Below are 57,671 nucleotides of genomic sequence, written 5' to 3'. Positions count from 1 at the left end.
TGACGGATTGATGCCTCAAAAAGGTGATCGTTTGATGGTTAGCCTTGTTGTCGATGCGAAAAACCGTTTGTGGGCGCATTTAGCTGATTCTGAAATTTTTACTGCTATCAGTCGCCGGGCGACAACTGCAGACAGAAATCATGATTTAACAGCAACAGTATACCGATTAAAACTAGCTGGGACTTTAGTTATAACTGACGATTATTATCTTGGGTTTGTTCATCCTTCTGAGCGTGATCATGAACCACGACTAGGGGAACAAGTACATGGCCGTGTTATTGGTGTGCGTCCTGATGGTGGACTGAACATTTCATTAAAGCCGCGAGCTTATCAGGCAATTAGTGAAGATGCTGCGCAGCTGTTGGCAACGCTTGGACATGAAGCGAGTCATACGTTGCCGTTTACAGATAAAAGTAATCCTGATGCCATCAAGGCGTATTTCGGGATTAGTAAGGGGCAGTTTAAGCGAGCAGTGGGTCATTTACTCAAAGCCCGTTACATTGAACAGAGTGCAGATGGCATTACGTTAACGGAGACCGGTGTTAAAGCAGCAAATGAACAATGAAAATAAGATTCCAACTTCGATTGTGGATCCGATGGACGACTATTTGACGTATATTAAGGTCGAGCGTGGTTTGTCCAAGAATAGCATCATCAGTTACAAACAGGATATTCAGGCATTTAGCCAGTTTATTGCGGGGCAAGGACTTACTAGCCTTAAACAGGTGGATCGTTACGTGATCCTGAATTACCTGCAAATTGAAGATCAAGCGCACAAAGCCCGTAACACGGTCATCCACAGTGTTTCAAGCCTACGGAAATACTTTTTGTTTTTGACGAGGGACGGGTACGTTGACGAAAATCCAATGTTGAAAATTGATTCACCAAAACGCGCTCGACATTTACCACAAGTTTTGACGGTTGAGGAAGTCGACCGATTATTAGCTGTTCCAGATGTCAGCAAACCACTGGGGATTCGTGATCGTACCTTACTCGAAGTCATGTACGCAACTGGCATGCGAGTCAGTGAAGTGGTTAATTTGACTGGAAACAATTTACATTTAGATCTCGGCTTCATTCAAACTGTTGGTAAGGGCGATAAGGAACGTATCATTCCAATTGGTGATCTTGCGACAGAGTGGCTAACATCGTATATGAACACCGTGCGCCCACAATTGGTCCATGGGCAACCAACAACAGCGATTTTTGTTAATGCTCACGGTCGACAACTTACGCGTCAAGGCGTATGGAAAAACCTAAAAGCGATGGTTAAAAGCGCTGGAATCAAGAAAGATGTGACACCGCATACGTTGCGCCATTCGTTTGCTACACATATTTTGGAAAATGGCGCTGATTTAAGGGTGGTTCAGGAACTGCTGGGCCATGCGGATATTTCAACAACGCAGATTTACACTCATATTTCTAAGCAACGATTAACAGAAGTTTATAAAAAGGCCCATCCGCGAGCATAAGTCAGTTGATAGCAGAATAAAGGAATGTTGGAAAGGAGACGAAGTCAATGCTAGTTAAATACCGTGATGATTATGAAAAAACAACCATGGGCTTACTGTCTTTCTTGCCTGACTTTCACAATATGAAGCATCTAAAAGCAGAGATGGATTGGTATACTGACGGCAGTGGTCGACAAATGTACCTATGGCGAAACAATCATAATCAATTTACTGGTGTCGTGGGCTTTGAATTAGAAGATCAGTTTGTGCTTATCCGATTACTTGTTCTTTCACCTCAAGAACGTAATGATAGTACGAGAAAGGCTATTTTAGATGCCGTAGCAGAATTATTCCCTGAAAAGCGGGTGATGGGTACTATTGCCACTACGCCAATGATTATGCGGTGGAGGAATATTGATGGGCATTAATGCGACAGACACTCGTAAGACATGGCCTGGTCAACGTGCTCATGATCGGGAGGCACAAGTCAATTTAGCACTAGCAAACCAGCCGACGATTAAAATTGCTGACTTTGAAGGACCGTTAGATTTATTATTGCACCTGATTCGCAGCTCAGAGATGGATATTTATGACATTCAAATTTCAGCGATTACTTCGCAATATTTAAAACATTTGCATCAGATGCAAAATATGAAGTTGGATGTAGCAGGCGAATACTTTGTCATGGCGGCGACGCTCATGACGATTAAAAGTAGAATGCTATTGCCTCGGGCGGCTGACGAAGATGAGGATGCTACCGACGATTCGGATCCGCGGTCGGAATTAGTCACGCAATTGCTGGAGTATCGTCGTTATCAACAGGCAGCTGATGAATTGCGTGACAAAGAACAAGATCGTAAACAACAATTTACTCGCGCTGCGAGCGGTGTGCCAGCGCATGTCCAATTGGGTTCTTTGGTTCCAGGTATTACGGTGGCTGATTTGCAGGCTGCTTTTAAGCATATGTTGGCACAACGACAAATTGCCAAACCTGTTTCTCGAACGGTGTCTGGCGACCAATTTACTATTCGCGAACAGATGCGGGTGATGTTAAATAAATTAGATCGTAAGCGGCCGACCGCTTTTGAGGACTTGTTTTCTGAACAACCGCAAACTGATGAACTTGTGACAACCTTTTTGGCCATGTTGGAACTAGCAAAAATGAATGCTGTCCGGTTCGACCAAAGTGTTGTTAATGGTCCGATTCAGGTTTTTGCCGGTGAACGGAGCAAGGATGATCTAGATAAAGAAGTATTAACGCCATTTGAGGATGAAAAAGAGTCATGACAAATATCGAACAAATTGAAGGACTTCTGTTTATTGCCGGTGACGAAGGCATTTCAGTTGCAGAAATGTCCCATGCAACAGGATTTATGCGCGCGGCAATCAACACGATATTGGATCAGATTGCCAAACGTCATGAAGAAAGTGTGGATGATCCACTCTGTTTGCTAGACAACGATGGTATCTACCGACTGGCTACGAAGAAGGAATTAGCGGGTGTAATTAAACGTTATTTTGAGGCACCGCTAGCGACTAATTTATCGCAAGCCTCATTGGAAGTTCTTGCCATCACTGCTTATCGTCAGCCAGTAACGCGAATCGATATTGATGAGATTCGTGGTGTGTCCAGTACAGCGACGCTGCAAAAATTAGTGCTTCGCAATCTTGTGGAAGCCCACGGGCGCAAAGATGAGCCAGGTCGACCAATTTTATATCGAACAACGAATTATTTTTTAGACTATTTTGGTCTAAATGACATTAGTCAATTGCCACCGTTACCGCAAGCAGAAACGTTAGACGAGGCTCAGGCAGAAACAGGTGATTTGTTCCTGGCGGCTTTTCAAGATCAATTGGCTGGTACAACAGAAGACAAAGAAAAACATGAGGATTAATAATGGCAGAAAGATTACAAAAACTTATGGCTCGGGCCGGCGTTGCATCGCGGCGTAAGTCTGAAACGCTAATTTCGACAGGACATGTCCAAGTTAATGGGACGGTCATTCGGGAACTAGGCACAAAGGTGACTGCGGATGATGCCATTCAAGTAGATGGTGTTGCGATTCAGCAAGAACAGTTTGTGTACTATTTGTTGTACAAACCGCGCAGTGTTGTATCTACTGCCCACGATGATAAGGGACGTCGAACAGTAGTTGATTTACTGGACGATATTGATGAGCGGATTTATCCGGTTGGCCGTTTGGACTACGATACGTCCGGATTGCTGTTAATGACCAATGACGGTGAACTGGCTAATCAGTTAATGCACCCTAAGTTTAAGGTTGATAAAACGTATGTGGCTAAAGTAAAGGGTGTGCCGACAAACGACGCTTTGGAGAAACTGCGCCATGGTCTTGTTGTTGATGGGCATAAGACATCGCCAGCTAAAAGCAAACTGATTAGTGTTGATCACCGTAAAAACACGGCCATTGTTCAATTAACAATCCATGAGGGACATAATCATCAAGTTAAAAATATGCTGACCGCGGTTGGCTTTCCAGTAGAAAAGTTGCGACGCGATAGTTATGGTCCTCTGACTCTTGATGGCCTGACTTCTGGTGATTACCGTGAACTGAAATCTGTCGAACTCGAGGCATTACGTGAATCGATTTCAAACAAAAAAGGTTTTCGTCGCTAATCTTTTGTCACATGATTGTCTACCATAAGGAAGATTATGTTGACCATTTTTGGTTATGTGTTAAACTTCATTTGTAAGCAATTACAATAGAATACTTGGTTCGTCTTCAGGGCAGGGTGAAATTCCCGACCGGCGGTGATAGCCCGCAACTCTCCATCTGATGGGGATTGATCTTGGTGAAATTCCAAGGCCGACAGTAAAGTCTGGTATAAAGAAGATTGGCAATTATGAGTCTTATTTTGATGGATTCAATATGTCTGATCGTGTTCCCTTGAAGGAATATGATGAGGCTTTTTTATTGCCATGCCAAAGAAGATGACCCATCTAAAATGGCACTTAAGGTGAAAAACTGTGACAGTTTCATCGAGGGTGTTTAAGGAGGAGTTTCAGATGGGCAGTACAGCATTACGTCGGATGATCAGCGTAGCCGTGTTAGGCGCAGTTGCAGCGGTCATCATGTTTTTAGAGTTTCCGATTTTACCGGGAGCAACATTTATGAAGCTGGATCTCAGTTTGCTAATTATTTTGCTGGGAACAGTAATTTATGGGTTGGGCGATGGTGCATTGATTGCGCTAATCGCTGTGGTCTTGCATTTATTACTAAAGGGCATCAATCCTTTTAGCTTAATTGGTGATACGATTGCCTTTGTAGCTAATATGGCGTACGTGATTCCGATTTATTGGCTGTTAACACGGTCAGACCGGAAGACCGGCTTTAAATTGTCAGTTGGTATTTCACTGAGTACAGTGCTACTGACAATTATTATGGCATTGCTCAACGCGTTTTTAATGTTTCCGCTATACATGAAGGTTGGTGGCCTACCGCAATCGACAAACATTCCAGCATTGATCTGGACCGTGGTGGTGCCATTCAATCTAATTAAGGGCGTCATTATTGGTATTGCGTTTTGGATTGTTTATTGGCGGATGGCGCCATGGTTAAGCAGACAACGACGTGCCATTAATAATAAATAATGAAATGAATAAATGTAAAAGCAACCATTTTAGCTTGGTTGCTTTTTTCTGTCACTAGTAGTGGGCGGTCTTGTGTTAAACTGACATCACAACATTGTAGGAGGGGTTGGCGTGAATCCAGAACTTTTAATCCGTTTATTATCGGCTTCGCAACCACGACGCCCCAAAGTTATTTTTAATTGTTTGACCGGCAAACGAACGGTGTCAGTGCTCTATTGGGCGCTTCGCTATGATTTGTTGTCATGGCTGAGTGTACTGCCATCGTTACAGTGGGATACGTTTAACGGAGCAGTAAATAAGTTAGTGCGGGAAAAACGAGTGACAGTTCAGTCGGACGGCCAGTTATTGAGCAATGAGGCGCTGGAAAATCATGAACTATCAGAACTCTTTCCCATAAAACAACGACAAATGTACCGTGTTATGCACGTGAAAATCGTGACTGAAACTACTTTATTAGGTATTCAGGCCCTGTCGCATACCATTCATCACGATATGGGCTATTTTCCTGTTAGTGTTAGTGAACGAGCAAGAGTACAAGTGCGGCGCTGGTTCAGAAGCAGTTCATTTGATGAAAATCATTTATGTGAATTAATACAGGCCTTGAATCACTGGTTAGAGACGCTGCCGCCGCGCAATGCAGATGTTTTTTTGAGCCAATTGGCCGGTGAAAAGCATCCAGGGTACACTGTTCAACAGCTTTCACAAGCCTTGAACTTGCCGACATGGCAAATTGATTTAATTCAAGCAGCCAACCTAGCTGCATTTGCACAGTTTTGCCAGGCTGATAGGCATGGTTGGCGTAATTTATTAAATCCTTTTATGGATCAGGCATTATCACGACCAGTGAAGCAAACACTTACCGCCGTTCAGCAAGGGACAACAAGGGCCACGATAGCTCAGCAACGAGGCTTGAAACCTAGCACAATTAATGAACATTTATTAACTGCTGCGATTTTATTGCCGTTGGATCAATTTCCATATGAAAAATGCGTTGACGAGGCTACTCGTGAAAGTATCGAAAAACGACAGCCAGCCAATATTGATAATTGGCAAGGTACATTAGATGCCACGCCGGATCAGTTTTTTCAGTATCGAATGACACAAATTTGGGAGACAAAGCAAAAATGAGTCGTGAACCGCAGAAAATTGACAATGATATCAAATTACCACGTCATGTTAGACCAGATGATCCACGTTTAAAATTATCAGAGACTGCCGTTGATTTAGCGCGTGATCGACAAGCTGTATTGCATACTCATTTTGGCCTTAAGAAGTTTCGACCTGGACAGGCAGAAGCCATTGACAGTTTGCAACAAGGACGAAATGTCCTAGCCATTCTACCGACCGGAAGTGGCAAAACATTAATTTATGAACTGACAACTTATTTGATAAACCGTCCGTGTTTAATTGTGTCGCCACTGTTATCGTTGATGCAAGATCAAGTGGGACGACTGAATCAGCGCGGTGAACGGCGGGCAGTGGCACTAAACTCCTTGCTTACCAAGCCGGAAAAAGACAGCATCTTAAGTAGACTACAACAATACCGATTTATTTTTATCTCACCAGAGATGCTTCAAAATGAGGGTGTAATGACGGCAGTTCGGCATTGCAATATTGGTCTGCTCGTTATTGATGAGGCTCATTGCATCTCGACTTGGGGGCCAGACTTTCGACCTGCCTATTTGAGCTTGGGCGATGTTCGTAGTCAATTGGACAATCCGTTAACATGTGCGTTGACAGCCACTGCTGATGCGCATGTTCAAGCCGATATTTTGACACAGTTACATTTAAGATCAAGCGCTGAAAGAAATTCGTCGATGAATACGGTTACCGATGATCAACAGAACGTTCAAGTCATCAGACAGTCGGTAAATCGTCCCAACATTTTTCTAGTGATGCGTTCAGTTACTTCGCGAAAGGAGAAGGCTACCGAACTTATGGGCCTGATGGCAGAGATTGTTAAGCCTGGAATTATTTATTTTTCAAGTAAGGCACAAGCTGATGAATGGGCGCAACGGTTAAACGATGCTGGTTATCCCGCGGCCAGCTACCATGCCGGCTTAGATGCACAAACGCGATATACGGTACAACAACAATTTATGGCAGACCAATTGCAAATTGTTTGTGCAACGAGTGCGTTTGGAATGGGCATTGATAAAGATAACATTCGTTTTGTCATTCACTATCATTTACCAAGCAACTTAAATGATTACGTACAAGAAATTGGACGAGCCGGTCGTGATGGGCAACAAAGTATTGCAATCTGTCTCATTGCGCCTGGTGACGAACAATTACCGGCTGATTTGGCGACGCTCCCACTACCGAATGATCGTCAAGTCAAAACATTTTATGAAACCAAACGGCCAACGCTACAAACAGATATGGATCAATTACTTGACTATTACAAAAAGCATCATTTTAGTGAGCAACAACTGATAGATCGGTTCAGCGCGCTTCGCCAAGAGAGGCAACTTGCATTGTGCAAATTCATTAACTTTACGCGATCTCCTGATTGTTTGCGAAAAAAATTATTGACTGACTTTAATGAATCTTCAGTTCCACATGACCACAATTGCTGTGCGCCTATTGGAACGGAATTTTCATTGTCAAAATTGGGATTGGCACAGGATCAGCATGAATTGCAAACGACAATGAAAATTCCTGGCTGGCGTCAGCAATTTGAGGCACTTTTTAGCGAAAACTTTACTAATTCCAATGTTTGAATATGCTAGTATGTTAGACAGTGATAGGAAACAGGGAGGAAACGTCATGAGTCAAAATAACGACCCTCAAGGACAAAAGCCTTGGGACAAAAAGTTTTCGGAGGATAACGGTGAAGTATCTCGTACAGCTAACCGCAAGCGTAACAGCCATAATTCATTAATTACAGCATTGCTTGTCCTGGTTATCATTGCGTTAGCCGCAGTACCAACCTGGTATTACCTGGCTCACATGAATACATTCAATCATCCTCAGAGCGCGGCCGTGTCGGTCTCCTCATCTAAGAAAAAAACGAGTAGTTCATCTGTAAAAAAAAAGACAGCCTCAAGCAAGTCATCTTCTGTGAGCTCAGTTAGTGACACCACGAGTTCGACTGATACAACATCCGTCAGTAGTGTCACAGATGACAGTAGTTCTGTAGCCACGACACAATCCAGCGATAATACTGTTAGCTCAGATGACACCAGTTCGTCTTCAAGCCAAAGTAGTTCTAGTAGCTCAGATAGTGGCAATAAATATGTCACAGTCGAAGCTGGTCAGGGTTTGTACCGTGTCGCAGTTAATAACGGATTGTCTTTGCAGCAACTGTTAACACTAAATGGACTTTCAAGTTCGTCACAAGTTGCACCAGGACAGAAGCTGCGTGTTAAATAACAATGAAATTAAACTAAGAAATGTCTCATTTTAGTAATAACCTAAACTGAGACATTTTTTTGTGTTTCAACATTCGGTATAATGATAAGGTTCGAGAATGTGTATAGGAGAGGACAAGCATGAATGATTCTGCTGTAAATGGCATTCAGATTGCCATTGATGGCCCGGCTTCAGCTGGGAAAAGTACGGTTGCTAAACTCGTGGCCGCCAAATATGGATACGTTTATCTTGACACAGGTGCAATGTATCGGGCGATTACATGGGTCGCACTGCAACAGAATGTTCAACTAAATGATGAACTCGCTGTAATGGCCGTTGTCGATAAGACACCGATTCATTTTGCGGCTGGTTCGCCGGATCAACTCGTTTTTGCAGGTGATCAGGATGTCACAAAGGCAATCCGTAGTGAGAACGTTACTAATAATGTCTCAACAGTAGCTGCATTACCGCAAGTGCGGGCTGCCTTAACTGCGCAAATGCAAAAGATTGCTGCGGCAGGTGGTATTGTAATGGATGGCCGTGATATTGGCACAACGGTCTTGCCCCATGCCCAAGTAAAAATTTTCTTGGTTGCCAGCGTTAAGGAACGTGCACAGCGACGTTATTTGGAAAATCAGAGTAAGGGCATTGAGGTTTCACTTGAGACATTGGAAGAGGAAATTCAGGCTCGCGATTACAAAGATTCTCATCGGGAGACGTCACCATTGGTTCAGGCCAAGGATGCTCAACGTTTAGATACGACTTCACTGTCGGTTAAGCAAGTGGTCGAACAAATTTCAAAGACCGTTGATCAATATTTAAATCATCAAGGTTAGGCTTATTACTGGTATTTCGTCGGTAATTCGATTATTATGTTAAATAGATATTGTCACTAGGAGGATTTTTTGATGAGCGAAAGCGAAGACAACAAAGAATTATTAGATGCGTTAAATAACGCAGGCCAAGTAAACATTGGCGATGTCGTTAAGGGTGAAGTATTGGCCCTTGACGAAGACCGACAAGCAATTGTTGGTATCGGCGACACTGGGGTTGAAGGTGTCGTACCAGTAAAGGAATTAACTTCTGATTCAGATTCATTAAAAGTTGGCGACGTCCTGGACTTAGTTGTCATTTCACGAATTGGCAACGATAAAGAAGGCGGCAGTTACCTGTTATCACAACGTCGTTTGGAAGCCCGCAAGGCTTGGGACAACATTGAAAAGGAATACCAAAGCGGCGACAATTTGGATGCTACTGTTACACAAGTGGTTAAGGGTGGCTTAGTTGTTGATGCTGGTGTTCGTGGATTTGTTCCCGCATCGATGGTTTCTGATCACTACGTTGAAGATTTAAACCAATTCAAGGGTCAAAAATTAACGTTTAAGATTGTGGAAATCGAACCAAGCGAAAATCGGTTGATTTTGTCTCACCGTGCCATTGTTGAAGCAGAAAACAAGGCAAAGCGTGAAGAATTATTTGCAACTCTTGTCGCTGGAGACGTTGTTGAAGGTACAGTTGCACGTATGACTGACTTTGGTGCGTTCGTTGACCTTGGTGGTGTGGATGGTTTAGTTCACGTTTCCGAAATCTCATACGAGCATGTTAATAAGCCAAGCGATGTCTTAAAGGTTGGCCAACAAATCAAGGTTAAGGTATTGAATGTTGACCCTGATCGTCAACGGATTTCATTATCCTTGAAGCAAACACAACCTGGTCCTTGGGATGACATCGAAGAAAAGGCTCCGGTTGGTGCCGTTCTTGATGGAACTGTTCGTCGTTTGACTGACTTCGGTGCATTTGTTGAAGTGTTCTCAGGTGTTGAAGGTTTAGTTCACATTTCACAAATCTCTCACGAACACATTGCTACGCCAAATGATGTGTTGAAGGTTGGACAAGATGTTAAGGTTAAGGTTCTGAATGTTGATCCTGAACAACAACGTCTCGGTTTATCCATCAAGGCATTGGAAGAAAAGCCAGCCAGTGAAAATAACCACGAAGAACACGAAGATCGTGGTGCTTCCCGTAATGACGTTCAAAATTACTCAAGCGATGATGATGGTGGTTTCACCATTGGTGATCTGACTGGTAACGATTTAAACAAATAGGTTGAATTAAGCTACCATGGATTCCTCCGTTTTGGGGGAATCTTTTTTTATGGTAATGCGATGTCTTCTAGCGGGCGGATTGTTGCGAAATATGTGACAATTGCGTACACTAGGACACGATATTGAACAAGAACAGGAGGAAAGCTATGGCTAATCCAACAGTGGCCATTGTTGGCCGACCAAACGTCGGGAAATCCACTATTTTTAACCGTTTAGTTGGTGATCGAATTTCCATTGTGGAAGATACGCCGGGGGTTACCCGTGATCGTATTTATTCATCTGCCGAGTGGCTCGGTCGTCACTTTAATTTGATTGATACTGGTGGGATCGATCTGTCAGATCAACCGTTTAGTGTGCAAATCACCGAACAGGCAGAAATTGCGATTGATGAAGCTGACGTAATCGTCTTTTTGGCGAGTGCGGTAGAAGGTGTCACCGACGAGGACGAACAGGTCGCAAAGATTTTATACAGAGCTGATAAGCCGGTCTTATTAGCCGTAAACAAGGCCGATAATCCAGAACAACGTCAACAAATTTATGATTTTTATACACTTGGATTTGGCGATCCATACCCAATTTCCGGTGCTCATGGGACTGGTTTAGGTGATTTATTGGATGCGGTGGTTAAAGAATTTCCAACCGATGCAGCTAACGATGAGGATGACAGTATCCGTTTCAGTTTGATTGGTCGGCCTAATGTCGGTAAATCATCCATTGTTAATGCTTTGTTAGGCGAAGATCGGGTCATCGTTTCGGATGTTTCCGGTACTACTCGTGATGCCGTTAACACGAAGTTTACAGATCCCGATGGCGATGAGTTTACCATGGTTGACACCGCTGGGCTTCGTAAACGTGGTAAAGTTTATGAAAACACAGAACGGTATTCTGTCATGCGTGCGATGAGTGCAATTGATAAGAGTGACGTTGTGCTGGTCGTTTTGAATGCTGAAGAAGGTATTCGCGAACAGGATAAGCACGTTGCCGGGTACGCACACGAAGCTGGCCGGGCAATTATCATCGTTGTTAACAAATGGGATACGCTGACCAAGGACGATTACACGATGGCTAATTTTGAAGCAGAGATTCGTGACCAGTTCCAATATTTGGACTATGCACCGATCGTGTACGTGTCTGCAAAGACGCACCAACGTTTGGACAAGTTACCAGCTTTAATTAAGCAAGTTAACGAGAACCATCGCAAACGAATTAAGTCTTCGACGTTAAATGACGTGATTACTGACGCAATTGCAACAACACCAACACCGACACAAAACGGGCGTCGGTTACGTGTCTATTACGTCACCCAAGTTGCAATTCAGCCACCGACATTTGTCTTCTTTGTTAATGATCCGGAGCTGATGCATTTCTCATATCAGCGTTTTTTGGAGAATCAAATTCGTAAGGCGTTCGACTTTACGGGGACACCAATTCACCTAATTCCGCGTCAAAGAAAGTAGTTGCATCAGTCAAATTAGAACGATTCAATTACTTTCATTATAAAAATAGCCAGAAACACTGATTTAACAAGGGAAAATGCACTTTTTTGCTTGTTCAAACGATGTCTGTGTGGTAAATTGAATGTTGAAATGATGCGGTTGACCGTTATTGTTTCGCCGTTTCTGGACCACTCAGAGATGGCTACTAGATGTTTACATAATTAAACGTCTAAGCCCAAATCCGGAGGTGAAATCTCACATGGCAAACAAGGCACAATTAGTTAACGATGTTGCAGCAGCAACTGGTTTAACCAAGAAATCAGCAACCGAGGCTGTTGATGCAGTTTTTGACTCAGTTCAAAAGAGCTTAGCTAAGGGCGACAAGGTGCAATTGATCGGCTTTGGTAACTTCGAAGTACGTTCACGCGCTGCTCGTAAGGGCCGTAACCCACAAACTGGGCAAGAAATCGAAATCCCAGCAAGCAAGGTACCTGCATTCAAGCCAGGTAAAGCTTTAAAGGATGCCGTTAAGTAATTTATTACTTGATGGATGAGGACTCGGAGAAATCTGGGTCCTTTTTTCTTTTCCCAAACTAATTGTCATAGTTTGCTTGAGATAGTGGTTATCTTGGCACTTACGGTTGTCAAAATCGAATGCTGCCATGAGACCGGTCCCAGGGAGCGGTGTTTCTGGTCGATGCAACGATACTCGCACTATTACCGCAACACTATCAGTGCGTTTGCTGGTGTTAAACGCCGGATAAGGGTACAATAATATGTCGATATTAGGAATTAAGAGGAGGCCGAAACATGAGTGATACGGATAGTTATTCGGTTCAAATGCTCGATGCTTTACAAAGCGGTCAGGTAGATAAATCAAATAAATTATTTGCGTGGGCATTGCGTAAAGATGATGACGACACTTTGTATAATTTGGCTGAACAATTATATGGCCTAGGTTTCAATAAAAAGGCGCAACGGATCTATGAAAAATTATTAAAAGATTACCCAGATGAGGACGAACTGAGAACGAGCTTGGCCGACATTGCGATTGATGAGGGGGATACGGACGCTGCAACTAATTATTTGGACGCAGTCTCATCAGATTCTGACGCGTATCTACAAAGTCTGTTAGTGGCGGCTGACCTCTATCAATCAGAAGAGTTATTTGAAGTTAGCGAACAAAAATTATTAGCAGCCGAAAAAATTGCACCAGATGAACCCGTGGTGTTGTTTGCGCTAGGTGAATTCTATTTCATGATGCGTGAATATCAGAAATCAATTAACTATTATTTGGATTTAATCAAACGTGGTATTCCAAAGATGGAAGACGTGGACTTGGTTTCCCGCATTGGGGTTGCTTATGCTAATTCGGGTAAATTTGAACAGGCTGCCGGGTACCTTGAGCAGATTCATACAGCCGATATGACACCGGATGTTCGTTTTCAACTTGGTTTTGTGTATACGCAGCTCAAGGATAATCAAAAGGCGATTCACACATTTGAACAGTTGCATGACGAGGATCCTTCATATTCGTCACTGTATCCGTATCTTGCCCGTGCACTGTCTGATGATAATCAGGTTGAGGCAGCCTACAAGGTCGCTCAGGAAGGTTTAGGTGTTGATGAGTATAACCAGGACCTCTTTGGATTAGCGGCGAATTTGGCGCTTAAACTGCAGGAAAATGAAGCTGCTGAGGATTACCTCAAACGTGGTTTAGCGCTGGATCCTGATAATCAGACGCTCATGATTCAGTTGAGCAACTTGTACGTTCAGTCTCATCACGATCTAGCAAATGTCGATTTGGCCACGCAGTACGTTCAGCGTGATCAAGTTGACCCACAAGTGTACTGGAATTTGGCGGTTTCATACGTTCGTTTGGAAAAGAATGAAGAAGCGCAAACTTACTATGATGCAGCACGGCCTTACTTTGAAGACAATCCTGACTTTTTAAAGCCGGCATTCTTCTTCTACCGTGAGCAGGGCCAGCCCGAAGTTGCGGTTAATTTGCTCCGGAACTATCTGAAGTTGCAACCAGAGGATGAAGAAATGGTTGCCGCCTTGGAAGATTACGAAGATCAGGGTTACTAAAAATAATTTAAAAAGCGATTCATCGAATGATGACACCTCAATAGGTGGTCTCATGTTGATGAATCGCTTTTCTTATGCCTGAATCTGTTGCTGTAGTTCTTGATAATAACGCAAACTTTGTGGTGTCAGCCGCAATGCCTGCGCGAGCGTTTGATTGTCGTCATGATGGTGGCGTTGCAGATATACAATAATAAATGCTTGGTGCAACGCACGCGGCGAAAGTGAGAATCCCAGGCGTTCTTCATCAGCGTCCAAGTACTTATGTAGCGCGGGTAAAGTCAGCTGGGGGTGTTCTAGGTCGAGGCGTTGTTTTAAAAACAGATCCTGTGATTGCTGCTTTGCTTGTAGTGGCGCAATAAAGCGCTGGTAGGCACGAATAAATTGCCGCTCAAACGGTTTCCACTGTAATGTGGCGAATGTTTTGTAAAAACCTGGTTGTAAAAATTCAGCAGCTGTAAATCCCTGATTAATGAGTAACAGACTGAGTCGTGTGTAAAAACTCAATTGCCCGTCCTCGACGATTTCACCAAGTTCATCCAGCCACTTGATCGTCACCTTGGTGGGCTTTGCCAATGTTTTGCCGTGCATTGTTAAAGTTGGCAATTCTTGCATGAAGTGATGTCCAAAGGCCCATTTAAAGTAATTATTTAGGTGAGACAGCAACTTGTTATAGGTGTTGGGATTAATAGTGTGGTGCGTTAGACGATAGCTCAAATAATCCTGAACATCGTGTTCGAAGATATTGGTTAATTTCGGTGCTGTTGCGAAACCGGTATTATTCTGCATCAAGTAATCAAAAAGGGCTCGTAAATCCCCGTGATATTGATTAATAGTGGTTGATGCTAAACCATTTTGCTTTAAATGAGATTCAAATTCAGTTTGGTACGGATACACTTGATTAGTCATAAATGTCCTTTAAATATATGGGAATTGAAATTTAGAAAAGTGAACGACGTTTGACCACCTTATATGAAAATCCTTCGCCAATATTTTGCTGTACTGGCAAGATCGACATAAAGGCATGGTCGTCAATTCGTTCCACAATTCGGCGCATCGTCTGAACCTCTCGCGGGCTAATGACACAATAGAGCATTTTACGTGGCGTGTTAGTAAAGCCACCCTCAGCGTCTAAATACGTTACACCGCGCTGTAACTCAGCAATGATGGCAGCAGCGATATCCTCATTTTTGTCGCTCATAATCATAATGGCACGGGCTGCGTATGCACCAGACTGGGTAAAGTTAACAATTTGCGTAAAGACAAACGAACACAACAATGTGTACATCATGTGAACAACGTCGATGTAGACCAATGAGGCAGACAAGACGACAACATCTTGAATCAACAGGCTACGGCCCATCGGAACACCGCTCTGCTTTTCAAAAATACGGGCAATGATATCGGTACCACCCAGCGTGCCACCAGAACGGTAAACTAAACCACAGCCGAAGCCGCCCATAATGCCGGCCAACGCGCCCGCAATGAACAGGTCATGATGAATATTGATGACAATGGGCACGCGTTGCCATACCCACAACCATATGGATAACATGGTAATTCCAAAAACAGTGTATACAAACGAACGTCGGCCTAGTAAGCGCCAACCGATTAATAGCAAGGGTACGTTGATGGCAAACGTGGTATAAGCAGGGTTTAAATTAAAAAGTGCCCGCAATATCAATGAAATCCCGGCAACCCCACCGTCGGCGAGTTTGTTTACAATGTTAACGTACACTAGTCCAAATGCGTATAATGCTGCGCCCATCGCAATAAAAATAAAATCGCGTAACCGCATCGTTTCATCTTGTCTCATTATGGCCCCCGATGATCCATGAATAATTTACTATCACTAAAGATAGCAGACCAATTGAAGTTTAGCCATAGTGTATCAAGGTCATATTTCTGCTAGAATGAGTGGTAAATAGTTAATGAGGGGATGGCATAACATGCGTTTAGCACAATTGCCGCAAGAATTCGTGGGTGCGCAACCCATTTTAGCGACGCTTGAGGCCGCCGGTTACGAGGCTTACTTTGTGGGCGGCTCTGTCAGGGACACCATTTTAGGTAAGCCTATTCATGATGTGGACATTGCTACCAGTGCATATCCAGAAGAGGTCAAGGCGTTGTTCAAACGAACGGTGGACACAGGTATTGAACACGGCACCGTCATGATTTTAGATCACGGTAACGGATATGAAACAACGACATTTCGAACAGAGTCTGGCTATCAAGATTATCGCCGTCCAGATAAAGTTACGTTTGTCCGTCACTTGGAAGATGATCTTAAACGACGTGACTTCACTATCAATGCCTTGGCCCTTCGTCAGGACGGGGAAGTTATTGACTTGTTTGATGGATTGAGTGATTTGAAGGCAGGCGTCATCCGTGCTGTTGGGGATCCAGAGGCACGCTTTGGCGAAGACGCTTTGCGGATGATGAGAGCAGTTCGTTTTGCCAGTCAATTAAACTTTAATATTGAGGCTAAAACGTTAGCGGCCATCCATACGCACGCACATTTATTAAGCCAAATTGCGGTTGAACGAATTCATGATGAGTTCGTCCGGATGATGTTGGGCACGGCTGCTTATCGCGGGTTGACCGTAATGATTCAAACAACACTGGCAGATTATTGCCCCGGTTTGGTTGGTCATACGATTGATTTATCTACAATTGCGACAGTGCCAGAATTGGCACCTAAAAACGAGGTCGAAGTATGGGCCATGGTCGCATTTCATTTGGGGCTGTCATATCCAGATACGGTCGAATTTCTGCAAGCTTGGAAAACGGCCAATCACATCATTAAATCAGCCAACCAAGCGCTTCATTTGGCCTATGCTCAACAGTATCATGGTGTTACCAAACAATTGTTGTTTGCAATGACACCAGATACGATTGCTGCAGGCACCAATGTGGCAAGAATGAGCGGCTATGGTCCGGATGATCCAAACGAATGGTTGACGCTTTACAATGCGCTACCCATTCAAGATCCGCATGATTTAGCTGTGAGTGGCGCTGACTTGATTAAAAAAATGGGTTTGACACCTGGTCCCGCAGTTGGTGAAACGCTTCAAAAAGTTCAAAATGCCGTTATTGACGGCAAGGTTAATAATGACGTCGATGCGTTACTTAAGTATGTTCAGGAAAAGATTCTGACAACAGACGATGCATCGACGAAAAAATGACGTTGTCACTTGTACATTTTGTCAGTGAGAACGGATAGGGATAGGACGGACAGAGAATAAATCATGCAGACATTACGAGCAGAGGCATTAACGAGTGTCTACGGTGAAAAAACACTTTTTGATAAGATTTCTTTTTTAATTGGTGAAAATGACCGGATTGGCCTGATTGGTACAAATGGTAGTGGGAAAACATCTCTTTTGAACACGATTGCTGGTGTTGACCCTCAGGACTCTGGCACAATTGAAACACCAAATGATTACCGGATCAGTTATCTCCGGCAGATTCCTGACTTGGATGATTCGTTATCCGTTATGGAAGCGGTATTTGCCGGTGCGCAGCCTGTATTCGCAACCATTCGTGAGTATGAGCAATCGTTGGCCAAATACAGTTTGCATCCGGAAGATGAAAAAGCGCTGGCTCGATACACACGAGCTGAGACAAAAATGAATCAGGAAGATGCATGGCTAGCAGAAAGTAACGTCAAGACTATTCTGACGCAATTGCATATTACCGACTTGGATCAACAGGTTAAAACATTGTCCGGTGGTCAGCGTAAACGGGTAGGATTAGCGCAAGTGTTGATTCAAGCGCCGGATTTACTGTTGCTGGATGAACCTACCAACCACTTGGATTTTGATTCCATTGACTGGCTGGAAAAATATTTAGCAAGTTATCGTGGCGCTGTTCTTGTTGTGACTCATGACCGCTACTTTTTAGATGCCGTGGCAACACGAATTTTTGAATTGTCGTTTGGCCAACTTTACGAATATCAAGGTAACTATCAGGCATTTGTTGGGCAGAAAGCCGAACGCGTTGAACATGAAGTGGAAGCCGACCGCAAACAGTCGCAGCTCTATAAAAAAGAGCTCGCATGGATGCGCACATCCCCGCAGGCCCGTAGTACAAAACAGCAGGCACGAATTAACCATTTCAATGACTTGAAGGACAATCTCAATACCTTGCAAGTTGACCAAGATGTTGATATTAACCTAGGTCAGCAACGGTTGGGTAAGAAAGTGATCATTGCCAAACACGTTAATTTGCAACTTGGCGATCATAAATTATTGAATGACTTCAACTTATTGATTCAGGCTGGTGATCGGATTGGAATTACCGGAGTTAACGGGGCTGGTAAGACTAGTTTGCTAAATGTGTTAGCACAGCGTCTGCCGGTTGATAGTGGCACGGTTACGATTGGTGAGACCGTCAAGCTTGCTTATTACACGCAACAAACTGAACCGATTCCAGGCGATAAACGGGTTATTAGTTACCTGAACGAAGTGGCTGAGACCGTGACTGATAAAGATGGCAACGAGATCAGCACAACCAACCTATTGGAGCAGTTCCTCTTTCCACGGTTTATGCATGGCACGTTAATCCGTAAATTGTCCGGTGGTGAAAAACGTCGGCTTTACCTGTTGAAGCTACTAATGGAACAGCCAAACGTACTCTTTTTAGATGAACCGACTAATGACTTGGATATTGGGACATTGACCGTCCTTGAAGACTACCTTAGTAAATTTGCTGGCACCGTTATCACGGTCTCACATGATCGTTATTTTTTGGATAAGGTTGCTGACCAGTTACTTGTGTTTGATGGGCATGGCAAGATTGATCATTTTATTGGTCAATTTAGTGATTACTTGCAACAGCAGACACAGTCTGAGACACGGCAACATGAAGAAAAAGCATCAACAAGTGAGTCATCTACTAAAAAAGATGAAGCTGCCGTGACCGATGAACCGCAAACGAAGACTAAACATAAGTTAACGTATGCGGAACAAAAAGAATGGGATGGCATCGAAGGCAAAATTGATGAGCTTGAGCAACAAAAATCGGCAATTAGTACTCAGATGAATGAGAACGGCGCCGACTATGGTAAATTGGCCGATTTGCAAAAACAATTTGAAGAGACTGATTCGGAATTGACCAAAGCCATGGAACGTTGGGATTATTTAAGTCAGTTTGTTTCTGAATAAATGCTTTATTTGAACTATCATGACGTTAACGCTTAGGCATCAGGTGAAAGGAAGCAAAGATATGCTGGAAGACGCGTATTTACAACTGGAACGATATGTTTATGAACACGGCACCGTTAAGTCGGATCGGACTGGCACAGGAACCAAGTCAACGTTCGGTTACCAGATGCGGTTTGATTTAAGCGAGGGCTTTCCGTTATTGACCACTAAAAAGGTACCGTTTGGACTCATAAAAAGTGAGTTACTCTGGTTCTTGCATGGCGATACTAACATTCGGTTCTTACTCGAACACAAGAATCATATTTGGGACGAATGGGCCTTTCAACGCTATATTGACAGTGCGGATTACAAGGGACCTGACATGACCGATTTTGGTCGCCGCAGCTTAGTTGATCCAGAATTTAATGAACGTTATCAAACAGAAAAAAAGCATTTTGACGATCAGATTTTGCATGATGATACGTTTGCTAAACAATATGGTGAGCTCGGTCTGGTGTACGGTGCGCAGTGGCGCAAGTGGAAGACATCCACGGGTGAAACAATTGACCAGCTAGGAAATGTCATCAACATGATTAAACAGCATCCAGATTCACGACGATTGATTGTGTCGGCATGGAATCCAGAAGATGTGCCAACCATGGCCTTGCCACCGTGTCATACGCTGTTCCAATTTTATGTCGCGGATGGCAAGTTATCCTGTCAGTTGTACCAGCGTTCGGGCGACATCTTTTTAGGCGTGCCGTTTAACATTGCCAGTTATGCCTTGTTAACTTCGATGATTGCGAAAGAATGTCACTTACAAGTGGGTGAGTTCGTTCATACGCTTGGGGATGCACACATTTATCTCAACCATTTGGACCAGGTTAAGGAACAGCTGTCCAGAACACCGCGAAAAGCCCCAACATTATGGCTCAATGATGAAAAAGACAGTATCTTTGATTACGACATGCACGATATTAAGGTAAAGGATTACGATCCATTGCCTGCAATTAAGGCGCCCGTTGCCGTTTAGACCCATGACTAACTTTTGACAGGAAGTGACTGTGTTTTGCTTACATTAATTTGGGCCGAAGATCAGCATCATTTAATTGGTCGTAACGGCCAGTTACCATGGCATTTACCGGCCGATGCTCGTTACTTTCGTCAACGGACGACGGGCAACGCGGTAATTATGGGCAAACGGACGTTTGAGTCGTTAGGCAAGCCGTTACCAAACCGAAAGAACCTTGTGTTGTCGTCAACTTTATCTGAGCAGCCGGGAATTTTGTTGTTTCCCATTTTAGCTGAATTAGCTAATTGGATTACGCATCATCCAGATGATCAGTTGTTTGTGATTGGCGGTGTTCGTTTATATAAAGAGCTGATGCCAATGGCAGATCGGTTGCTAGTTACAAAAATTGACGCGACGTTTGACGGTGATACGTATATGCCAGCGGTCAACTTAGATGATTGGACACTGCAATCCACTGAGAAGCATGCAGCTGACGATAAGAATCGGTGGCCGTACGCGTTTTTAACGTATGTTCGCCGTCCACACGCCTAAGCAAATAAAAATGCTATGTAAGCGTCACACATCCGATAGATGGTGAATCTTACATAGCATTTTTTGTCGGCGCATTTAAGCGTAAAACAAGATCGAGAAATACATGAGGGCTGAACCAAACATAACAAATAGGTGCCAAATGACGTGACCAAACGGAATTTGTTTGAAACTGTAAATAATCGCGCCAACTGTAAATGCCACACCACCGCCGACGAGCAACCAAAAACCGGTAATCCCTAAGCCGTGATACAACTGAGGAAAGGCAAACAGACACATCCAGCCCATAACTACGTAAATAACCGTAGAGACAATGTTGAACCGGCCTAACCAAATAGATTTATAGACAATGCCGGCAATCGCCATGACCCAGATAACACTGAGAATGATCCATCCCCGAACGCCTCGAATAACCAATAGGCTATACGGCGTATACGTGCCTGCAATTAGCAAATAAATGGCACTGTGGTCAAATACCTGAAAGACGTGTTTCGCCTTTGTAAACACGAGGGCGTGAAACAAGGTTGATGATAGGTAGAATAGGATTAAAATACTGCCATAGATCGTAAACGTCACGACTCGCAAAGAAGAACCAGTGTGGACGGCGCGAATAATTAAGATCACCAGACCGGCAATAGCCAATCCAAATCCAATTCCGTGAGTGATCGCATTAAAAACTTCGTTGATGATGGTATATGTACGTGAATGCTGTTGTTGCATGTTAAAACTCCTAACAGTTCGGTGGGTTTCCGTAGTTGTTTGCGAAAGTATAAAATCGGCAAAGAAACCCGCTGTTTTATGAAATTAGTGGCAAAGTTTGTTATACTTGTAACACTTATTCATTCATGCTCTACATTGTAGCATGCTCATTCAAAACAGTGCAGAGTAGATTTTAGAAAGCGTGGGATTTCGAGCTATGGCTAATGTAAAAATTGTAACTGACTCATCAGCTGGTTTAACCGAGGATGAAATTAAAGAGCATCACATTAACATCGTCCCACTGTCCGTTATGATTGATGGTACCGTGTACGTGGAACGGGAAACCATCACTAATGAACAATTTATGGAAAAAATGATTGATGCAGATACGTTGCCTAAGACGAGTCAACCACCGTTGGGGAAATTTGTCGACTTGTTTGACGAACTGGGCAAGGATGGTTCAGAAGTTGTTTGCATTACGATGATGGAATCAATTTCAGGCACCGTTGATGCTGCTCGCCAAGCGGCACAATTAACCTCTACAAACGTCAAGGTTGTAGATTCGCAAACGACTGACCGTGGTTTGGCCTTCCAGGTGTTGGCTGCCGCTGAAGCTGCCGAAAACGGAGCTACTCCTGATGAAATTGTGGCTAAAACGATTGAAGTTCGTGACCACTCACGTCTGTTCATGGGTGTAATTAAACTGGATAATCTAGTTGCAGGTGGTCGTATTAGCCGTGCTGCTGGGTTGGTATCTAATTTGTTGAACATCAAAATTGGTTTAGAAGTGATTGATGGCAAGATTGAGGTCACCACGAAAGGCCGCGGTATGAAGACCATTACCAAGTTTTTGGACATGGCCTATGGAGAAATGCAGAAGGCTGGTCATATCGCCAGCATCGGGGTTTCTCATGCTGGTGCACCAGAGACAGCTGAAAAAATTGCTAGTCACGTTCATGAGCTGTTTCCTAACGTACCGGTCGTTGTTCGGCAAACGGTGCCAATCATTGCAACGCATGCAGGTCAAGGTGCTTTTGCATTAATGTATTACACAGACTAGACAGCATCATCGAAATTATTAGTACTGTTTATCCAGGCCAGTTACTTCTTCTGGTCAACTAATTGTCAGTAAAACGAGTTGGTTGAGCCTGATTCCCGGTGGTTTCGGAAATTAGCCCTCAACTTTTTTATTAGTTTGCAAACGTCCAAAAAATTAATTGATCATAAGATTGATTGATAGAAAGGAGCGATCAATGAAATTTTTTAAATGGTGGATTAGAGCTTTGCTAATTGTCGCCATTGTGGTGGCACTTGGGGCAACCTGGTGGCTTTATCAAAGTAGCCATGAAACAATGCAACCGCAACATCGCACGCAACCAAGTCAGTTAGCGCCTAACGTTACCAGAAAAACGTCCTCAAAGGACAGTTCGAGTAGTAAGGGTACGAGCAAGTCACATAAACAAACGACTAACAAATCAAAAAGTAAGACTCCTGCCAAACGTAAAAAGGTGACCGTTGTGGCCCTCGGAGATTCTTTGACGCAGGGTGTCGGTGATCAAGCTAAGGACGGCGGCTACGTTGGTCAAATTAAAACGAAATTGACCGATAAAGATCAGTTAAACGTAACGACCCATAACTATGGAAAAGCCGGCGATCGTTCCGATCAAATTTTAAAGCGATTAAATCAGTCGCCAGCAATGCAAAAACAGGTTGCTAATGCAGATGCCATTACGATGACAGTTGGTGGTAACGACTTGATGCAAGGATTACAAGCGGCTACTCTGTCTGGCAAATCCACTGTGACCCAGATGGATGCTGTCGTTGCAGCAACTCAACAGAAGTATGCCACAAAGCTCCTGAGTCTTCTGACAGCCGTTCGTAACTTAAATACAAATGCGCCGATCTTTTTGTTTAGTATTTACAACCCGGTTTACGTTTATTTTGCCAACGTGGATCAACTAAATACTTATATCACCGGCTTTAATCAGGTCACAAAAGCAACGGCTAACAATATCAGTAAATTATATTTCATGAATATTAACGAACGTCTTTCGTACGGTCAATATGATACTGTTGCAAAGCGGTCTGCTTTGGCTGCCAAGGATGCTAAAGCAAATAATAACAATAGCTTTGACGGTCAAAATGTCGAAAAGGCGCTAGTTGGCGGTTCTACTGGTGAATTGAATGATTATCTATCGCCGGCAGATCATTTTCACCCGAACCATTTGGGATATTCAAAAATGACTGCCACGCTGTATAAGACGATGCAGGATCATCAGTCCTGGAGGCCCAAATAAATTTTTGACCATTTTCACCGCAACGGAGGTTCAATAAATCAGTATGCAAACAAGGCAGGAAGTTAAACCAAAACACCAACGCAACTGGTGGAAAATCACTGCAATCACGTTGATTAGTTTCATTGTGATTGCCGGGATCTGGGTCGGTGTTGAAGCAACAAAACCGATGCCAGAGCCTGCTGAGGTAACTCGCCCAGTGCAGCAATCAAATGCCACATTTCAGGTGCAGCTTAATACTAAACAGGTGAATGCACTTGCGGATTACTACATTAACAACACGAAAGATAATAAGTATCATTATCGTTTTGTGATTAATAAACACGCAATGCTATACGGGACAACCAAATTTCTAGGTGTTAAACTAACGTACGGATTGATTATGGATCCTAGTGTTACCAAATCTGGTAATGTTAAACTCCATGCCTCTAGAATGGCAATTGGACGGCTTCAATTGCCTGTACACTTTGTGATGGGATTTGTCGCTCGTCATTACAAATTTCCAAAGGGTGTCAGTGCCAACGCTAAAACGGACACGGTGCTATTGGATTTGCATAAGATGGGACCACGTCGTTCTTTAGCCATCCGGGCTGAAACATTAGACGTGAACAGCGGCACATACATTTTCAAAGCAGGTATTCCAAAGGCTCAGTTTGATAAAGAAGTTAAATAAGCAAGATGATACTTCCGTCAGACTTCAGCAATTAAACAGATCAAATGAAAGGAGCACTATCATGCGACGTAGTTTTTACCAGTACCTAATGACGCAACGCAATGCAGAAAGTTATGAACCAGTTGCTCAATTTGCTAATAATGCATTTTTAGACCAAGCTTTTCCCAAACAGTCTCAGAACTTTGACGATGTGTCCCGCTACCTTGAGTTAAATGGTAACTATCTGCAAAGTATGGATGTGTTCGACGAAGCCTGGCATATGTATCAGGAATCGGAATTATAGAGTGTACAATTAGTACGAAAATAATTTGTTCAAAATGAAAAGGTGCCGCTCAAAGGTTTGATAACTTTGAGTGGCATCTTTTTGATTTTGCAACCTGAATTGAATTCGAAATCTAAGCATCTGCGTTGTTAATAGTGCGGTTTGCTTTTTCAATCAGCGAAACAAATTGTAAAACACTTTCCATTTGTTTGTCCGTTAGTCCACCCATTTTAAAAGGCAAATCATCAGAAATACCGAGCAAATAATCTGAAGATGTATCCAGGATATCGCAAATTTTTACGAAGGTTTCTAGTGACGGATAGGATAATCCTTGCTCGTAAGCTGATACTGTTCCTTTACTAACTACTAATCGTTTCGATAAGTCCATTTGTGTCATTCGTTTTGATTTCCGAACTGATTTGAGCCTTTGACCAAAAAAATCTATATGCATTAATTTTACCCTCCGTTCAGGGTAGCAAGCAAATGTATGCAAAATAATGGTACTTAGTACAGCTTATATTGATATTTTTGATTTGATTTGCTAATATTACCGGTATAGCATATCGCTATAATTAGTAGCTAACACTTAAGGGGAGAACAACATGGAAAATTTAGTAGCAAAGGCCAAGAAGAGACCTTCATTAGTAGCCGGTATTGTTGTCATTATTCTGGTTATTATCACTATTGTCGTAATATCAAGGCCAAAAAGATTGAGTGGTACATATTCACATACAACAGATTTGCTTATCGCTAAAAGCACTGACCGTTTGACTTTCGAGGGAAATCAAGTCATTGAAAATGAAGGACAAGACTACGAGAATAAAGGGACTTATCAAATAAAAGGGGATCAATTGAAAATGACCATAAAGGGTAGCACACTGTCCGCAACCCTTTCATCCGATAAGAATTCATTTACTGTAAACTCGAGTTCAGGTCTTGAAGGATTACTCGCAGGAACAACTTACAAGAAAAATAATTAATGTTTTGGCTCTACAAGTTGCTATTCATTTTTAACTATTGTGACATGCGTTGAACAGAATTAAAGAAAATCACTGAATACTTTAGTCAAGTCAGAAACTAGTGAGGAAAATAATGTCTGAAAACAATCTACCAGCAAACCTGAACTTATTTAACTATGCGGAAACACCTGATTTTGATAGCTGGGACAAAGGCGCGACTGCAAATGAAGAATACGAGCAGTCAATGAAAAGTAATAAAATGTGGCGCCGAATCCGGCCGTTTGCGATGTGGGCCGCGATCTTTTTTGGCATGGGTGCATTTGGTCAGTCGGCAGTTTTGGGAATTTTAATTTGGGTGATTGCAATCCTTTTAGCAAAACGTAGCTTAGCCGGTCACATGCTGGATAACGCAGAAAATGATGCCAATGCAAAACTAAGAGAAATACAAGGTGAACACGCTGAATTATGTGCTGACAATGTGGCAAAAAAGCTAATGATCGGCCAGTGGTCTTGGTTTAGAACGGGCCGTGAAGTCTTAATTTACAGTGGAGAACGGTTCGCATATCTGAATGCGGCTCAGGGATCACTAGTTGCCTATAATAATAGCAACATTAAAGAAGTAACTCGCGAACGGTTACATACTGGAACACACACGGATTCAAACTCTAATACTGTTGGTGGCGGCACTGCAATTGGCAATACTGGGCTAGCTGTTGGAGGAGCTAAAACAAGTACGACATCCGATACCACTGATTTTTACGAATGGCATTTTGATATTCTAACTGATTTTCTAACATATCCTAAAGTTTCGTTTGTTCTGGCAGATAGTCCAAATACAGAAAACTTAATTGGTAAAGCCTACGCAATTTTAAAGCCTTAAATTGATGGTAATTTGAAAAAAATAATTTATTTTCTGTTTGTGAGGATTCAATGATGAAATCAAGACGTACTTTACGCATACTCGTCGGCCTAGTTTTTATAGGGGGCTTTTTACTCGCTGGTTGTCAAAAAATCAAGCCTAAAGTTACACAACCTGATTTGACAGGAACCTACTACTACGACGTTTCCAATCAATTTTCTGTTGGTCAGAATGATGGTCAAAACGATTTAATCCACGTGTTTTATATTCGTCGAACTGACATGACTAATAAAAAATATGATGTTGAAGAAAAAGGGAGTCATTCCTTTAGCGAAGGCAAAATGACTGTTGACGGCAACATTATGAACATGCATCTATCTAAAAGTTCTAAGAATTTAGACGGCAATTTTGCTGGTGCACGAAATGCAGATATAAAAAAAGTTAGGGCGTTGAATTTTACTTTTAAAAACGGACTTCTCATAATTAATCGCCAAATTTTTATGTACAACGATAAAAGCGATAACGGAAGAAAACTTGGAAAAGTTTTCAGTGGTTATGATTGGGATGACGTTTTTCAAGAGTCTAGTGCGACCCGTAAAAGCTCTTCTACTCAGTTTAGTAGTTCCTCAAACAAGATGAGTTCAAACTCTAATTCATCAGCTGTTAGTTCAAGTATTTCTAGTTCTACGGCGCAAGCTAGCTCTGAACACCCAAATCCCAATAAAGTTGCTAGTGGTTCAGATGTTAAATCAAGTGTTTCATCCATGGATATCAATTCAATTCAAAACGGTGATTATTCTACTTTAAAAGGCAACTGGGAAGAAGTTGCGGTTTCGGGATCAGGTCTTCATGGTGGACAAGGCCTTCAATGGTCAAAGGATCCAACTGACTTAAGTAGCAACATGAAAATTGAAAATGGGGGCATTTCTGACGGCGATATCTTGTTGAACGGCAATCAGATTTATGAAGGTGGAGCACCAAACTATGCTGATTACGCTGCGGAAAATGGCACATTGACTGCCTCAACAGATAATGATGATAACCCTACAAATTATGCGGTTAAGTTTTATCCCAAAGGCGTGCCTATTGATATGCCATTTAACAATGGGGTTGCGGATGATACAAGCACCAATCGTGTGATCTTCTGGAATAGTTCAAATAATTATAGTGAATTATTTAAGCAACAATAAGATTTTAAGAGCAGGTTTAAACGACTGAAGATGATATATATATGTTGAAAATGACAGGGGTTGTAATCAATGAACATACAAAAGAAATCAATAGCGACAGGACTTATTTTGATGTCACTAATCACTTTTATGACAGGCGATCTTTCTGCAAATGCTGCAAAAAATAGCCCCGCTAATACGACAAGTAAGAAAACAAGTTATCCCAAAATCAACATTAAAGATGTTCCGAATGGTCAGTTCGGCGGGTTTAGTTCGGGAAAATGGACGGAAGTGGCCGTAACAAACCGGACGCATGGCAAGCAAATTAAGTGGACTCGAAACTCTAACAAACTAAAAGATAAATTGACTGTTACTAGCAACAATATTGATGATAATCATATTGCACTTGTTAATACGCGCTTCTCTTTAGAAAATGTTCGTGCCAAAGCAAAATATGAAAAGGGTCATGGGACAATGACGGTTCTGCCCGATCCTTCAGAAAATGTTAAATCAAGTTATTCAATCAAGTTTTTTCCTAAAGGAACAACGGCTAAACTGAATTTTAATAATGGATTTAAGGACGACAAATCTAAGAATCGGATTGCTCTTTGGACAGAAAAAGGGAATCGTACCGAATACTTTGCTCAAAATTAGGTTGCTGGTTGTATCTAAATAAATGCGTGAATTCGATGGAAGGGGTAAGTTGGCTTGAAACAGAATGTTAAGCCATTTAGTCTACGTGTCTTCCGCTATGGCATGCTGATTCTGATAGCCACAATAGTGGCTGCGTCGCTTATTTTTTCAATTTGGCCAGTACCGTTTAAATCTGTTGCAACGGTGTCATCACAATCACCTAAATCTCTTGTGAATGATCAATCGCGTTCAGCATCCAGTAGTCGTGCTAGGGACACAGACGCGACTGTTACTTCAAATGTAGATGAAAGTTCTGATGATGCCCCATATACTCCAAGTTTAATTCCATCGGACAACGATGCCACCGTAATGATTCCTAAAATCCAACAATTTTTTCGTGATTATCAGGATTATACAACTGGTGGTTATGTGGATGGTATCCGAGCTAACAAGATGCGTCTTAACGCCAATGAGGGTATTGTTGACAGATTAATACTTCCCGGAAAACAAGACGAATACGATGATTCAAGTATTGTTGGGACCTTTACATTAATTCGTGCACCTATTGTTATTCAAAGCGTTCATATAAAAAACTGCTATACAGTTGAAGTTGACTACACATGCACGGTTAATAAAAACATGTCAAGGCATGCAGATGTATATAAGGTCAGCGTTGCTAATAATAAAATAGCTACGATGTATGAAAAAGGTACGCGTGTCTTTTAGATGTCTTTAAAACACCACTTTAGATGTCCGCACGATTGTTTATTGTGTGAAATCACTTTTTAAGATTGAAACTTTTGAGCTCCGCTTTCTACATTTATAGTTGCCATCAGACCTATCCAATTGGAGGAATCACATATGACAAATCTTGGTACTTTTTTGAAAAAAAGACTTGGTGCTATCTCAGTTGTAATTATCGTTGTTCTATTGTTGATTTGTGGTGTAATTAATACTAACGCTAATGCAAAACAAGCATCGACCAGTGTAAGTGCAACACGAGTTTCTTCATACAAACATTTAGCAAACAAGTTAGCTAATCAGGCTATTAAGGCCGATGAAGATACAACTAGTGCGGTTAATAAAACATTGACTCAATTAAAAGCAGTTAATGATCATAAAACTAAGTCTGTTATTGATAAGGATAAAAATGCGGCCACTGAAGCACAAACAGTGGCTTCAAAAACCATTAATGAAATTACGAGTCAAGACAAGGGCTTTGATCAGATTCATAAAGCCCTAAACAGCGTTACTGAGGTTACGGTTCATCGCGATCAACAGCACCTTTCAGACGCTCAGTCTGCTATTGATAAAGTTCAGGACCAGGCAGTGCGTCATTATTTGAACAAATCATACATGAATAAACTTAAGAAAATTGTTTCACAGGCCGAATAAAATGTAACGCCTAAACAGGCAATCACGAGCTGCAGATAAACAACATCCCCGTTGAGTCGATTATTTCATTTTTGACTCAACAGGGATGTTGTTTTGATAAAATTTACATTTTAAACGTAGAGGGTTATCCCCGAACATCGTTAGACCAACATGCGATATAAACTGTTGTTGGAAAGAGCCGGCCTATCTACAGACGCGATGAATCCATTTCAATTATTTTTTCACGAAACCAAGTTTAATCAGTCGATTAGCAGCATCAATGACCGTTTGTTGCGGCTCATGTTGCTGCCATCCAAGGTCATTTTCTGCGGCGGCTGCAGTATGGTGATAACGACGATTAAGCATTGGAACCAGTGATCGTAAACTAGGGATAAACTTGGCCAGCAGTCGTGTGGCCCAGTTTGGCAAAGCGCGGACGTGTAGATGAAGTGAAGGGAATGCGGATTGATAAATTTTGCCCACTTCTAACATGGTTAGCGTTTGCGATGAGCCGATATAACGTTTGCCAATTGCCTGTGGCTTTTCAAACGCCAAACGATGTAAGCGCGCCAAGTCGCGAACATCACTGATTTCCAATGGTACTTTTGGCAGAGCTGGTTGACCTTTCAGCAGTTGCAAAAGGATCCCGTTAGAACTTAGATTGCTGGTAATAACTGGGCCAAATATTGCGCCTGGTAAGATTGTTGTTAATTCGATATTATGATCTTGAGCAAACGTCCAAGCCGCTTGTTCAGCCTTCACTTTTGAAATTCGATAAGGATCCAGCTCAGGATTATTTAGATCCGTCCAGAAGCTTTCATCAAAGGTACCAGTGGCGGTACTAAGTGGGGTTGCAGCGGCTTGTGAACTTGTCATGACCACGCGGATAATGCCTGCGTTTTCTGCTGCTTGTAAAACGTTCAGGACGCCGCCCTTAGCAACACTGACTAGTTCTTCTGTTGATTCCGTGCCGTTTCCTAAGGGAGATGCGACGTGAATGACGCCGTCAGCGTTTTCCATTCCCGCTTTCCAACCGTCTATACTTGTTAAATCTGCCTTAAAGAAGGATAAATTAGCGAGATCTTCCGCTGGTACGTAGTGGCTCATTGACTCACGGATACCATCCGCTTTTGTTAGTGAGCGTAGACTGGCACTAACCGCATAGTGATGATTTAACAGTTCAACAATGACCCAAGTTGCTACAAAACCGGATCCACCTGATACAACAATTTTTTTCATTTAAAAACACCTCGTTATTTATTTTAGACAAATAATACGTCATATTGTCTAAAATGTAAACAAGTGTTATTATTTTTGTTGAGGTAAGGAATAATGATTAATAAAAGGGACTTAACGATAAAATTGAATCATGTCATCCTAATTGATGGTTTTCAAAGAATGTCAATGGGCAAACTAGCATCAGCAATCGATGTTAGTCGTGCAACACTGTATTCGTATTTTGAAAATAAAGAAGAGATTGTTAAAGCTGTTGTGGCACGCTACCTTCAGTTTATTTCTGATCGACCAATACCTAACACATTCACGCCAGACTCATTTGCGACTGTTTGGTTGAACTCATTATTACTAATGGGATCAACGACAGATCGATTTAATAATGACTTACAGCATGGTTATCCTGACCTGGCGTATCAGTTAAGAGCCGCTGAGCACGATTATTTTCAGAGGTTGTTAATCTACGTTGAACAGGCGCAGCAAGAAGACTTTATTGAACCAACTTACGATCCAAATTTTGCCCTTTTTCAAGCAAATTCTTTAACGCAATCAATCATTCAGCAGGTAAGAAGTAAGGCGATCACGTTGGATCTGGCAGAACTCTACTTAAAGGATGGCATTAATTTTAGCTTTGCAGGGCTACTGACTTCGACGGCAAAAGAGCATTTCAATATTCAGACTATTAAACCATTTGAAGCAGTAATTCTGTCGGAATTCCGAAAAACTTATTCACTGATTGAACTCGAACAGTAAATGGATAAGCGCCTCAAAAAAAGTTCGATACAGTTTCAGCAACTCACCACATTGTCGTCTGTTACAACGGACTTAAACAATGATGAGATATATAATCGACAGATTTAGCATGATGAAATTAAAAGGAGAAATTTGATGGTAATTGGACCATTGTCTGAATGGGTAAGCGCGTTTGCAGAAATTTTAGCTGTTTGTGTGGCACTTTTTCTGCCTTATTACACGGCTCACAGAGCCTCAAAAGCGCGACAAAAAAAGTTTGCGGCTAGTATTGTTCATTTGACTGAAGTGGCTGAAACGGGCGATGAAACGGCGAGAAAAGAATTATCTGGCTTTTTGAATGTCGGTTTTCTAATCAGTAACAATAGCAAAGAACAAGAATTGATCACCACGGGGATGGAAATCTTGCGTTTGCTGGACAGTCCCATTACACAGGCGGATAAAGAGGAAATCAACCGACTACTGGCAAGTATAAAAAGGGTTGCATAAACGGCGCGTTCACAATAATGGATATTTCTGAGCACTTATATCCTCGTTTGCGGCTGAGCTGAATTTCACATTTGAAACGTGAAAACTATTATTTATGGCAGGCTGAAAGCACTTCAGCTATAACTACCGATTTATTTTCATTTATAAAGAATCGTAAGGCTAAAAATGGTAAACGGTGAATTTCACTGTTTACCATTTTTTAGTATCAGCACTTAAATCTATTGTTTACGCACTACATTAGTCCCAAAAGAAAAAAACTCATCGTCTTTAGACAGGCTAGTAAACAGATTGTAGTGAATGATCCAATTAGTAATAGAAAGATGATGATGGGTTTATTGCCAGTAGATCTCATGAATCAACGTGCATTTCAAGAGTGATATGCTCAATTGAATATGTAGCATGGGTTGAAACGTGAATTGCAAATTACTGGTATAAAATAATTTTTAGCGGATAATGTGATTTGTGATGACATGATGGATAGTCTCAAGGCATCAACAAGTTTTACTGTTTATTAGGAACTATGACTGTAATCGTGGAGGAATCTAAAGCATGAAAAAGATCTTAATTGTTGAAACTAACGTCACGCGTTATCAAGGCACCAAAGATCCAACCGGCCTCTGGTTAGGTGAAGCCGCCGAATTCGTTGATGAAATGAACAAGGCAAAAATTGCTGTCGATTATGTTAGTCCCAAGGGCGGGTTCGTACCTCTTGATCCACGAAGCATGAAGTATACCGATGAATCAATCATGGCTGTTTATGAATCCCCCGATTTTGTGCACCGTGCACTGACAAATACACTTCGCCCAAATGAAGTGAATCCAGATGATTATGTGGCAATCTACTACACCGGTGGTCATGGCGTAATGTGGGATTTTCCGAACAATGATGAGTTGCAGCACTTGGCTTTGGCAATTTATGATCAAGGCGGATACGTCACTTCAGTTTGTCATGGAATCGCCGGATTACTTAATATCAAGGACGATCAGGGGAAATACTTGATTGCCGGAAAGACAGTTACAGGTTTTACTCATGCTGAAGAAATTATTGCTGGCAAACAGTCAGTCGTGCCGTTTCTTAATCAAAAAGTGGCTGAGGAACGTGGCGCTTCATTTTCAAAAAAGCGTGCTTATAGTGAATACGCAGTCAAAGATGGTCGATTGCTAACCGGTCAAAATCCATTTTCCGTGAGAGCGGTGGCTAAATTGTTGCTTAAGGAGATTCAATAACAAATTTTACTGCCTCAGCGAGAATAATGATCTAATAACTATGTCGTAAAAATTCTGAGAAGTCTATTTAGGCGCAAAGACACCTCATTCCATATTTAGGGATGAGGTGTCTTTGCGTAAGTGTACATTCCACGCTTTCTTCTTGCATTAGCTAACTCTCAAATAATTTGTGGCACCTTTGCTAACATATTTTTCATGCGTTTGAGCTATCCAGGTATCAAAGGCCTGCTGAAACTGAACTAATCGTTCTGGATCGGTTTTGGCGATTTGATAGAAGGGCAATTCAGAAAGGTGAAAGTTTTTGCCCCGCTCGATAGAAAGAAGCTGTGTTAACCAACGTTGATTGCTATTTGGTGATGTCATTTTATTTGCCTCCATGCGTAAGCGATTAAATAAATTATACGAATGTATGTTCGCGTAGTCAATATAGAAATTTAAAAACAAATTTTCCAAGGTTTTAGCCTGCTATTTTGTAAACATTTGAGTCGATTTTAAAATAATCAAAATTATTGTAAACAATTTGCTTTAGGCGAGTGGCATTTTGTTTGGTTTAAAGGCACTTACAGAGTCTATTGGTTAGTTAATTTATCAATAAAAAAAGAGAAATAGAATTTTGAAAATTAAAACTAATTTCTGTTTTCCTGTGGAATTAATTTCACGGCGTGCTATAATGACAGCGGTTACAAAATGTAGCAACAGTTTATAAGACGAGGAGTGCTGTATATGGAAACAAAGAACAGCCACGGGTTTGGCTTGATCAAATTTCGTGGAAAAGAATTAGATAATGGATATACCAGTAAGATGCCTGTTGTCCAATTTGTCTTGGTGTCGCTGTTATTTCCAATGTGGGGGGCCGCAGCCAGTTTAAACGATATTTTGATCACTCAGTTTAAATCCATTTTTCAATTAAGTAATTTGGCTTCGGCCTACGTTCAAAGTGCGTTTTCATTGGGATATTTTTTGATGGCAATTCCAGCATCGTGGTTGATTAAAAAAACTTCATATAAGTTGACAATTATTATTGGCTTGTTACTGTATTTGATTGGTTGTGTACTGTTCTTTCCAGCATCGGCTGCAGCAACTTACGGCTTTTTCTTGGCGGCACTGTTTGTTTTGGCGGCTGGTCTGACGGTTATTGAAACTGCTGCTGATACTGACTCAGCTCTATTAGGACCTGAAAAGCAACGGACATTGCGGTTGAATATTTCACAAACTTTTTTGCCTTTTGGGTCAATTGCTGGGATTTTACTTGGAAAGTACCTCATTTTCTCTGGTGGTGAGAACCTTGATTCACAACTTAGCAAGTTATCAGGGAACGCTCGTGTTCGCTTTGGTGAAGCGGCTTTGCAAAAAACACTTCAGCCATACAAATACATCATTATGGTGATTGCGGTCATGATTATATTGTTCCTAATTACGCAATTTCCAAGTGGTAAGCCAAAGGCTAAAGCAAATGAAACGAAACCCGAAGAGAATCTGGGCCAAACAATAATAGCGTTGTTGAAAAATCATAATTTTACTTACGGTATGTTTACATTATTTATGTACGTTGGCCTGCAAGTTTCGATTTGGTCATTCACAATTCGTTTGGCGTTAAATTTGGACCACTCAATCAATGAGCGAACGTCGTCAAACTATGTCATCGTGAGTTATATTGCTTTCTTTGTTGGACGAATCGTTGCTGATTATCTGATGAGAAAAATTCCACACTTGAAGGTTTTACTTTGGTATTCAATTCTCGGCTTTATTGCAATCGGTTACATGATGATTGATAGAAGTTTCAATGGTGTTTATGTTGCCATTCTGGTTTCCGGTTTAATGGGGCCTGGGTATGCAACAATTTATACTGAAACGCTTGGTTTCATCAATGACGCTCACCAAACTGAAACTGCCGGTGCCATGTTAGTGATGATGGTTGTTGGTGGCGGTGTCTGGCCAGCAATTCAAGGCTGGTTTGCTGACATTACTGGATCAATGACGATTTCATTTGCTGTTCATTTCTTAACGTTTGGCGCAATGATTGTCTATGCTTACCACTACATCAAGCATCCATTTGACGGTTTAGCTAAAGAAACGAAGGCAACAAAATGACAAAATTCAGATTGTACAGGGACAGTTTTAAAGAACAACCACGCATGCTAATTGAGAACGATGAATTTACTATTTCTAGTTTTAAATATTCATCTGGTGTTGAAGCACTAAAAGTTCATAATTCACGTGGTTATCTGACATTTTTACCATTTGAAGGACTGATGATCTGGGAAGCTGTGTTTGACGGGCTTGATTTGAAGATGAAAAACACTTTCAAACAGCCATATCCAGGTAAGCAAATTACTGATTCATACGGCCCATTTCAATTTCATTCAGGTCTATTGGCTAGTGGTAATCCCGGTTCTGAGGATGATCATTATGCACATGGTGAATTTCCACTTACGCCGATGGATTCATCTTTTGTCTATGTGGATGAGGATACCGTTACGATCAGTAGTCAGGTTGAATATGTTAAAGGCTTTGGTGATCATTACTTTGCCAACCCATCTGTAACGTTAAAGAAAGGGAGCGCCTTGTTTGATATTAAAATGTTCGTTAAGAACCTTTCTGAGTGTCAAGAAATGCCTTTACAGTACCTAACACATATTAACTATAAATTCGTTAAAGGTGCCAAGATCACTCAAAACATTCCAGACAGGGCCTTTGAATTACGAACTTCGATTCCAGATCACATTCACCCAACTAAAGAATGGTTGGCGTTCACCGATAAAGTTGCAAAATCAGGTGAGTTAATTAACGAACTTGATTATCTTAACCATTTTGATCCTGAAATTGTCTTTTTCGGAGATAAATTGAATGAATTCGTGGATGATGCCGTGTTTGAAATGACAATGGATGAGAAACATACCGTCAAGGTAGCGTTTAACACGAAACAATTTCCAGATGTAACACGCTGGTTAATGGCAAATTCCGACCTTCAGGTTGCCGCATTTGCACTTCCAGCAACCAGTCGCACGGAGGGTCGGATGGCTGCAAAGAAAAACGGCACCTTAATTATGCTCAAGCCACAAGAAAGTCGCAGCTTCAAAGTAACCACAGGGTTAGAAGACTAAATTAGTTTAGAAGAGGGTAGATTACCATGTCCAAGTATATATTGGGAATCGATATTGGTACTTCAGGGACCAAAGCAATTTTAATGACCACCAACGGTGAGATTGTTGCGCAAAAGAAAGATAACTACGCATTTATGACGCCACATCCGGGTTGGGCGGAATCTAACGCTGAAGATTGGCTCAATGCCGTCACAGCTGTGATTCGAAAATTGTCGTCGCATGTTGATGATGCGGATATTGTCGCTATTGGAATCGATGGGTTGTATGGAGGTTCCGGAATTCCAGTTGATAAAAGTGGCTCAGTGTTAGGACCTGCCTTGATTTGGATGGACCGCCGAGCAACTGCTGAAACTGACCAAGTTAAGAAACTTGTTAGTGATAAAGAATTGATGGCCATAACGGCTAATTTGGCTGATCCGTATTACGGTTATACAAAACTCATGTGGTTAAAAAAGCATCGGCCTGATCTTTATCAACAAACTGACCAGTTCTTACCACCTGAATCTTTTGTTATTCGTGAATTGACTGGTCAGACGAGTATTAATTACTCGGCGGCTGGAAACTTGGCTGGAGTATTTGATATTAATACAGATGAGTGGTCAACTAAACTTGCTGATAAATTAGGATTAAACATTTCTAAGTTGCCGCAAAAGTTCGTTACGAGTACTGAAGTAGCCGGTAAGGTGACCGAAAAATGGGCTCAGCGGCTTGGAGTTAAAACTGGCACACCGGTATTCAACACCGGAGTAGATGTCGGACCAGCAACCGTTGGAACTGGCGTTGTTAAACCCGGCAAGGTGACGGTTGCCCTAGGAACGTCAATGAACGCTGCTTTGGTTACTGAAAAACCGTTACGGGACAATGGTTTGATCATTTGGCCATACGCTTATAACCCGAAGGGGTTGTACTATAATTTTGCGGGTGCAAACACCGCTGGGGCGATTGTGGCTTGGTTCGTTAAGGAGTTTGAACGTGAATTAGATGAAAATGAGGGCCCAAAAAAGCTAGATATTCAAAGTGCCAACATTCCGGCCGGCAGTAACGACCTCCTTGTCCTACCGTTTTTCATGGGTGAACGTAGCCCATTATGGAATTCAACAGTTCGAGGCACCATTTTAGGATTATCGCTTAAGACAACCAAGTATGAGTTGTATAATGCCTTTCAAGAAGCAATTGCGTATTCAGTCCGTCAGAGCATCGAGACTTTTGGCACTGATATTGGTGATGAGCTTACCTTAGTTGGCGGGGTCAGCAACTCCAAAAAGATGGTACAAATGATTGCAGACGTTACTGGGAAAACTGTACTTACAACCAAGTCAGGTGGTGAAGCTAATTTAGGTAGCGCAATCTTAGCGGGCATTGGTATCCGTGCAGTTGACCCTAATGATGTTTCAAAGTGGATTAAAATCGATCAGCGAGTTGTTCCAAACATTAAGAAGAATGCATTGTATAATAAGTATTTCAAAATGTATCAGCTGGCGTATAATAATGTTAAGGATTTTTACAGAGACTTCTCAGCTATCAATAAGAAATAACCTTGTTTTTAGGAGGCCATTACAATAAGTACCCTTAACAAACGTAACCAAATGTTACGACTCGCTAGGTTGTATTATGTCGAAGGTATTAGTCAGAATCAGTTGGCTAAACGAGAAGGAATTTCTAAGGCAACAGTATCCAGAATGCTTTCATTAGCACGAGAAAACGGTTTTGTAACGATCACCGTGAATGACGGTCTTCGTGATGCTAATGTGTTGGCTAGTCAGCTACATGAGCTTTACCCAGAGGTTCAGTTCACTGTTATTCCGACTTTCCAAAATAATCGAAGCACAATTCTTGATAAGGTCGCGCTTTCAACGGCTTATTACTTAGATGATTTGGTTAAAAATGGTGATATCATTGGTTTTGGCAGCAGTGAAGCACTAAAAATGATTGCCAACCATCTGACGTCCAAAAATGTGCGTGATGTTGTGGTCTTATCTTTAACTGGAATTATTACCAATTCCGATTGTGAAACGTTTGCATATGAAACGGGTGACAAACTGGCTCATGCCTATCAAACAAAGGCTAATTTTCTGCCGCTACCGGTCGTCTTTGACAATGTCGCTGCAAAGGAACTCGTTGAAAAAGAAGATCTTATTCGACATCTTGAAAAGCTTGGCCGATTGGCAAACATTGCGTTAATTTCGCTAGACTCGATAGAAGATAGTCCATTCTTAAATCAGATGAATTACTTTAAGGATGAGCAAAAACAAGCACTCACTGAAGCAGCCGTTGGTGATGTGTTAGGCCACTTTATCGACGCCAATGGCGCTGTTGTGGATCCAGATTTAGATGAACGAGTGGTTACCACGTCTCTTAACAACCTTAAGCAGAAGGAACATTCTATTGCAACGGTGCATAATGTTGAAACTGTTCCAACGCTCAAGGCTGTTTTGAATGCCGGTTATTGCAACCAAGTTTTTATTGACCAGTATAGTGCACAGGTTTTATTGGATTCACATGCTTAGTTAAAAATCACTGCCATTATGTTGTTCTTAGGGTGATAAGTTTTCAGTGTTTTACTGAGGACTTACCACCCAATTTTGATTAGAAATAAATCGTCATTTTTTTGAGCTTTTGCCTCTGAAAGCAATAGATGTATCGAAAGCGTCGAAGGAACTGGTAAAATAAACTCATTGGATGATTTTTATGTGAACTATACTGAGAAAAAATCAAACTTACATTACGAAAAATAAAAGATTTTGCCCTAATTCACTTAAGATATGTACCAAATTTTAATAAATGAAAATTGTCAACGGACAATACCCGATGACAAATCAAAGGAGCGATTTTTATGACTATTCAATGGTATCCCGGTCATATGGCGAAGGCCATTCGCCAATTGCGAGAAAACTTAAAGGTTATTGACATTGTATTTGAACTAGTCGATGCACGAATTCCAGAGTCATCACGGAATCCGGAATTGCGGGCTACAGTGGCCCAAAAGCCAACACTTTTGATTCTCGAAAAAAGTGATTTGGCTGATCCCAAAGTCACTGGGGAATGGGTGCGATATTACCGTGAACACAATCAGCCCGTTATTGCGATTGATGTGAACGATCGAAAATTAGTGGGCAACCTTGTTAAAGCTGCTCGCGAAGTCTTAAAAACACAGCAGGAACGGGCGGAAGCAAAGGGGATTCAAAAACCCATTATTCGCGCTGTAATGGCCGGCATCCCCAACGTTGGCAAATCGACTTTGTTGAATCGATTGGTTAATAAAAAAGTTGCCATTACTGGCGATCGACCTGGTGTGACTAAGAAGCAACAGTGGCTAAAGGCCAACGAAGAACTTCAACTGTTGGATACACCTGGTGTCCTGTGGCCCAAGTTTGAAGATCCTATGGTTGGTAAAAAGCTTGCTTTGACGGGTGCAATCAAAGATTCTTTGTTTGCTAAGGACGATGTGGCACTATATGCGATTAAATTTATGCGTGAACACAATCAAACTGATCGATTGGCTGAACGATATCATTTAACAGATGATGAACTGACACTTAGCGACGTTGATCTATTATTGGCTATCACTAAACGACTGGGCTTTAAAGATGATTATGACCGGGCGAGTGAACGTTTGATTTTTGACTTGCGCAAAGGTAAGTTGGGTCGGTTTACGTTTGACACTACCGATGAATTATCTGAAGAATCGGATGATAGCGAGTCCGAGGCAGATCATGAGTGAAGCCAAGCCGAAAAAGCCATCAATTGCGATGCTACGCGAACAACTGGCTCATGTTCAGCAAGCTGATGATCCGTTGTTAGCAACGTTAGCGGCCGATCCCCGAAAAGGTGTTGCTTCACTGCTATTGCAGACGAATCGACGTTTGACGGCGCAAGCCAATGCCGAAATTGCGTTCGAACAACGTTTGCAACTGGAACGGGCTTGTTGGGCAAAGGGACAGTCACTAGTCGCTGGCATTGATGAGGTCGGGCGTGGACCCCTTGCTGGTCCAGTTGTGACATGTGCAATTGAACTGCCACACGATTTTCATTTGCTGGGCGTTAATGACTCCAAACAGTTAACTGCGCATGAGCGGGAAACGCTGTATCCGCAGATTTTATCCGCTTGTGTTGGGGTCGGCATTGGAATTGCTTCGCCAAAGCAAATTGATCACTTGAATATTTACCAGGCAACGCGGGTGGCTATGTGTGATGCTGTGCTAGCGTTACCGCAACAGCCAGATGCGTTACTGATTGATGCGATGCAAATTGACGTACCCATGCCACAACAGAAACTTATCAAAGGGGATGCGCGTTCCGTCAGTATCGGTGCGGCCAGCATCGTTGCTAAAGTTTACCGTGATCATTTGATGTCGATGTACGATCGCGTTTATCCAGGGTATAATTTTTCACAAAATGACGGTTATGGGACTGCGGCACATTTAGCTGCTCTCGATAAACTTGGCGTGACACCAATTCATCGGCGTTCGTTTAGTCCGGTGACTAAAAGGTTGCAGCAGGGTTAGTCTTCAATCAGTCTTGATATAACAATAATTAATAACTGCCGATTCTTTTAAAAAGAACCGGTTTTTTTATTTTGCGGCAAACATCGCTGGGCCGAAAATCGTATGTTAAGTCATCAGGATAAAGTCATTAGGAATTGTTCATGTGCTTGTCTTGATCACAAGATACTGACGGAGGCTACACATGGAGAGATTGCTACTAACAATTAACCGGGATGCACTCATTCGACTTCAGTTTATGCCTGGCGTGGGCTTAGCGGGACGACGTAAGGTTTGGCAATTTCTTCAGGCAGAAGCAAAGGTACCGCTAACGTTAACAAATTTATTGGCTTGCTTAGCATTGCCGGAAACAAAAGCCAACCAGCTGATCAATTGTTGGCGTGATTCACGGTTGTCAGATACAATTGCGCGTAATCAGCAGTTCAGCAAGATAACAACTATTCTCGATGAAGACTATCCTGCATATTTAAAAGAAATATACACGGCGCCGCTCGTATTATTTAGTCGTGGCAATTGGCAACTGACTCAGCAGCCAGGACTGGCTGTTGTTGGCGCGCGCCAAGCGACCGCATATTCCTACGCTACTCTTAAACAGTGGTTACCAGCTGTTGTCGCGACAAAGATCCCGATTATTTCTGGATTGGCAGCAGGCGTCGATGCGCTTAGTCACCAACTGGCTGTTCAGCATAATGGTCACACTATCGGAGTCATTGGTACTGGGTTAGACATTGCCTATCCAGCAGCCAATCGTTCTTTACAACAAACCTTGATGCGAACTCAGTTAGTGATCAGCGAATATCCGCTTGGCACCGGGCCAGCGCGACATCGTTTTCCTGAACGCAACCGAATTATCGCTGGCCTATCGCAAAGTGTCTTAGTGACAGAGGCAGCAATCCATTCAGGAAGTTTGATCACAGCTAACATTGGCCTTCAAGAAAACCGCAATGTCATGGCGATTCCCGGTCGGGTGACAGACCCATTGTCCGCCGGTTGCAACGCATTAATTAGTGCTGGTGCAACTCCCGTTTGCAATGTAGAGACTATTTTAAATGAACTGCAGTTTCAGAGCTAACTGCTCAAATCATCGACTATTATATAGTAGAAAATTCTCGTTTTAGTTGACAGCTTATGTAACTGTGCAGTATGGTGATTTAGATTTGACTGTGCTTATGTGTACGGTTAGACGCTGATGAACAGGACGTTTCATCAGCCGGTAATCAATAATGTTAACAAAGGAGTTGCTTCATGGCGACCTCAAAAACTAAAACAAAAACAAGGGCGAAAACTAAAAAGAACTTGGTGATTGTGGAATCGCCTTCCAAGGCGAAAACAATCGAAAAGTACTTAGGCCGCAACTACAAGGTTGTTGCAAGTAAAGGCCATATTCGGGACTTGCCTAAGTCACAAATGGGTGTCGACGTCGACAACGATTATGAACCGCATTACATTTCTATTCGTGGTAAAGGCGACACCATTAAAGAACTCAAAAAAGATGCTAAAAACGCTAAACGAGTTTACCTAGCGTCTGACCCGGATCGTGAAGGGGAAGCCATCGCATGGCACTTATCCCACTTATTAAATTTAGATCCTGAAGAAAAGAATCGTGTCGTTTTTAACGAAATTACTAAGGACACTGTTAAAAACGCATTCAAACAACCGCGCGATATTGACATGGACTTAGTCGATGCGCAACAAGCGCGGCGAGTGTTGGATCGTTTGGTAGGTTACTCAATTTCGCCAATTCTATGGAAAAAGGTGAAAAAGGGGCTGTCCGCAGGTCGTGTTCAGAGTGTTGCGCTTGCGCTGATCATCAAGCGTGAGGAAGAAATCAAGGCCTTCCAGCCAGTAGAATACTGGTCCATTGACTCTGAATTCCAAAAAGGTCGGCAGAAGTTTGCTGCCAGCTTTTATGGGATTCACGGCAAAAAAGCCGGCTTGAAAGATAACGATGCCGTTCAAGAGATCCTAAAGCAGATTGACCAAAAAGCCAATTTTAATATCACTGATGTTGTGCGTAAGGAACGTCGGCGTATGCCACAACCGCCATTTACGACATCAACCATGCAACAAGTGGCCAACCGTCAATTGAATTACCGGACTCGGAAAACGATGATGGCGGCTCAACAGCTGTATGAAGGAATTAATATTGGTAAGGGCGGCAGTGTTGGTCTGATTACCTATATGCGGACCGATTCAACACGAATTGCGCACATTGCAAAGCAAGAAGCTTCAAAGTATATTCATGAAGAATATGGTGCAGAATATGCAGCCGTTAAGCCGGTTAAGGGTAAATTGCCAGAAGGGGCACAGGATGCCCATGAAGCTGTTCGGCCAACCAGTGTTTACCGGACACCAGCTGAGATGAAGCAGTATCTGACTAACGATCAATTTCGTTTATACCAATTGATCTGGAATCGTTTCGTTGCGTCACAAATGACCGCCGAAGTCTCCGATACCATGACGGTGACGATTGATCAAAACGATGTTCAGTTCCGTGCCAATGGTTCTAAAACGAAATTTGCTGGTTTTACCAAAGTCTACAAAGGTGCTGCTGAAAAGGATAATGTTTTACCAGACTTAAACGTAGATGACACGGTTAAGATGGTTAAGAACGATCCACAACAACATTTCACGCAGCCACCGGCACGTTACTCAGAAGCCAATTTAATTCACGCATTGGAAGAAAACGGTGTTGGTCGGCCATCCACGTATGCGCCAACGCTGGACACGATTCAACGACGGAACTACGTCAAGCTTGAATCCCGGCGTTTTGTACCTACTGAACTTGGTGAAATCGTCAATGGTGTTATCGTCGATTTCTTCCCTGATATTGAAAACATCGAGTTTACTGCTGGTCTAGAAGAAAAGCTTGACGGCATTGAAAAGGGCTCAGAAGAATGGGTAAAAGTGGTTGATGAGTTCTTCAAACCATTTTCGACTGAAGTAAAAAAAGCCGAAGATAACATGGAGAAAATCAAAATCAAGGATGAAGCAGCCGGCTTTGACTGTGACATTTGTGGTGCGCCAATGGTCATTAAAATGGGCCGTTATGGCAAGTTCTACGCTTGTTCGCGTTTTCCAGATTGTCGTAACACCAAAGCTATCGTTAAGGAAATTGGTGTCATTTGTCCTAAGTGTCATAAGGGTCAAATCATCGAACGTAAGTCTAAGCGAAACCGAGTTTTCTATGGCTGTTCACGCTTCCCGGACTGTGACTTTGTGTCATGGGACAAGCCAATTGGCCGTGATTGTCCTAAAGATGGTCACTTCTTGGTCGAAAAGAAGGTCAAAGGTGGCAAACAGGTTGTTTGTCCAAATGGCGATTACGAAGAAGACGTTCAAAAATAGCGATTTATCGAGTTGATCGTCATTAAGTTACATTTGCGCATTCCTAATCTTGTGGTTCATGCTATGAGATTAAGGGTGCGTTTTTACTTCCAGACGGTGTAGAATACACACATGCAGTTACACACCGTTTGATAAAAATTCAATCATTCACTTAACGAATAGAAATGAGGCATCAGCATGGCATCGACACCCACTGTAAACGTAATTGGCGCTGGTCTGGCAGGTAGTGAGGCAGCTTATCACATCGCCAAGGCCGGTGTAAACGTCAAACTTTTCGAAATGCGACCAACAAAGTTAACCCCAGCTCATGAAACTGGTAATTTTGCGGAACTGGTTTGTACAAACTCTCTGCGAGCTAATCAAATTAGCAACGCGGCAGGTCTACTCAAGGCTGAAATGAGACATTTGGACAGTATCGTTATCCGCTCAGCAGATGCAAATGCAGTGCCTGCCGGCGGCGCCTTGGCGGTTGACCGGACGCCATTTGCCGAACAAATCACCAATGAACTGAAACAGATGCCTAATGTCGAGGTCGTGAGTGAGGAAGTCACTGCCATTCCTGACGGCATTACCGTTATGGCGACTGGTCCGTTGACCGCTGGTCCCTTGGCTGAGGCCATTAAGTCATTTACGGCAGAAGACGACCTGCATTTCTTTGACGCGGCTGCACCAATTTTAAACAAAGATTCACTGGATATGGATAAGGTGTATTTAAAGTCCCGTTATGACAAGGGAGAAGCATCTTATCTCAATGCCCCGATGAACGAGGAAGAGTACAACGCTTTTTATGACGCCTTGATTCACGCTGAGACCGCCGATGTACATGATTTCGAAGACAGCGATGTGTTTGAGGGCTGTATGCCCGTTGAGGTTATGGCAAAACGTGGTCGGCAGACGTTGTTGTACGGCCCGTTGAAACCCGTTGGCTTAGATGATCCTAAAACGGGCAAGCGCCCGTTTGCGGTTGTACAGCTGCGCCAGGATAATGCAGCCGGTGACTTGTACAACATCGTTGGCTTCCAAACGCATTTGAAGTGGGGTGAGCAAAAGCGGGTGTTCCGCATGATTCCCGGTCTAGAAAAGGCCACATTCGTGCGTTACGGCGTTATGCACCGTAATTCGTTCCTGAAGTCACCTAAACTATTACAGGCAACGTACCAAACCAAGTCTCGGCCAACGCTGCTGTTTGCCGGTCAAATGACGGGTGTTGAAGGGTATATTGAAAGTGCCGCATCTGGTATTCTGGCCGGTATTAACGCTGCCAAACTTGCTTTGGGACAAGATACCGTTACCTTTCCAAAAACAACGATGGTCGGGTCAATGGCAAACTACATTACTACTGCGGATGCAGAACATTTTCAGCCAATGAATGCCAACTTTGGGATTGTGCCAGGGTTAGACCACCGCATTCGTGACAAACGTGAACGGAATACTGCAGTAGCTCACCGTGCGTTAACTGATCTTGACGAATTTTTACCCACTGTCGGTATTGAACCAGTTGCTGTGGCTGCTGAACAACCGACCCCTGAAGCCTAGTTATCGGTGGCAGTCTAAATGGGTTCCACTTGTCATATTTGTGGCGAAGATAGTCAGATCCTTTTTTCTGGCAGTTAATAGTGATGAACAGCATTGCTGTAAATACAACGTTTTAATTCGTAAAAACTAAATGGCAAGTCGATGTTTCTGTTCGTTTGTAAACGCTTGTCAAGCCCTCGTTATTTTGCTAATGTTAGCGGTAACGAGGGCTTTTATTTATGGCAGAAAAAGATATCACATCCGACCAAAGTCAACTAGAAACCGATTGGGTTCAACTATTTTTGACGTATCTGCAGGTTGAACGGCGTTATGCAGTTAATACAGTGACAGCGTACCAAGAAGACTTACAAGAATTCATTCAATTCATGAAGGATAACGGTGGTTTAAAATCATTTACCACAATTGATCATTTAGATATTCGGGTGTACCTGAGTTACTTGTATGATGCACATTATTCGAGAACTAGCACAGCGCGAAAAATTTCATCACTACGTTCTTTTTACGGCTTTTTAGTTAAAAATGATTTGGTTAAAGATAACCCGTTTGTGTACGTTAATTTAAAAAAACACCCGTCAACGCTACCACGATTTTTCTACGACAAGGAGATCGACGAGTTGTTGAAGACGGCTAGTGGGGATGGCAGCAAGCCGCTACAATTCCGTGACCGGGCTCTAATTGAGATGTTGTATGCGACGGGAATGCGGGTTTCTGAATGTGCTGGACTGCGCTATCAGGATCTCGATTTCTCAACTCACATGATCTTAGTACATGGTAAAGGTGACAAAGAACGGTACGTCCCGTTTGGCCGCTACGCAAGTGATGCACTTGATGCGTACGAGCAGCAGTGCCGTACACCATTAATGACTAAATATCATCAACAACATGACTACGTCTTTATTAATCGATATGGTCATCCACTGACCAGTGCAGGGATTGAATACGCGCTGAAGCAGGTGATGAAACAAAGTTCACTGACTGGCGATATTCATCCTCATATGCTGCGGCATTCGTTTGCCACACAGATGTTAAACGGTGGGGCTGACTTGCGCACTGTGCAGGAATTACTCGGTCACAGCAGCTTGTCCACGACCCAGATATACACGCATGTAACCAAAGAAAATTTACAAGCCAGCTATCGCAATTATTTTCCACGCGCTGTTGATCATGGCCGTGGCGGTCCAGATGAGCCAGAAAGTTAGCTTGGGTGACACAAGTATCAGAAATGTTTAAATCTGGTTTTAATCTAGGAGGAAAAAATGATTAAGTTGTCGAATGAAGAATTAACGGTTGCCATCAATGAGCATGGCGCGGAGTTAACCAGCGTCAAAGATGTACAAACGCACGTAGAATACATGTGGCAGGCAGATAAAAAGTTTTGGGGACGTCATGCGCCTGTTTTATTTCCCATTGTTGGTCGGCTACACGATGATCAGTATCGGTATCAGGACAAAACTTATTCAATGACCCAGCATGGCTTTGCTCGTGATCAAGATTTTTTGGTGACAGCACAAACTGCGACTAGCGTTACTTTTACTTTAAAGGATAACGATGCCAGTCGCATCAAATACCCGTTTGCCTTCCAATTAGACATTATGTTTAGTTTATTAGGGCGCCAGCTAAGCGTGGAATATCGCGTTGCCAACCCGAGCGATGAACCAATTTACTTTTCCATCGGTGGTCACCCTGGTTTCAATGTGCCACTCGGTGATAGTCAAGGGACGTTCAATGACTATACCGTGGCCGCTACTCCGGCTCAAACTTATTCATCATTGAAACTTGATGGTCCGTTTAGCGATGTTGACCATCCAACAACCTTGAACTTTGAGCGACCAATGAAACTTAACCATGATTTGTTTGAACACGATGCTAAGATTCTTCAACTAGACCAACAACCAGCGACGTTAACACTAACATCAGGGTTGAACGAGCATGGCATTGCCGTCACCCTTCAAAACGCTGATTACGTGGGCGTTTGGTCACCATACCCGGCTAAGGCGCCGTTCGTTTGTATCGAACCTTGGTGGGGGATTGCTGACGCAGTGAATGCGGATGGTGACCTGACGAAAAAGTTTGGCATTCATGAGTTGTATCCACAAGCGATGTTTAACGCGGACTATAGTATTGAGTACTTCTAGGATTCTTTAATATCCGCAACAAATTTTAACTAAATTATGGGCGCAATAAAACAGCGTTTACTAACATTTTGATGTGTTAGCAAACGCTGTTTCTAGTCGTTTAACAAGATTGCGGTAAAAGATCATTTGGCCTCAGTCGAAGGCGCATCAGCAGTAGACGTGTTGTTAACTGACTGTGCTTCTTCACTGGTCACTTTGGCTGTGGCTTTTGGCGTTTTAGAAGCTGTGGAAGCCTCATTTTTAACGCTTTCCGGATTCGTGTCAGCTTTGTCATTTTCAATGTCGACGGTTTTCGAATCATCGGTGTCATCCTTTGGCTTGATTGGATGGGATAGTCGGTATCGTCGATACAACCCAAACGGCACCATGTTTTCGGTACCAGCCTTGATACGATCCAAATTAGCGCGGTGCCGGTAAATGATAAATAGAGTCAGTACAAATGCGACCGTGGTCAGGACGCCATCTTGATATAGCAATGACAGAAACGTGATGATCGTCAGGGCGGCCATCGAAGCCACTGAAACCATGCTAGTAATGTAAACTAAGCTGCCGAAGATAATGCAGGCCACGATGAAAAATGGAAAATTATAGCCTGCCAGAATGCCGGCACTGGTTGCGACAGCCTTGCCGCCTTTAAATCCGTCAAAGATAGAAAAGGTATTACCGAGAATGGCACCCAGTCCAATCAGTAAACCGTTAATAACGACACCATGAACGATGGGGGCACCAAATACAACTGGTTGTAACGTTGATAAAGCGCCTTTTAGGATATCAATGAGCATGACGACCGTGCCAGCTGTTTTGCCGAGGACGCGGTATGTGTTAGTAGTGCCAATGTTGCCAGAACCAGCTTTGCGAATATCTGTATGGAAGAAGATCTTGCCAATCCATACACCGGTGGGAATTGACCCTAATAAATAGGCCACCAAGAGCATAATCAGTAATTTGAGCATGGGTAACTTCCTTTGTTAAAACTGAATGTGTTCTATTTTATCATGAAGACCATTGACTGCCAATTCAATTCATAAACTGATGCTTGACAGATCTGCAATCTCATGCGAACATACATTCGTATCGGGTGACGGTTCCGCGAAATTTATGATGTTTTTCATAGTCAGAAATAGCTGATTAAAACTCAGGTGACTCAAAAATGTCATGCCAAACTTGGTCGGAGTGTGTTATTTTAATTTAGACAGTCTATTTACGTTGTGCTTAAAGTACACGTTTTAAAGAGAGGATGTTGGGTACATGGCTTCATCAGCCAAAGATTACAATGCATCAAGTATTCAAATATTGCATGGCCTGGAAGCTGTTCGCAAACGCCCAGGGATGTACATCGGTTCAACGGATGCGCGGGGCCTTCATCATTTGGTCTACGAAATCGTAGATAATGCGGTTGATGAAGCGCTGGCTGGTTTCGGTAAAGAAATCAACGTAACGATTCACGCAGACAACTCCATTACGGTTAAGGATCATGGCCGGGGGATGCCGGTGGGGATGCACGAGTCCGGCGTGCCAACACCAGAAGTTATCTTAACCGTTCTCCATGCTGGGGGTAAGTTTAACGACAGCAGCTACAAGACTTCCGGAGGACTGCATGGTGTTGGTTCCTCCGTTGTTAACGCCTTATCTGAGTGGTTAACGGTCACCATCGTTAAAGACGGAATGAAATATCAAGAAGACTTTAAGGACGGTGGGCATCCAGTTGGCACATTAGTTAAATTGGGTAAAACTAAAGAACACAATGGGACAACTGTGTCGTTTAAGCCGGACCCAAGTGTTTTCACTACAGTCGTTTATAACTTTGGCACCTTGGAAGAACGGCTACGGGAATCAGCATTCTTACTGACAAACGTCAAAATCACGCTCACAGATGAACGCGCCGGACAGGAACGTACTGAAGAATTTCACTACCCTGATGGCATCAAGGAGTTTGTTGCCTATTTAAACGAAGATAAAGACACTCTTGACGATGTTATGTACTTTGATGGCAGTAAAGAAGGCGTCGAGGTTGAAGTTGCAGCACAATATAACGACGGTTATTCGGAAACAATGCTGTCGTTTGTTAACAACGTGCGTACTCCTGGCGGTGGGACACATGAAGCAGGGTTACGATCCGCTTGGACGAAGGCGTTCAACGAATATGCCCGTAAGGTTGGTCTGCTGAAAGAGAAGGATAAGAACCTCGAAGGCTCTGACGTTCGTGAAGGATTATCCGTCGTCTTGTCGTTGAGAATACCGGAATCTATTCTTGAATTCGAAGGGCAAACAAAGGACAAGCTTGGCACCAGCGAAGCTCGCACAATTGTTGATAATGTTGTGAACGAACAATTAGGCTTTTACCTCATGGAAAACGGCGAGTTTGCTCAAATGTTGATTCGCAAGTCCTTGCAAGCTCGCCAAGCACGGGAAGCTGCCCGCAAAGCACGTGACGAAAGCCGTAATGGTAAGAAAAAGGGACGTCAGGAACGATTACTTTCAGGTAAACTGACGCCTGCACAATCCAAAAATGCTAAACGCAACGAATTATTCTTAGTTGAAGGTGATTCTGCCGGTGGGTCTGCTAAGCAAGGTCGGGATCGTAAGTTCCAAGCCATTTTGCCGTTACGTGGGAAAGTATTAAACACGGAAAAAGCAAAGTTGCAAGACATTGTCAAAAATGAAGAGATCAACACCATGATTTATACGATTGGTGCCGGTGTTGGTGCTGATTTTGATATTAAAGATGCCAATTATGACAAGATTATTATCATGACAGATGCCGATGATGATGGCGCTCATATTCAAATTTTGCTACTGACCTTCTTCTACAAATATATGCGGCCAATGATCGACGCCGGCCGAGTGTACATTGCCTTACCACCTCTTTACAAGCTTCAAAAGGGTGTTGGCAAGAAAACTCAGATTGAATATGCTTGGACGGATGCTGAATTAACTGGCAAAGAGCAAAAGATTGGCCGTGGCTATTCTCTCCAGCGGTTCAAAGGTCTCGGTGAAATGAATGCTGATCAGTTGTGGGAAACAACAATGGATCCATCAAGCCGTACGTTAATTCGAGTTCGGATTGATGACGCGGCCTTAGCAGAGCGTCGGGTTACCACGTTGATGGGAGATAAAGTTGAACCACGACGGAAATGGATTGAAGACAATGTTGCCTTCAACTTGGAAGAAGACGGTTCAATTCTTGATAATGCAGCCGTTAACTCAGCCCATCATGTTGAAGACGATGAGCCAAATAATGAAAACGACGAAGATGTAGATACATCGACGACAGTAGCAACTGTCAGTCAAAAAGAACCAACGACTGACAAAGATTCAGTTGATGACCAAGGTTCTAAACACCAAGGCCCAACAATTACTGTTTGGGACAATAAATAATTAGTTAATTAATTAAACAAGGTGCTTGTTTTAATGCAGGAAAGGAGCAGAACTTGTGGCAGATGACACACAAAACATTCAGGAACTAACCCTGGAAGATGTCATGGGTGAACGGTTTGGCCGTTACTCAAAATCCATTATTCAGGATCGTGCCTTGCCAGATATTCGTGATGGCTTAAAGCCAGTTCAGCGGCGCATTTTATACGCTATGAACAAGGATGGTAATACTTTTGATAAAGCATTCCGTAAATCTGCTAAATCCGTAGGTAACGTCATGGGTAATTACCATCCACATGGTGACTCATCCATTTACGAAGCCATGGTACGTATGAGTCAAGACTGGAAGTTACGAGCACCGCTGATTGAAATGCACGGAAACAATGGGTCAATTGATGCTGATCCGCCGGCCGCAATGCGTTACACAGAAGCACGGTTAAGCAAAATATCAGGGACCATGTTGCAAGATATTGACAAGGAAACTGTCGATTTTGTGCCAAACTTTGATGACACCGAGGAAGAACCGACAGTTTTGCCGGCTCGTTTCCCGAATTTACTGGTAAATGGTGCTAGCGGCATCTCTGCTGGTTATGCGACAGAAATTCCACCGCATAATTTAAACGAACTGATTGATGCACTGATTTATTTACTAGCCCATCCTAAGGCATCAACTGATGACTTGATGGAGTTTGTAAAGGGGCCGGATTTTCCGACAGGCGGCATTATTCAAGGCTTAGACGGCATTAAGAAGGCTTATAATACTGGTGCCGGCCGTATCGTGTTGCGTTCTAAAACGGCCTTCAAGCCTCTTAAGGGTGGCAAGCAGGAAATTGAAATCACGGAAATTCCGTATGAAGTCAATAAAGCACTGCTTGTTAAAAAAATGGACGAGATCCGGATTATGAAAAAGGTCGAGGGAATCGTTGAAGTACGTGACGAATCTGATCGACAGGGACTGACCATTGCCGTCGAGTTAAAAGCTGATGCAGATGCACAGGGAATTTTGAATTATTTGTTGAAAAACACTGATTTGCAGATCACCTATAATTTCAACATGGTTGCTATTCATAACATGCGGCCGGAACGAGTTGGCTTAAAAACAGCATTGCAGGCGTACATTGACTTTCAACGTGAGGTAATTACCAAACGGACGCAGTATGATCTGAACAAGGCAAAAAAGCGTCAACATATTGTTGATGGTTTGATTAAAGCCTTATCCATCTTGGATGAAGTAATTCAGACTATTCGTGGAAGTAAAAACCGTAAAGATGCCAAGCAAAACTTGATGGATAAGTATGACTTTACTGATCCTCAGGCGGAAGCAATTGTGACGTTACAGTTATATCGTTTGACTAATACCGATGTAACTGAGTTGCGTCGTGAACATGCGGAACTGGACGCTCAGATTGAAAAACTTGAAGACATCTTGGCCAATGACGCATCGCTGCGCAAAGTGATGCGCACACAGATGCAGGATGTCAAAAAGCAATTTGGGTCACCACGGTTGACTCAAATCGAGGACCAAATTGAAGAACTTAAGGTGGATCGAACTGTTATGGTTGCCGATGAAACCGTTGTTTTAATGGTTTCACATGATGGCTATATCAAACGAAGTTCACCAAGGTCTTACCAAGCCTCTTCTGAAAACGACAACGGTCTCAAAGAAGAGGACTACCCGATCTTGCTGAAGCCAGTTTCTACGCTGGATCATTTATTTATGTTTACCAGCAAAGGAAACCTGATTTACCGTCCGATTCACGAGGTTACTGATGCTCGGTGGAAAGATACTGGGGAGCACATTTCCCAATCAATTGGCCTAGCAGATGATGAAGAGCTTATCGCTGCCTTTACATTCAGCAGTTTGGAAGAGCCAGGTAATTTTGTTATTGCTACTGCTCATGGTCTCATCAAACAGACAGCCTTCATGGATCTGTTACCAGGGCGAACGTACAAGAAACGAGCTAGTGTCTTTGAAAAGTTCAAGCAACCGGATGATCAAGTCGTTGATATCACATATGTTGATTCAAGCGATCCGTTGACGGTTATGTTAATGTCACGTAATGGCCTTGGACTACGTTATGACTTGGCCGAAGTACCAACCAATGGTGCACGAACCAGTGGTGCCAAGTCGATGGATCTGCGTGGCGATGACATTGTTGTCAATATGCAACTGGTTAAAGACTCCGATGATGCCATCATTGTTACTCAGCGCGGTGCCTTGAAGAAAATGGCCATTAGTGAAGTGCCGGTTACAAGTCGTGCTCGTAAAGGTGTTTTATGCCTGCGGGAGCTCAAGGCTAACCCACATGAAATCGTTGCTTTTATTGCGGTTGCTCATGACAGTGTGGCCCCCGTTGAAGTGGTTACAAGCCGTGGTATTCGTCATGACATTTTGCCTGCTGAACATGAACGTAATGCACGTTATTCAAATGGCTCATTTGTGATTGATATTGATACTGAAGGCGTGCCGACATCACTGCGGCATAAGGAACAGACACTAATTCTTAATTAGCCTAAAAAAGCAACAGGCGGTTTATCAACTAGCTATACCACCGAAAATTAAGCATAATGATTCGTTGACTCAAAAGTTAACGGCCATTATGCTTTTTGCGTTCCATTATTGGATTTATAGATAGGCTTCTCCATTGCATTAGTGAATCGGAGTGCGTATGATTATCACTGTACCAATATGACTGCAGGACAAACACATAAAATCATTTTGCATTATTTAAAAATAATGATGAATTCAGTTTTAATGCTTGCGTAAACAGACTTCTATTGCGTACAATTATCGTATCGAAAAGATTTTGTTTATAATAGATGATCAATTTGAAAGGCGGCTGGATAATGAAAAGCAAACAGGAGACTATCTTTTCTTCGAAAACATTGACCTACTTTTTACAACTGGCAGAAACAATGAATTATACACAGGCAGCCCAAATTCTTGGGATTACACAGCCTGCATTAACGCAACAAATTAAAAAACTTGAACGAACAGTGGGCGCACCATTATTTTATTCAGTCGGAAAAAAATTACGTTTGTCAGAAGCTGGTAACACCATGCTTAGTGCAACACACGAAATTTATGAAGTATTGAACCAAGCAACGGATGAGATTCAGCAATCAACGTCTGCTGAATCTGGCGAAATCAACATCGGACTATTAGCTTCCGTTGAATATTCTGTGTTCGAAGATTTTGCCATTCAGTACTACAAAGAAAACCCTGACGTTACTATCAACTTCCACATGTTGACGCGGAAGGAAATCTGGGATCGCTTGGAGAACAATCGCATTGATCTAGCGATTATGTATTTGCCAGATGACAGCATTAAAAACCGGAAGCCATACCGTTCAAAGAAAATCATCACTGAAGATCTATTGTTCATTCATAACGATGAAAAAATGGCTAAACGGAAAAAAATTCGTTTGAAAGATACCCTTAACAATGTCTGGGTCACATATCCACGTGAATATTATTTAGACCAGGTTTTGCGTGAAAACTACAAAAATGCCATGGTTGATTTACCTAATGCGGTGGCCCGTTTTACAACACCGGACCAAATTTATCAATTCAGTGCCGAAACTGGGGCCTACACAGCACTGCCAAATAGTTATATTATTGCTAAGGGAGCTGACAGCAATTTACACGCTGCGCAGTTTGAACCCGGAATTAAATTTGACTTAGCGTTCGTTTTCCGTAAAGATAAAGATGAGATTCCTCGTGTGGGTCGTTTACTCGATGCGTTTGATTCATACTTGGAAGCCGATGATTACATTTCGCGGCTGACTCAAATTCATGATCAAAAATATGGTGTTAATCACCATGACGAAGGAGCAAAAGATTAATGAGTAAGGAACTGGTTTTTGGACACCAAAGTCCTGACACTGACGCAATTGTTGCTGCAAAGGCATATTCATACTTACAAAACAAACTTGGGTATGATACTGAAGCGGTTGCTTTAGGCGAACCAAACGAAGAAACACAATTTGTTTTAAACTATTTTGACGAACCAACACCACGGGTGATCACTAAGGCCAGTGACGAAGTTGATTCAGTTATGTTAGTTGACCATAACGAACATCAACAAAGTGTTTCTGACATTGAAGATGTTACAGTTACTCACGTTGTTGACCATCACCGCATCGCCAACTTCTCAACCTCATCACCACTTTTTTATCGTGCAGAACCAGTTGGTTGTACAAGTACGATTCTGATGAAGATGTTTGATGAATACAAAATTGAAATTCCGGCACAATTGGCTGGCTTGATGTTGTCTGCGATTATCTCAGACACACTTCTACTGAAGTCACCAACCACAACGGATGACGATAAGGCCGCTGTCATTGCATTAGCTGAAATTGCTGATGTTGATTACAAGACATATGGTTTGGAAGAGCTTAAAGCTGGTACCAACCTATCTTCTAAGAGTGAAGCCGAATTAATCGAACAGGATGCAAAGTCATTCGAAATGGGTGGTAAAAACATCCGTATTGACCAAATTAACACAGTTGACTTGGACGAAGTCTTTGCTCGTCAAGACAAGCTTGAAGCAGCTATGGCTGCCGATGCCAAGGAAAAGGGTTATGATTTATTCCTTGTCTTGGTTACCAACATCTTGGACAGCGACTCCCGCCTGTTAGTTTGGGGTGAACCAACTGATGTTGTTGAAAAGGCGTTCAATACAACGTTGACTAACAACACGGCCAGTTTGCCCGGTGTTGTTTCACGTAAGAAGCAAGTGGTTCCACCATTGCAAGACCAATTTAAATAAGCGATTTAATAAAGACGTTTACAGTGTATCTGTAGACGTTTTTTTATCGAGCCACTACGGATAATAAGTATAAATAGTTGTCTCACATCATCCCACAGCGAATAATATACGTATAAGAAACTGAATGGAGGCGTTAACAATGGCAGAAGAACACGAATTAACGTTTGATGACGAAGTTGTGGCTCAATTAAAGCCCTTACTTATCGATGAAAATCAATTATTATTAAGCTACGATGATGGTGTCGGCCCGTACTCACACCATGGTCTGGTAGCACTCCAAGTGTCGTTTCAGTTCGTAGTTGTGGGCAAAGATGCAAATGTCGATGATTATCAAGCATTGATTCCTTCTAATTTAGGCCCTGTGCGCTATAAAGACTATTCTGGTCGATTCCTTGGTAAACAGTTGCATGCGACGTTTAACCGCCTTATGCACACAATTAAGCTATCTGACGAGGGTGAACAGATCGATGATAATGTTGAGGTTGTTGTTGATGCATCAGCCAGTCAATCAGCACAGTCAAACTAATATGAGCGACATAATAGTGTGAGAAATATTACGCTCCAAAGTCCTGAGAATGCCGCTTAATCCAAAACTGACCCATTCCCAAAGCCAGGGAATAGGTCAGTTTTTCTACCTGAAGTCAAGTGTATCAAGTGTTTATCGGGAATAAGTTATCCCGAGTTTTAAGAATTTAGATACACTTAAATAAACCTACCAACTGGTAAGTTTTTTTAAAGCGTGCTATGGTGTTTTTGACTAAGAACGCTTACTTCTGCAGGCAATCGTATAGTCATATTTTTGATTCGTCATTACTAAATGGTACATGGTTGAAATGAGTCGATCCATGGCGCCAATCGCAATCTTCTTCGTTCCAGTAGACGGAGAAGATTTTTTTCTGTTCTGATACCAGTCATTAATGTGATTAGGGTGTCCGCGTGCTGCCGTCGCTGCGATATTACCAATGCTGCGAAAAAGAATTTTATGTTAATGTTCGTTTTCAAATTGGACTTATGTCACAGCTGCTTCCTAAGACAAATGCAAAGTGATAGAGATACTGTTCTTTTCGGTTTGAGCAGAATGCTTGCGTTATTCTCGATTTTGCGGAGAATAAAGTTATCGCTAAGTATGCAAGACACAATTTAGTTGTGTACAAGATATACTTTTTGATCTATAAGGAGGGTCACTATGAAATTATCCATGTCATCAGATGCTAAAACTAAAATTGCGGCCGTTATGGGCCCGAATCAACGTTTATTACTCAGTTTTGACGATGGTGTCGGGCCGTTTTCAAACGTCGGCTATTGCTCACTGGATACGTCGTTTGATCTGATCATTGTCGACAAGGATGCACTGACACCGGACTATGACGCTATGATTGATTCAGATCTAGGCCCTGTGGCTGTAAAAGGCTACAGTAAGACTTATATGTCCGAACACATGCAATTAACAGAAAATACAACATTTCACACCTTACAACTAACTGGTGATAGTGAACAGCTGGATCCAAACGTTCAAATCAGGGTGA

At 42.5% G+C, this 57,671-nt stretch carries 55 protein-coding genes, 1 pseudogene and 1 riboswitch (2 of these 57 cut by a window edge); of the genes and pseudogenes, 49 read left to right on the top strand and 7 right to left on the bottom strand.

The window, feature by feature from the left end:
• The 15 genes from G400_RS0101775 to G400_RS0101705 all read left to right on the top strand — a co-directional run.
• A protein-coding gene (locus G400_RS0101775) for a CvfB family protein (protein WP_017261934.1) crosses the window boundary here: on the top strand, window positions 1-565 show its 3' portion. 323 nt of this gene lie to the left of the window's left edge; only the last 565 of its 888 coding nucleotides appear in the window; its start codon lies beyond the left edge, outside the window; its stop codon occupies window positions 563-565.
• Window positions 555-1,472 carry a site-specific tyrosine recombinase XerD gene (gene xerD, locus G400_RS0101770; protein WP_017261933.1) on the top strand — a complete coding sequence of 306 codons (918 nt, stop codon included), beginning with the start codon at window positions 555-557 and terminating at the stop codon, window positions 1,470-1,472. Before G400_RS0101775 ends, xerD begins: the two co-directional genes overlap by 11 nt.
• A gap of 47 nt (window positions 1,473-1,519) precedes the next feature.
• A complete protein-coding gene (locus G400_RS0101765; protein ID WP_017261932.1) occupies window positions 1,520-1,879 on the top strand; it encodes a hypothetical protein in 360 nt (119 codons plus the stop codon).
• Window positions 1,869-2,738, top strand: a complete 870-nt coding sequence (locus tag G400_RS14250; RefSeq protein WP_017261931.1) for a segregation and condensation protein A — start codon at window positions 1,869-1,871, stop codon at window positions 2,736-2,738. The genes G400_RS0101765 and G400_RS14250 overlap by 11 nt, the downstream gene beginning before the upstream one ends.
• Complete coding sequence (gene scpB / locus G400_RS0101755; protein ID WP_017261930.1) at window positions 2,735-3,346, top strand: SMC-Scp complex subunit ScpB; 612 nt, start codon at window positions 2,735-2,737, stop codon at window positions 3,344-3,346. The genes G400_RS14250 and scpB overlap by 4 nt, the downstream gene beginning before the upstream one ends.
• A 2-nt stretch (window positions 3,347-3,348) precedes the next feature.
• Window positions 3,349-4,089, top strand: a complete 741-nt coding sequence (locus G400_RS0101750) for a pseudouridine synthase (protein ID WP_017261929.1) — start codon at window positions 3,349-3,351, stop codon at window positions 4,087-4,089.
• Between the two features lie 98 nt (window positions 4,090-4,187).
• A riboswitch (FMN riboswitch) is annotated at window positions 4,188-4,312 on the top strand.
• A gap of 167 nt (window positions 4,313-4,479) precedes the next feature.
• A complete protein-coding gene (locus G400_RS0101745; protein ID WP_017261928.1) occupies window positions 4,480-5,064 on the top strand; it encodes an ECF transporter S component in 585 nt (194 codons plus the stop codon).
• Between the two features lie 111 nt (window positions 5,065-5,175).
• Window positions 5,176-6,192, top strand: a complete 1,017-nt coding sequence (locus G400_RS0101740; RefSeq protein ID WP_017261927.1) for a helix-turn-helix domain-containing protein — start codon at window positions 5,176-5,178, stop codon at window positions 6,190-6,192.
• Entirely contained in the window at window positions 6,189-7,787 is a 1,599-nt protein-coding gene (locus G400_RS0101735; RefSeq protein ID WP_017261926.1) for a RecQ family ATP-dependent DNA helicase, read from the top strand. Before G400_RS0101740 ends, G400_RS0101735 begins: the two co-directional genes overlap by 4 nt.
• Window positions 7,788-7,833: 46 nt before the next feature.
• Complete coding sequence (locus G400_RS0101730; RefSeq protein WP_017261925.1) at window positions 7,834-8,439, top strand: LysM peptidoglycan-binding domain-containing protein; 606 nt, start codon at window positions 7,834-7,836, stop codon at window positions 8,437-8,439.
• 119 nt (window positions 8,440-8,558) lie between these two features.
• Window positions 8,559-9,254 (top strand): (d)CMP kinase, encoded by a 696-nt coding sequence (gene cmk / locus G400_RS0101725; protein ID WP_017261924.1) that lies wholly within the window; start codon window positions 8,559-8,561, stop codon window positions 9,252-9,254.
• Window positions 9,255-9,326: 72 nt separating this feature from the next.
• Complete coding sequence (gene rpsA, locus G400_RS0101720) at window positions 9,327-10,523, top strand: 30S ribosomal protein S1 (RefSeq protein ID WP_017261923.1); 1,197 nt, start codon at window positions 9,327-9,329, stop codon at window positions 10,521-10,523.
• 146 nt (window positions 10,524-10,669) lie between these two features.
• On the top strand, window positions 10,670-11,980 hold the full coding sequence (gene der / locus G400_RS0101715; RefSeq protein WP_017261922.1) for a ribosome biogenesis GTPase Der: 1,311 nt from the start codon (window positions 10,670-10,672) through the stop codon (window positions 11,978-11,980).
• 238 nt (window positions 11,981-12,218) lie between these two features.
• Complete coding sequence (locus G400_RS0101710) at window positions 12,219-12,494, top strand: HU family DNA-binding protein (RefSeq protein ID WP_017261921.1); 276 nt, start codon at window positions 12,219-12,221, stop codon at window positions 12,492-12,494.
• A 275-nt stretch (window positions 12,495-12,769) separates the two neighbouring features.
• Window positions 12,770-14,050 (top strand): tetratricopeptide repeat protein, encoded by a 1,281-nt coding sequence (locus tag G400_RS0101705; protein ID WP_017261920.1) that lies wholly within the window; start codon window positions 12,770-12,772, stop codon window positions 14,048-14,050.
• Between the two features lie 72 nt (window positions 14,051-14,122).
• On the opposite strand, the gene G400_RS0101700 is transcribed toward G400_RS0101705, so the two are convergent.
• Entirely contained in the window at window positions 14,123-14,956 is an 834-nt protein-coding gene (locus G400_RS0101700; protein WP_017261919.1) for a site-specific integrase, read from the bottom strand.
• Window positions 14,957-14,987: 31 nt separating this feature from the next.
• The gene (locus G400_RS0101695; protein ID WP_017261918.1) at window positions 14,988-15,863 is read right to left on the bottom strand and encodes a YitT family protein; all 876 of its coding nucleotides are present in this window, start codon (window positions 15,861-15,863) and stop codon (window positions 14,988-14,990) included.
• A gap of 133 nt (window positions 15,864-15,996) precedes the next feature.
• Here G400_RS0101695 and G400_RS0101690 point away from each other — a divergent pair, with 133 nt between their 5' ends.
• The 4 genes from G400_RS0101690 to G400_RS0101675 all read left to right on the top strand — a co-directional run bounded on the left by G400_RS0101690 (window position 15,997) and on the right by G400_RS0101675 (window position 20,755).
• A complete protein-coding gene (locus G400_RS0101690; RefSeq protein WP_017261917.1) occupies window positions 15,997-17,232 on the top strand; it encodes a CCA tRNA nucleotidyltransferase in 1,236 nt (411 codons plus the stop codon).
• A 63-nt stretch (window positions 17,233-17,295) separates the two neighbouring features.
• A complete protein-coding gene (locus G400_RS0101685) occupies window positions 17,296-19,212 on the top strand; it encodes an ABC-F family ATP-binding cassette domain-containing protein (RefSeq protein WP_017261916.1) in 1,917 nt (638 codons plus the stop codon).
• Between the two features lie 61 nt (window positions 19,213-19,273).
• Entirely contained in the window at window positions 19,274-20,224 is a 951-nt protein-coding gene (locus G400_RS0101680) for a thymidylate synthase (protein ID WP_017261915.1), read from the top strand.
• 36 nt (window positions 20,225-20,260) lie between these two features.
• Complete coding sequence (locus G400_RS0101675) at window positions 20,261-20,755, top strand: dihydrofolate reductase (RefSeq protein ID WP_017261914.1); 495 nt, start codon at window positions 20,261-20,263, stop codon at window positions 20,753-20,755.
• A gap of 75 nt (window positions 20,756-20,830) precedes the next feature.
• On the opposite strand, the gene trhA is transcribed toward G400_RS0101675, so the two are convergent.
• Window positions 20,831-21,472, bottom strand: coding sequence for a PAQR family membrane homeostasis protein TrhA (gene trhA / locus G400_RS0101670; RefSeq protein WP_017261913.1), 642 nt, complete (start codon window positions 21,470-21,472; stop codon window positions 20,831-20,833).
• Between the two features lie 196 nt (window positions 21,473-21,668).
• Here trhA and G400_RS0101665 point away from each other — a divergent pair, with 196 nt between their 5' ends.
• The 4 genes from G400_RS0101665 to G400_RS0101650 all read left to right on the top strand — a co-directional run bounded on the left by G400_RS0101665 (window position 21,669) and on the right by G400_RS0101650 (window position 24,701).
• Window positions 21,669-22,511: a DegV family protein gene (locus G400_RS0101665; protein ID WP_017261912.1), complete on the top strand. Its 843-nt coding sequence runs from the start codon at window positions 21,669-21,671 to the stop codon at window positions 22,509-22,511.
• Window positions 22,512-22,704: 193 nt separating this feature from the next.
• Window positions 22,705-23,748 carry an SGNH/GDSL hydrolase family protein gene (locus G400_RS14245; RefSeq protein WP_017261911.1) on the top strand — a complete coding sequence of 348 codons (1,044 nt, stop codon included), beginning with the start codon at window positions 22,705-22,707 and terminating at the stop codon, window positions 23,746-23,748.
• Between the two features lie 43 nt (window positions 23,749-23,791).
• Window positions 23,792-24,418 carry a YpmS family protein gene (locus tag G400_RS0101655; protein WP_017261910.1) on the top strand — a complete coding sequence of 209 codons (627 nt, stop codon included), beginning with the start codon at window positions 23,792-23,794 and terminating at the stop codon, window positions 24,416-24,418.
• A gap of 61 nt (window positions 24,419-24,479) precedes the next feature.
• On the top strand, window positions 24,480-24,701 hold the full coding sequence (locus G400_RS0101650; protein ID WP_017261909.1) for a YozE family protein: 222 nt from the start codon (window positions 24,480-24,482) through the stop codon (window positions 24,699-24,701).
• Window positions 24,702-24,813: 112 nt separating this feature from the next.
• Here G400_RS0101650 and G400_RS0101645 read toward each other — a convergent pair whose 3' ends face one another.
• On the bottom strand, window positions 24,814-25,131 hold the full coding sequence (locus G400_RS0101645) for a helix-turn-helix domain-containing protein (protein WP_017261908.1): 318 nt from the start codon (window positions 25,129-25,131) through the stop codon (window positions 24,814-24,816).
• 151 nt (window positions 25,132-25,282) lie between these two features.
• Between G400_RS0101645 and G400_RS14240 the strand changes: the two genes are divergently transcribed.
• The 6 genes from G400_RS14240 to G400_RS0101615 all read left to right on the top strand — a co-directional run bounded on the left by G400_RS14240 (window position 25,283) and on the right by G400_RS0101615 (window position 29,695).
• A complete protein-coding gene (locus tag G400_RS14240; RefSeq protein ID WP_017261907.1) occupies window positions 25,283-25,660 on the top strand; it encodes a hypothetical protein in 378 nt (125 codons plus the stop codon).
• 112 nt (window positions 25,661-25,772) lie between these two features.
• Window positions 25,773-26,519 (top strand): hypothetical protein, encoded by a 747-nt coding sequence (locus G400_RS0101635; RefSeq protein ID WP_017261906.1) that lies wholly within the window; start codon window positions 25,773-25,775, stop codon window positions 26,517-26,519.
• Window positions 26,520-26,569: 50 nt separating this feature from the next.
• A complete protein-coding gene (locus G400_RS0101630) occupies window positions 26,570-27,688 on the top strand; it encodes a DUF6287 domain-containing protein (RefSeq protein WP_152323442.1) in 1,119 nt (372 codons plus the stop codon).
• A gap of 69 nt (window positions 27,689-27,757) precedes the next feature.
• Window positions 27,758-28,321: a hypothetical protein gene (locus G400_RS0101625; RefSeq protein ID WP_017261904.1), complete on the top strand. Its 564-nt coding sequence runs from the start codon at window positions 27,758-27,760 to the stop codon at window positions 28,319-28,321.
• 54 nt (window positions 28,322-28,375) lie between these two features.
• Window positions 28,376-29,026, top strand: a complete 651-nt coding sequence (locus tag G400_RS0101620) for a hypothetical protein (protein WP_017261903.1) — start codon at window positions 28,376-28,378, stop codon at window positions 29,024-29,026.
• Window positions 29,027-29,161: 135 nt separating this feature from the next.
• Window positions 29,162-29,695 carry a hypothetical protein gene (locus G400_RS0101615; protein WP_017261902.1) on the top strand — a complete coding sequence of 178 codons (534 nt, stop codon included), beginning with the start codon at window positions 29,162-29,164 and terminating at the stop codon, window positions 29,693-29,695.
• Between the two features lie 213 nt (window positions 29,696-29,908).
• Here the strand turns inward: G400_RS0101615 and G400_RS0101610 are convergent, their stop codons facing one another.
• A complete protein-coding gene (locus tag G400_RS0101610) occupies window positions 29,909-30,913 on the bottom strand; it encodes an NAD-dependent epimerase/dehydratase family protein (RefSeq protein WP_017261901.1) in 1,005 nt (334 codons plus the stop codon).
• A 93-nt stretch (window positions 30,914-31,006) separates the two neighbouring features.
• Between G400_RS0101610 and G400_RS0101605 the strand changes: the two genes are divergently transcribed.
• The 3 genes from G400_RS0101605 (at window position 31,007) to G400_RS0101595 (ending at window position 33,373) form a co-directional block, all read left to right on the top strand.
• Window positions 31,007-31,660 (top strand): TetR/AcrR family transcriptional regulator, encoded by a 654-nt coding sequence (locus G400_RS0101605; RefSeq protein ID WP_017261900.1) that lies wholly within the window; start codon window positions 31,007-31,009, stop codon window positions 31,658-31,660.
• Window positions 31,661-31,795: 135 nt separating this feature from the next.
• Window positions 31,796-32,146 carry a hypothetical protein gene (locus G400_RS14235; RefSeq protein ID WP_017261899.1) on the top strand — a complete coding sequence of 117 codons (351 nt, stop codon included), beginning with the start codon at window positions 31,796-31,798 and terminating at the stop codon, window positions 32,144-32,146.
• A 549-nt stretch (window positions 32,147-32,695) separates the two neighbouring features.
• Complete coding sequence (locus G400_RS0101595) at window positions 32,696-33,373, top strand: type 1 glutamine amidotransferase domain-containing protein (RefSeq protein WP_017261898.1); 678 nt, start codon at window positions 32,696-32,698, stop codon at window positions 33,371-33,373.
• Window positions 33,374-33,520: 147 nt separating this feature from the next.
• On the opposite strand, the gene G400_RS0101590 is transcribed toward G400_RS0101595, so the two are convergent.
• Complete coding sequence (locus tag G400_RS0101590; RefSeq protein WP_017261897.1) at window positions 33,521-33,736, bottom strand: hypothetical protein; 216 nt, start codon at window positions 33,734-33,736, stop codon at window positions 33,521-33,523.
• 360 nt (window positions 33,737-34,096) lie between these two features.
• On the opposite strand from G400_RS0101590, the gene G400_RS0101585 reads away from it, so the two are divergent.
• The 11 genes from G400_RS0101585 to G400_RS0101535 all read left to right on the top strand — a co-directional run bounded on the left by G400_RS0101585 (window position 34,097) and on the right by G400_RS0101535 (window position 47,998).
• Entirely contained in the window at window positions 34,097-35,464 is a 1,368-nt protein-coding gene (locus G400_RS0101585; RefSeq protein ID WP_017261896.1) for a sugar MFS transporter, read from the top strand.
• The gene (locus tag G400_RS0101580) at window positions 35,461-36,477 is read left to right on the top strand and encodes a DUF4432 family protein (protein ID WP_017261895.1); all 1,017 of its coding nucleotides are present in this window, start codon (window positions 35,461-35,463) and stop codon (window positions 36,475-36,477) included. Before G400_RS0101585 ends, G400_RS0101580 begins: the two co-directional genes overlap by 4 nt.
• Window positions 36,478-36,503: 26 nt before the next feature.
• Window positions 36,504-38,012 carry an FGGY-family carbohydrate kinase gene (locus G400_RS0101575; protein WP_017261894.1) on the top strand — a complete coding sequence of 503 codons (1,509 nt, stop codon included), beginning with the start codon at window positions 36,504-36,506 and terminating at the stop codon, window positions 38,010-38,012.
• A 69-nt stretch (window positions 38,013-38,081) separates the two neighbouring features.
• Window positions 38,082-38,984 (top strand): sugar-binding transcriptional regulator, encoded by a 903-nt coding sequence (locus G400_RS0101570; RefSeq protein WP_162129499.1) that lies wholly within the window; start codon window positions 38,082-38,084, stop codon window positions 38,982-38,984.
• Window positions 38,985-39,310: 326 nt separating this feature from the next.
• A complete protein-coding gene (ylqF, locus tag G400_RS0101565) occupies window positions 39,311-40,198 on the top strand; it encodes a ribosome biogenesis GTPase YlqF (protein ID WP_017261892.1) in 888 nt (295 codons plus the stop codon).
• Window positions 40,191-40,982, top strand: a complete 792-nt coding sequence (locus G400_RS0101560) for a ribonuclease HII (RefSeq protein WP_017261891.1) — start codon at window positions 40,191-40,193, stop codon at window positions 40,980-40,982. Before ylqF ends, G400_RS0101560 begins: the two co-directional genes overlap by 8 nt.
• A gap of 181 nt (window positions 40,983-41,163) precedes the next feature.
• The gene (dprA, locus tag G400_RS0101555) at window positions 41,164-42,051 is read left to right on the top strand and encodes a DNA-processing protein DprA (RefSeq protein ID WP_017261890.1); all 888 of its coding nucleotides are present in this window, start codon (window positions 41,164-41,166) and stop codon (window positions 42,049-42,051) included.
• Between the two features lie 173 nt (window positions 42,052-42,224).
• Window positions 42,225-44,327, top strand: coding sequence for a type I DNA topoisomerase (topA, locus tag G400_RS0101550; protein WP_017261889.1), 2,103 nt, complete (start codon window positions 42,225-42,227; stop codon window positions 44,325-44,327).
• 177 nt (window positions 44,328-44,504) lie between these two features.
• Entirely contained in the window at window positions 44,505-45,863 is a 1,359-nt protein-coding gene (gene trmFO, locus G400_RS0101545; RefSeq protein ID WP_017261888.1) for a methylenetetrahydrofolate--tRNA-(uracil(54)-C(5))-methyltransferase (FADH(2)-oxidizing) TrmFO, read from the top strand.
• Between the two features lie 218 nt (window positions 45,864-46,081).
• Window positions 46,082-47,062 (top strand): tyrosine recombinase XerC, encoded by a 981-nt coding sequence (gene xerC / locus G400_RS0101540; protein ID WP_017261887.1) that lies wholly within the window; start codon window positions 46,082-46,084, stop codon window positions 47,060-47,062.
• A gap of 57 nt (window positions 47,063-47,119) precedes the next feature.
• Window positions 47,120-47,998 carry an aldose 1-epimerase family protein gene (locus G400_RS0101535; RefSeq protein ID WP_017261886.1) on the top strand — a complete coding sequence of 293 codons (879 nt, stop codon included), beginning with the start codon at window positions 47,120-47,122 and terminating at the stop codon, window positions 47,996-47,998.
• Window positions 47,999-48,348: 350 nt separating this feature from the next.
• Here G400_RS0101535 and plsY read toward each other — a convergent pair.
• Window positions 48,349-48,951 (bottom strand): annotated as a pseudogene (gene plsY / locus G400_RS14230) (glycerol-3-phosphate 1-O-acyltransferase PlsY); the annotation flags it as partial.
• Between the two features lie 295 nt (window positions 48,952-49,246).
• Here plsY and parE point away from each other — a divergent pair.
• The 6 genes from parE to G400_RS0101500 all read left to right on the top strand — a co-directional run.
• Window positions 49,247-51,376 carry a DNA topoisomerase IV subunit B gene (gene parE / locus G400_RS0101525; RefSeq protein WP_017261884.1) on the top strand — a complete coding sequence of 710 codons (2,130 nt, stop codon included), beginning with the start codon at window positions 49,247-49,249 and terminating at the stop codon, window positions 51,374-51,376.
• 55 nt (window positions 51,377-51,431) lie between these two features.
• Window positions 51,432-53,885, top strand: coding sequence for a DNA topoisomerase IV subunit A (gene parC / locus G400_RS0101520; protein ID WP_017261883.1), 2,454 nt, complete (start codon window positions 51,432-51,434; stop codon window positions 53,883-53,885).
• A 335-nt stretch (window positions 53,886-54,220) separates the two neighbouring features.
• Complete coding sequence (locus G400_RS0101515) at window positions 54,221-55,219, top strand: LysR family transcriptional regulator (protein ID WP_017261882.1); 999 nt, start codon at window positions 54,221-54,223, stop codon at window positions 55,217-55,219.
• A complete protein-coding gene (locus G400_RS0101510; RefSeq protein ID WP_017261881.1) occupies window positions 55,219-56,145 on the top strand; it encodes a manganese-dependent inorganic pyrophosphatase in 927 nt (308 codons plus the stop codon). Before G400_RS0101515 ends, G400_RS0101510 begins: the two co-directional genes overlap by 1 nt.
• A 139-nt stretch (window positions 56,146-56,284) precedes the next feature.
• Window positions 56,285-56,671 (top strand): iron-sulfur cluster biosynthesis family protein, encoded by a 387-nt coding sequence (locus tag G400_RS0101505; protein ID WP_017261880.1) that lies wholly within the window; start codon window positions 56,285-56,287, stop codon window positions 56,669-56,671.
• Between the two features lie 660 nt (window positions 56,672-57,331).
• On the top strand, window positions 57,332-57,671 hold the 5' portion of the coding sequence (locus G400_RS0101500) for an iron-sulfur cluster biosynthesis family protein (RefSeq protein WP_017261879.1). The gene runs 23 nt beyond the window's last position; the window shows 340 of its 363 coding nt (coding positions 1-340); it begins with the start codon at window positions 57,332-57,334; the stop codon falls past the right edge of the window.

The organism is Furfurilactobacillus rossiae DSM 15814 (genome assembly GCF_000428925.1).
GTDB classification, from domain to species: domain Bacteria; phylum Bacillota; class Bacilli; order Lactobacillales; family Lactobacillaceae; genus Furfurilactobacillus; species Furfurilactobacillus rossiae.
Note: the sequence above shows the minus strand (reverse complement) of the source record. Positions and strands in the feature narration are given on the sequence as shown.

What these genes read in the sequence shown, in the direction of transcription:
- xerD (WP_017261933.1), top strand. Translation starts at nt 555, where the DNA reads ATGAACAATGAAAATAAGATTCCAACTTCGATTGTGGATCCGATGGAC.
- G400_RS0101765 (WP_017261932.1), top strand. Translation starts at nt 1,520, where the DNA reads ATGCTAGTTAAATACCGTGATGATTATGAAAAAACAACCATGGGCTTA.
- G400_RS14250 (WP_017261931.1), top strand. Translation starts at nt 1,869, where the DNA reads ATGGGCATTAATGCGACAGACACTCGTAAGACATGGCCTGGTCAACGT.
- scpB (WP_017261930.1), top strand. Translation starts at nt 2,735, where the DNA reads ATGACAAATATCGAACAAATTGAAGGACTTCTGTTTATTGCCGGTGAC.
- G400_RS0101750 (WP_017261929.1), top strand. Translation starts at nt 3,349, where the DNA reads ATGGCAGAAAGATTACAAAAACTTATGGCTCGGGCCGGCGTTGCATCG.
- G400_RS0101745 (WP_017261928.1), top strand. Translation starts at nt 4,480, where the DNA reads ATGGGCAGTACAGCATTACGTCGGATGATCAGCGTAGCCGTGTTAGGC.
- G400_RS0101735 (WP_017261926.1), top strand. Translation starts at nt 6,189, where the DNA reads ATGAGTCGTGAACCGCAGAAAATTGACAATGATATCAAATTACCACGT.
- G400_RS0101730 (WP_017261925.1), top strand. Translation starts at nt 7,834, where the DNA reads ATGAGTCAAAATAACGACCCTCAAGGACAAAAGCCTTGGGACAAAAAG.
- cmk (WP_017261924.1), top strand. Translation starts at nt 8,559, where the DNA reads ATGAATGATTCTGCTGTAAATGGCATTCAGATTGCCATTGATGGCCCG.
- rpsA (WP_017261923.1), top strand. Translation starts at nt 9,327, where the DNA reads ATGAGCGAAAGCGAAGACAACAAAGAATTATTAGATGCGTTAAATAAC.
- der (WP_017261922.1), top strand. Translation starts at nt 10,670, where the DNA reads ATGGCTAATCCAACAGTGGCCATTGTTGGCCGACCAAACGTCGGGAAA.
- G400_RS0101710 (WP_017261921.1), top strand. Translation starts at nt 12,219, where the DNA reads ATGGCAAACAAGGCACAATTAGTTAACGATGTTGCAGCAGCAACTGGT.
- G400_RS0101705 (WP_017261920.1), top strand. Translation starts at nt 12,770, where the DNA reads ATGAGTGATACGGATAGTTATTCGGTTCAAATGCTCGATGCTTTACAA.
- G400_RS0101700 (WP_017261919.1), bottom strand. Translation starts at nt 14,956, where the DNA reads ATGACTAATCAAGTGTATCCGTACCAAACTGAATTTGAATCTCATTTA.
- G400_RS0101695 (WP_017261918.1), bottom strand. Translation starts at nt 15,863, where the DNA reads ATGAGACAAGATGAAACGATGCGGTTACGCGATTTTATTTTTATTGCG.
- G400_RS0101690 (WP_017261917.1), top strand. Translation starts at nt 15,997, where the DNA reads ATGCGTTTAGCACAATTGCCGCAAGAATTCGTGGGTGCGCAACCCATT.
- G400_RS0101685 (WP_017261916.1), top strand. Translation starts at nt 17,296, where the DNA reads ATGCAGACATTACGAGCAGAGGCATTAACGAGTGTCTACGGTGAAAAA.
- G400_RS0101680 (WP_017261915.1), top strand. Translation starts at nt 19,274, where the DNA reads ATGCTGGAAGACGCGTATTTACAACTGGAACGATATGTTTATGAACAC.
- trhA (WP_017261913.1), bottom strand. Translation starts at nt 21,472, where the DNA reads ATGCAACAACAGCATTCACGTACATATACCATCATCAACGAAGTTTTT.
- G400_RS0101665 (WP_017261912.1), top strand. Translation starts at nt 21,669, where the DNA reads ATGGCTAATGTAAAAATTGTAACTGACTCATCAGCTGGTTTAACCGAG.
- G400_RS14245 (WP_017261911.1), top strand. Translation starts at nt 22,705, where the DNA reads ATGAAATTTTTTAAATGGTGGATTAGAGCTTTGCTAATTGTCGCCATT.
- G400_RS0101655 (WP_017261910.1), top strand. Translation starts at nt 23,792, where the DNA reads ATGCAAACAAGGCAGGAAGTTAAACCAAAACACCAACGCAACTGGTGG.
- G400_RS0101650 (WP_017261909.1), top strand. Translation starts at nt 24,480, where the DNA reads ATGCGACGTAGTTTTTACCAGTACCTAATGACGCAACGCAATGCAGAA.
- G400_RS0101645 (WP_017261908.1), bottom strand. Translation starts at nt 25,131, where the DNA reads ATGCATATAGATTTTTTTGGTCAAAGGCTCAAATCAGTTCGGAAATCA.
- G400_RS14240 (WP_017261907.1), top strand. Translation starts at nt 25,283, where the DNA reads ATGGAAAATTTAGTAGCAAAGGCCAAGAAGAGACCTTCATTAGTAGCC.
- G400_RS0101635 (WP_017261906.1), top strand. Translation starts at nt 25,773, where the DNA reads ATGTCTGAAAACAATCTACCAGCAAACCTGAACTTATTTAACTATGCG.
- G400_RS0101630 (WP_152323442.1), top strand. Translation starts at nt 26,570, where the DNA reads ATGATGAAATCAAGACGTACTTTACGCATACTCGTCGGCCTAGTTTTT.
- G400_RS0101625 (WP_017261904.1), top strand. Translation starts at nt 27,758, where the DNA reads ATGAACATACAAAAGAAATCAATAGCGACAGGACTTATTTTGATGTCA.
- G400_RS0101615 (WP_017261902.1), top strand. Translation starts at nt 29,162, where the DNA reads ATGACAAATCTTGGTACTTTTTTGAAAAAAAGACTTGGTGCTATCTCA.
- G400_RS0101610 (WP_017261901.1), bottom strand. Translation starts at nt 30,913, where the DNA reads ATGAAAAAAATTGTTGTATCAGGTGGATCCGGTTTTGTAGCAACTTGG.
- G400_RS0101605 (WP_017261900.1), top strand. Translation starts at nt 31,007, where the DNA reads ATGATTAATAAAAGGGACTTAACGATAAAATTGAATCATGTCATCCTA.
- G400_RS14235 (WP_017261899.1), top strand. Translation starts at nt 31,796, where the DNA reads ATGGTAATTGGACCATTGTCTGAATGGGTAAGCGCGTTTGCAGAAATT.
- G400_RS0101595 (WP_017261898.1), top strand. Translation starts at nt 32,696, where the DNA reads ATGAAAAAGATCTTAATTGTTGAAACTAACGTCACGCGTTATCAAGGC.
- G400_RS0101590 (WP_017261897.1), bottom strand. Translation starts at nt 33,736, where the DNA reads ATGACATCACCAAATAGCAATCAACGTTGGTTAACACAGCTTCTTTCT.
- G400_RS0101585 (WP_017261896.1), top strand. Translation starts at nt 34,097, where the DNA reads ATGGAAACAAAGAACAGCCACGGGTTTGGCTTGATCAAATTTCGTGGA.
- G400_RS0101580 (WP_017261895.1), top strand. Translation starts at nt 35,461, where the DNA reads ATGACAAAATTCAGATTGTACAGGGACAGTTTTAAAGAACAACCACGC.
- G400_RS0101575 (WP_017261894.1), top strand. Translation starts at nt 36,504, where the DNA reads ATGTCCAAGTATATATTGGGAATCGATATTGGTACTTCAGGGACCAAA.
- ylqF (WP_017261892.1), top strand. Translation starts at nt 39,311, where the DNA reads ATGACTATTCAATGGTATCCCGGTCATATGGCGAAGGCCATTCGCCAA.
- G400_RS0101560 (WP_017261891.1), top strand. Translation starts at nt 40,191, where the DNA reads ATGAGTGAAGCCAAGCCGAAAAAGCCATCAATTGCGATGCTACGCGAA.
- dprA (WP_017261890.1), top strand. Translation starts at nt 41,164, where the DNA reads ATGGAGAGATTGCTACTAACAATTAACCGGGATGCACTCATTCGACTT.
- topA (WP_017261889.1), top strand. Translation starts at nt 42,225, where the DNA reads ATGGCGACCTCAAAAACTAAAACAAAAACAAGGGCGAAAACTAAAAAG.
- trmFO (WP_017261888.1), top strand. Translation starts at nt 44,505, where the DNA reads ATGGCATCGACACCCACTGTAAACGTAATTGGCGCTGGTCTGGCAGGT.
- xerC (WP_017261887.1), top strand. Translation starts at nt 46,082, where the DNA reads ATGGCAGAAAAAGATATCACATCCGACCAAAGTCAACTAGAAACCGAT.
- G400_RS0101535 (WP_017261886.1), top strand. Translation starts at nt 47,120, where the DNA reads ATGATTAAGTTGTCGAATGAAGAATTAACGGTTGCCATCAATGAGCAT.
- parE (WP_017261884.1), top strand. Translation starts at nt 49,247, where the DNA reads ATGGCTTCATCAGCCAAAGATTACAATGCATCAAGTATTCAAATATTG.
- G400_RS0101515 (WP_017261882.1), top strand. Translation starts at nt 54,221, where the DNA reads ATGAAAAGCAAACAGGAGACTATCTTTTCTTCGAAAACATTGACCTAC.
- G400_RS0101510 (WP_017261881.1), top strand. Translation starts at nt 55,219, where the DNA reads ATGAGTAAGGAACTGGTTTTTGGACACCAAAGTCCTGACACTGACGCA.
- G400_RS0101505 (WP_017261880.1), top strand. Translation starts at nt 56,285, where the DNA reads ATGGCAGAAGAACACGAATTAACGTTTGATGACGAAGTTGTGGCTCAA.